This is a genomic window from Psychrobacter sp. AOP30-A2-5 (assembly GCF_052378115.1).
Lineage (GTDB): Bacteria > Pseudomonadota > Gammaproteobacteria > Pseudomonadales > Moraxellaceae > Psychrobacter.
Map to the genome: position 1 here is coordinate 57,672 of NZ_JBQSXK010000008.1, position 55,860 is coordinate 113,531.

The 55,860-nt window shown below is 43.0% G+C and carries 64 protein-coding genes, 1 tRNA gene and 1 pseudogene (1 of these 66 cut by a window edge); 56 read left to right on the forward strand and 10 right to left on the reverse strand.

The genetic code is table 11. The features are described from left to right. Window positions 1-224: 224 nt before the first annotated feature. From ACT3S4_RS07635 to ACT3S4_RS07670, 8 genes are all read left to right on the forward strand, one after another. Window positions 225-857 carry a c-type cytochrome gene (locus tag ACT3S4_RS07635; RefSeq protein ID WP_444760837.1) on the forward strand — a complete coding sequence of 211 codons (633 nt, stop codon included), beginning with the start codon at window positions 225-227 and terminating at the stop codon, window positions 855-857. Window positions 858-1,089: 232 nt separating this feature from the next. Further along, complete coding sequence (locus tag ACT3S4_RS07640; RefSeq protein ID WP_201540399.1) at window positions 1,090-2,052, forward strand: ABC transporter ATP-binding protein; 963 nt, start codon at window positions 1,090-1,092, stop codon at window positions 2,050-2,052. Between the two features lie 29 nt (window positions 2,053-2,081). Next, entirely contained in the window at window positions 2,082-2,855 is a 774-nt protein-coding gene (locus tag ACT3S4_RS07645) for an ABC transporter permease (protein WP_045446727.1), read from the forward strand. 63 nt (window positions 2,856-2,918) lie between these two features. Continuing rightward, window positions 2,919-3,776: a hypothetical protein gene (locus ACT3S4_RS07650; protein ID WP_444760838.1), complete on the forward strand. Its 858-nt coding sequence runs from the start codon at window positions 2,919-2,921 to the stop codon at window positions 3,774-3,776. Beyond that, window positions 3,777-4,643, forward strand: a complete 867-nt coding sequence (locus ACT3S4_RS07655) for a hypothetical protein (protein WP_444760839.1) — start codon at window positions 3,777-3,779, stop codon at window positions 4,641-4,643. A gap of 27 nt (window positions 4,644-4,670) precedes the next feature. After that, a complete protein-coding gene (locus tag ACT3S4_RS07660) occupies window positions 4,671-5,501 on the forward strand; it encodes a hypothetical protein (RefSeq protein ID WP_444760840.1) in 831 nt (276 codons plus the stop codon). Window positions 5,502-5,564: 63 nt separating this feature from the next. Next, the gene (gene queF, locus ACT3S4_RS07665) at window positions 5,565-6,449 is read left to right on the forward strand and encodes an NADPH-dependent 7-cyano-7-deazaguanine reductase QueF (RefSeq protein ID WP_444760841.1); all 885 of its coding nucleotides are present in this window, start codon (window positions 5,565-5,567) and stop codon (window positions 6,447-6,449) included. Between the two features lie 84 nt (window positions 6,450-6,533). Then, entirely contained in the window at window positions 6,534-6,935 is a 402-nt protein-coding gene (locus ACT3S4_RS07670) for a lysozyme inhibitor LprI family protein (protein ID WP_250163759.1), read from the forward strand. Window positions 6,936-7,021: 86 nt separating this feature from the next. Here ACT3S4_RS07670 and ACT3S4_RS07675 read toward each other — a convergent pair whose 3' ends face one another. Next, the gene (locus ACT3S4_RS07675) at window positions 7,022-8,740 is read right to left on the reverse strand and encodes a proline--tRNA ligase (protein WP_250163760.1); all 1,719 of its coding nucleotides are present in this window, start codon (window positions 8,738-8,740) and stop codon (window positions 7,022-7,024) included. Window positions 8,741-9,309: 569 nt separating this feature from the next. Between ACT3S4_RS07675 and ACT3S4_RS07680 the strand changes: the two genes are divergently transcribed. Together ACT3S4_RS07680 and ACT3S4_RS07685 are read left to right on the forward strand one after the other, a co-directional pair. After that, window positions 9,310-10,047, forward strand: a complete 738-nt coding sequence (locus ACT3S4_RS07680) for a DUF4230 domain-containing protein (RefSeq protein ID WP_444760842.1) — start codon at window positions 9,310-9,312, stop codon at window positions 10,045-10,047. A 169-nt stretch (window positions 10,048-10,216) separates the two neighbouring features. Continuing rightward, on the forward strand, window positions 10,217-10,378 hold the full coding sequence (locus ACT3S4_RS07685; protein WP_444760843.1) for a hypothetical protein: 162 nt from the start codon (window positions 10,217-10,219) through the stop codon (window positions 10,376-10,378). A 269-nt stretch (window positions 10,379-10,647) separates the two neighbouring features. On the opposite strand, the gene ACT3S4_RS07690 is transcribed toward ACT3S4_RS07685, so the two are convergent. Next, entirely contained in the window at window positions 10,648-12,345 is a 1,698-nt protein-coding gene (locus tag ACT3S4_RS07690) for a cryptochrome/photolyase family protein (protein ID WP_444760844.1), read from the reverse strand. A gap of 210 nt (window positions 12,346-12,555) precedes the next feature. Between ACT3S4_RS07690 and ACT3S4_RS07695 the strand changes: the two genes are divergently transcribed. The 10 genes from ACT3S4_RS07695 (at window position 12,556) to ACT3S4_RS07740 (ending at window position 24,318) form a co-directional block, all read left to right on the forward strand. Next, window positions 12,556-13,239, forward strand: coding sequence for a phosphoribosylanthranilate isomerase (locus tag ACT3S4_RS07695; RefSeq protein WP_250163763.1), 684 nt, complete (start codon window positions 12,556-12,558; stop codon window positions 13,237-13,239). Window positions 13,240-13,341: 102 nt separating this feature from the next. Beyond that, complete coding sequence (gene trpB / locus ACT3S4_RS07700) at window positions 13,342-14,616, forward strand: tryptophan synthase subunit beta (RefSeq protein WP_250163764.1); 1,275 nt, start codon at window positions 13,342-13,344, stop codon at window positions 14,614-14,616. A gap of 130 nt (window positions 14,617-14,746) precedes the next feature. Then, window positions 14,747-15,235: an HNH endonuclease gene (locus ACT3S4_RS07705; RefSeq protein ID WP_250163765.1), complete on the forward strand. Its 489-nt coding sequence runs from the start codon at window positions 14,747-14,749 to the stop codon at window positions 15,233-15,235. A 23-nt stretch (window positions 15,236-15,258) separates the two neighbouring features. Continuing rightward, window positions 15,259-16,083, forward strand: a complete 825-nt coding sequence (gene trpA / locus ACT3S4_RS07710) for a tryptophan synthase subunit alpha (protein ID WP_250163766.1) — start codon at window positions 15,259-15,261, stop codon at window positions 16,081-16,083. 269 nt (window positions 16,084-16,352) lie between these two features. Continuing rightward, entirely contained in the window at window positions 16,353-17,315 is a 963-nt protein-coding gene (accD, locus tag ACT3S4_RS07715; protein ID WP_250163948.1) for an acetyl-CoA carboxylase, carboxyltransferase subunit beta, read from the forward strand. Between the two features lie 234 nt (window positions 17,316-17,549). Continuing rightward, a complete protein-coding gene (locus tag ACT3S4_RS07720; RefSeq protein ID WP_444760845.1) occupies window positions 17,550-18,953 on the forward strand; it encodes a bifunctional folylpolyglutamate synthase/dihydrofolate synthase in 1,404 nt (467 codons plus the stop codon). A gap of 258 nt (window positions 18,954-19,211) precedes the next feature. Next, window positions 19,212-20,402, forward strand: coding sequence for an SPOR and LysM peptidoglycan-binding domain-containing protein (locus ACT3S4_RS07725; protein WP_444760846.1), 1,191 nt, complete (start codon window positions 19,212-19,214; stop codon window positions 20,400-20,402). A gap of 298 nt (window positions 20,403-20,700) precedes the next feature. Further along, window positions 20,701-21,231: a DUF2726 domain-containing protein gene (locus ACT3S4_RS07730; protein ID WP_444760847.1), complete on the forward strand. Its 531-nt coding sequence runs from the start codon at window positions 20,701-20,703 to the stop codon at window positions 21,229-21,231. Window positions 21,232-21,479: 248 nt separating this feature from the next. Further along, window positions 21,480-22,937 carry a hypothetical protein gene (locus ACT3S4_RS07735; protein WP_444760848.1) on the forward strand — a complete coding sequence of 486 codons (1,458 nt, stop codon included), beginning with the start codon at window positions 21,480-21,482 and terminating at the stop codon, window positions 22,935-22,937. Between the two features lie 118 nt (window positions 22,938-23,055). After that, window positions 23,056-24,318, forward strand: a complete 1,263-nt coding sequence (locus tag ACT3S4_RS07740; protein WP_444760849.1) for a DUF5723 family protein — start codon at window positions 23,056-23,058, stop codon at window positions 24,316-24,318. 68 nt (window positions 24,319-24,386) lie between these two features. On the opposite strand, the gene ACT3S4_RS07745 is transcribed toward ACT3S4_RS07740, so the two are convergent. Further along, the gene (locus ACT3S4_RS07745; RefSeq protein ID WP_444760850.1) at window positions 24,387-25,349 is read right to left on the reverse strand and encodes a DUF1853 family protein; all 963 of its coding nucleotides are present in this window, start codon (window positions 25,347-25,349) and stop codon (window positions 24,387-24,389) included. 140 nt (window positions 25,350-25,489) lie between these two features. On the opposite strand from ACT3S4_RS07745, the gene ACT3S4_RS07750 reads away from it, so the two are divergent. Then, window positions 25,490-25,792 carry a monooxygenase gene (locus ACT3S4_RS07750; protein ID WP_238049739.1) on the forward strand — a complete coding sequence of 101 codons (303 nt, stop codon included), beginning with the start codon at window positions 25,490-25,492 and terminating at the stop codon, window positions 25,790-25,792. Between the two features lie 390 nt (window positions 25,793-26,182). Here ACT3S4_RS07750 and ACT3S4_RS07755 read toward each other — a convergent pair whose 3' ends face one another. From ACT3S4_RS07755 to gatC, 5 genes are all read right to left on the reverse strand, one after another. Continuing rightward, entirely contained in the window at window positions 26,183-27,247 is a 1,065-nt protein-coding gene (locus ACT3S4_RS07755; protein ID WP_444760851.1) for a hypothetical protein, read from the reverse strand. Between the two features lie 318 nt (window positions 27,248-27,565). Beyond that, window positions 27,566-27,642: transfer RNA gene (locus ACT3S4_RS07760), tRNA-Pro, on the reverse strand. 127 nt (window positions 27,643-27,769) lie between these two features. Then, complete coding sequence (gene gatB / locus ACT3S4_RS07765) at window positions 27,770-29,296, reverse strand: Asp-tRNA(Asn)/Glu-tRNA(Gln) amidotransferase subunit GatB (RefSeq protein ID WP_444760852.1); 1,527 nt, start codon at window positions 29,294-29,296, stop codon at window positions 27,770-27,772. After that, window positions 29,296-30,792, reverse strand: coding sequence for an Asp-tRNA(Asn)/Glu-tRNA(Gln) amidotransferase subunit GatA (gene gatA / locus ACT3S4_RS07770; protein ID WP_444760853.1), 1,497 nt, complete (start codon window positions 30,790-30,792; stop codon window positions 29,296-29,298). The genes gatB and gatA overlap by 1 nt, the downstream gene beginning before the upstream one ends. Before the next feature lie 68 nt (window positions 30,793-30,860). Further along, window positions 30,861-31,175, reverse strand: a complete 315-nt coding sequence (gatC, locus tag ACT3S4_RS07775; RefSeq protein ID WP_045446594.1) for an Asp-tRNA(Asn)/Glu-tRNA(Gln) amidotransferase subunit GatC — start codon at window positions 31,173-31,175, stop codon at window positions 30,861-30,863. A gap of 633 nt (window positions 31,176-31,808) precedes the next feature. On the opposite strand from gatC, the gene ACT3S4_RS07780 reads away from it, so the two are divergent. From ACT3S4_RS07780 to rplQ, 33 genes are all read left to right on the forward strand, one after another. After that, window positions 31,809-32,846 carry a rod shape-determining protein gene (locus tag ACT3S4_RS07780; RefSeq protein ID WP_201540449.1) on the forward strand — a complete coding sequence of 346 codons (1,038 nt, stop codon included), beginning with the start codon at window positions 31,809-31,811 and terminating at the stop codon, window positions 32,844-32,846. Between the two features lie 189 nt (window positions 32,847-33,035). Beyond that, window positions 33,036-33,896 (forward strand): rod shape-determining protein MreC, encoded by an 861-nt coding sequence (gene mreC, locus ACT3S4_RS07785; RefSeq protein ID WP_060490528.1) that lies wholly within the window; start codon window positions 33,036-33,038, stop codon window positions 33,894-33,896. 161 nt (window positions 33,897-34,057) lie between these two features. Then, window positions 34,058-34,543: a rod shape-determining protein MreD gene (gene mreD / locus ACT3S4_RS07790; RefSeq protein WP_045446600.1), complete on the forward strand. Its 486-nt coding sequence runs from the start codon at window positions 34,058-34,060 to the stop codon at window positions 34,541-34,543. A 131-nt stretch (window positions 34,544-34,674) separates the two neighbouring features. Beyond that, window positions 34,675-35,340 carry a Maf family protein gene (locus ACT3S4_RS07795; protein WP_198330436.1) on the forward strand — a complete coding sequence of 222 codons (666 nt, stop codon included), beginning with the start codon at window positions 34,675-34,677 and terminating at the stop codon, window positions 35,338-35,340. A 178-nt stretch (window positions 35,341-35,518) separates the two neighbouring features. Beyond that, the gene (locus tag ACT3S4_RS07800; RefSeq protein ID WP_055125270.1) at window positions 35,519-37,129 is read left to right on the forward strand and encodes an Rne/Rng family ribonuclease; all 1,611 of its coding nucleotides are present in this window, start codon (window positions 35,519-35,521) and stop codon (window positions 37,127-37,129) included. Window positions 37,130-37,570: 441 nt separating this feature from the next. Continuing rightward, window positions 37,571-37,882 (forward strand): 30S ribosomal protein S10, encoded by a 312-nt coding sequence (rpsJ, locus tag ACT3S4_RS07805; protein ID WP_010196670.1) that lies wholly within the window; start codon window positions 37,571-37,573, stop codon window positions 37,880-37,882. A gap of 48 nt (window positions 37,883-37,930) precedes the next feature. Beyond that, the gene (gene rplC / locus ACT3S4_RS07810; protein WP_055125271.1) at window positions 37,931-38,569 is read left to right on the forward strand and encodes a 50S ribosomal protein L3; all 639 of its coding nucleotides are present in this window, start codon (window positions 37,931-37,933) and stop codon (window positions 38,567-38,569) included. A gap of 14 nt (window positions 38,570-38,583) precedes the next feature. After that, complete coding sequence (gene rplD, locus ACT3S4_RS07815; RefSeq protein ID WP_045446611.1) at window positions 38,584-39,186, forward strand: 50S ribosomal protein L4; 603 nt, start codon at window positions 38,584-38,586, stop codon at window positions 39,184-39,186. Continuing rightward, window positions 39,183-39,533, forward strand: coding sequence for a 50S ribosomal protein L23 (gene rplW, locus ACT3S4_RS07820; protein WP_010196677.1), 351 nt, complete (start codon window positions 39,183-39,185; stop codon window positions 39,531-39,533). The genes rplD and rplW overlap by 4 nt, the downstream gene beginning before the upstream one ends. Before the next feature lie 11 nt (window positions 39,534-39,544). Beyond that, a complete protein-coding gene (rplB, locus tag ACT3S4_RS07825; RefSeq protein ID WP_055125272.1) occupies window positions 39,545-40,372 on the forward strand; it encodes a 50S ribosomal protein L2 in 828 nt (275 codons plus the stop codon). Window positions 40,373-40,384: 12 nt separating this feature from the next. Further along, window positions 40,385-40,660: a 30S ribosomal protein S19 gene (gene rpsS / locus ACT3S4_RS07830; RefSeq protein WP_010196682.1), complete on the forward strand. Its 276-nt coding sequence runs from the start codon at window positions 40,385-40,387 to the stop codon at window positions 40,658-40,660. Between the two features lie 10 nt (window positions 40,661-40,670). Continuing rightward, window positions 40,671-41,000, forward strand: a complete 330-nt coding sequence (gene rplV, locus ACT3S4_RS07835; protein ID WP_045446615.1) for a 50S ribosomal protein L22 — start codon at window positions 40,671-40,673, stop codon at window positions 40,998-41,000. Window positions 41,001-41,003: 3 nt separating this feature from the next. Then, on the forward strand, window positions 41,004-41,732 hold the full coding sequence (gene rpsC, locus ACT3S4_RS07840) for a 30S ribosomal protein S3 (protein ID WP_045446618.1): 729 nt from the start codon (window positions 41,004-41,006) through the stop codon (window positions 41,730-41,732). Window positions 41,733-41,735: 3 nt separating this feature from the next. Further along, a complete protein-coding gene (gene rplP / locus ACT3S4_RS07845; RefSeq protein WP_055125273.1) occupies window positions 41,736-42,149 on the forward strand; it encodes a 50S ribosomal protein L16 in 414 nt (137 codons plus the stop codon). After that, window positions 42,149-42,346, forward strand: coding sequence for a 50S ribosomal protein L29 (gene rpmC / locus ACT3S4_RS07850; protein WP_011279794.1), 198 nt, complete (start codon window positions 42,149-42,151; stop codon window positions 42,344-42,346). The genes rplP and rpmC overlap by 1 nt, the downstream gene beginning before the upstream one ends. Continuing rightward, complete coding sequence (gene rpsQ, locus ACT3S4_RS07855; protein ID WP_045446623.1) at window positions 42,343-42,615, forward strand: 30S ribosomal protein S17; 273 nt, start codon at window positions 42,343-42,345, stop codon at window positions 42,613-42,615. Before rpmC ends, rpsQ begins: the two co-directional genes overlap by 4 nt. Before the next feature lie 181 nt (window positions 42,616-42,796). After that, entirely contained in the window at window positions 42,797-43,165 is a 369-nt protein-coding gene (rplN, locus tag ACT3S4_RS07860; protein ID WP_010196702.1) for a 50S ribosomal protein L14, read from the forward strand. A gap of 8 nt (window positions 43,166-43,173) precedes the next feature. Continuing rightward, a complete protein-coding gene (rplX, locus tag ACT3S4_RS07865; RefSeq protein WP_045446626.1) occupies window positions 43,174-43,491 on the forward strand; it encodes a 50S ribosomal protein L24 in 318 nt (105 codons plus the stop codon). Between the two features lie 21 nt (window positions 43,492-43,512). Then, a complete protein-coding gene (gene rplE, locus ACT3S4_RS07870; protein ID WP_011512858.1) occupies window positions 43,513-44,049 on the forward strand; it encodes a 50S ribosomal protein L5 in 537 nt (178 codons plus the stop codon). A gap of 12 nt (window positions 44,050-44,061) precedes the next feature. Beyond that, window positions 44,062-44,367 (forward strand): 30S ribosomal protein S14, encoded by a 306-nt coding sequence (rpsN, locus tag ACT3S4_RS07875; RefSeq protein ID WP_021813378.1) that lies wholly within the window; start codon window positions 44,062-44,064, stop codon window positions 44,365-44,367. An 11-nt stretch (window positions 44,368-44,378) separates the two neighbouring features. Then, window positions 44,379-44,777 carry a 30S ribosomal protein S8 gene (gene rpsH, locus ACT3S4_RS07880; RefSeq protein WP_045446631.1) on the forward strand — a complete coding sequence of 133 codons (399 nt, stop codon included), beginning with the start codon at window positions 44,379-44,381 and terminating at the stop codon, window positions 44,775-44,777. A 175-nt stretch (window positions 44,778-44,952) separates the two neighbouring features. Continuing rightward, window positions 44,953-45,486, forward strand: coding sequence for a 50S ribosomal protein L6 (gene rplF, locus ACT3S4_RS07885; protein WP_045446634.1), 534 nt, complete (start codon window positions 44,953-44,955; stop codon window positions 45,484-45,486). Window positions 45,487-45,497: 11 nt separating this feature from the next. Continuing rightward, window positions 45,498-45,848 (forward strand): 50S ribosomal protein L18, encoded by a 351-nt coding sequence (gene rplR / locus ACT3S4_RS07890; RefSeq protein ID WP_021813381.1) that lies wholly within the window; start codon window positions 45,498-45,500, stop codon window positions 45,846-45,848. Between the two features lie 2 nt (window positions 45,849-45,850). After that, the gene (gene rpsE / locus ACT3S4_RS07895) at window positions 45,851-46,366 is read left to right on the forward strand and encodes a 30S ribosomal protein S5 (RefSeq protein WP_010196711.1); all 516 of its coding nucleotides are present in this window, start codon (window positions 45,851-45,853) and stop codon (window positions 46,364-46,366) included. Between the two features lie 20 nt (window positions 46,367-46,386). Then, on the forward strand, window positions 46,387-46,566 hold the full coding sequence (gene rpmD, locus ACT3S4_RS07900; RefSeq protein ID WP_201540379.1) for a 50S ribosomal protein L30: 180 nt from the start codon (window positions 46,387-46,389) through the stop codon (window positions 46,564-46,566). Continuing rightward, complete coding sequence (gene rplO / locus ACT3S4_RS07905) at window positions 46,566-47,006, forward strand: 50S ribosomal protein L15 (RefSeq protein WP_045446637.1); 441 nt, start codon at window positions 46,566-46,568, stop codon at window positions 47,004-47,006. The genes rpmD and rplO overlap by 1 nt, the downstream gene beginning before the upstream one ends. Window positions 47,007-47,025: 19 nt before the next feature. Further along, on the forward strand, window positions 47,026-48,357 hold the full coding sequence (secY, locus tag ACT3S4_RS07910; RefSeq protein ID WP_173936727.1) for a preprotein translocase subunit SecY: 1,332 nt from the start codon (window positions 47,026-47,028) through the stop codon (window positions 48,355-48,357). 32 nt (window positions 48,358-48,389) lie between these two features. Beyond that, window positions 48,390-48,506, forward strand: coding sequence for a 50S ribosomal protein L36 (rpmJ, locus tag ACT3S4_RS07915; RefSeq protein WP_010196721.1), 117 nt, complete (start codon window positions 48,390-48,392; stop codon window positions 48,504-48,506). A 253-nt stretch (window positions 48,507-48,759) separates the two neighbouring features. Next, window positions 48,760-49,116: a 30S ribosomal protein S13 gene (rpsM, locus tag ACT3S4_RS07920; RefSeq protein ID WP_021813384.1), complete on the forward strand. Its 357-nt coding sequence runs from the start codon at window positions 48,760-48,762 to the stop codon at window positions 49,114-49,116. Between the two features lie 20 nt (window positions 49,117-49,136). Then, window positions 49,137-49,526: a 30S ribosomal protein S11 gene (gene rpsK, locus ACT3S4_RS07925; RefSeq protein WP_045454458.1), complete on the forward strand. Its 390-nt coding sequence runs from the start codon at window positions 49,137-49,139 to the stop codon at window positions 49,524-49,526. Window positions 49,527-49,574: 48 nt separating this feature from the next. Beyond that, window positions 49,575-50,216, forward strand: a complete 642-nt coding sequence (rpsD, locus tag ACT3S4_RS07930) for a 30S ribosomal protein S4 (RefSeq protein WP_010196731.1) — start codon at window positions 49,575-49,577, stop codon at window positions 50,214-50,216. A gap of 80 nt (window positions 50,217-50,296) precedes the next feature. Beyond that, entirely contained in the window at window positions 50,297-51,304 is a 1,008-nt protein-coding gene (locus ACT3S4_RS07935) for a DNA-directed RNA polymerase subunit alpha (RefSeq protein WP_045446643.1), read from the forward strand. Window positions 51,305-51,323: 19 nt separating this feature from the next. Continuing rightward, window positions 51,324-51,683, forward strand: a complete 360-nt coding sequence (gene rplQ / locus ACT3S4_RS07940) for a 50S ribosomal protein L17 (RefSeq protein WP_021813387.1) — start codon at window positions 51,324-51,326, stop codon at window positions 51,681-51,683. Between the two features lie 78 nt (window positions 51,684-51,761). Here the strand turns inward: rplQ and ACT3S4_RS07945 are convergent, their stop codons facing one another. Together ACT3S4_RS07945 and ACT3S4_RS07950 are read right to left on the reverse strand one after the other, a co-directional pair. After that, window positions 51,762-52,382 carry an L-threonylcarbamoyladenylate synthase gene (locus ACT3S4_RS07945; protein WP_201553310.1) on the reverse strand — a complete coding sequence of 207 codons (621 nt, stop codon included), beginning with the start codon at window positions 52,380-52,382 and terminating at the stop codon, window positions 51,762-51,764. 218 nt (window positions 52,383-52,600) lie between these two features. Next, window positions 52,601-52,942 (reverse strand): annotated as a pseudogene (locus ACT3S4_RS07950) (elongation factor P hydroxylase); the annotation flags it as partial. A 359-nt stretch (window positions 52,943-53,301) separates the two neighbouring features. Between ACT3S4_RS07950 and ACT3S4_RS07955 the strand changes: the two are divergent. Both ACT3S4_RS07955 and ACT3S4_RS07960 read left to right on the forward strand, forming a co-directional pair. Then, window positions 53,302-54,891, forward strand: a complete 1,590-nt coding sequence (locus ACT3S4_RS07955; protein WP_298907834.1) for a class I SAM-dependent DNA methyltransferase — start codon at window positions 53,302-53,304, stop codon at window positions 54,889-54,891. Continuing rightward, window positions 54,881-55,860 carry the 5' portion of a restriction endonuclease subunit S gene (locus ACT3S4_RS07960; protein WP_298907832.1) on the forward strand. The gene runs 388 nt beyond the window's last position, so the window shows 980 of its 1,368 coding nt (coding positions 1-980); the start codon lies at window positions 54,881-54,883; its stop codon lies off the right edge, out of view. Before ACT3S4_RS07955 ends, ACT3S4_RS07960 begins: the two co-directional genes overlap by 11 nt.

Genomic DNA, 55,860 nt, shown 5'->3' on the forward strand with positions numbered 1-55,860 from the left:
ATGTTTTTTAAGAAAAAACAGGATAGTCATTAAACAGGCATGGCAATCTACCTGTCTTTTCCCTTATAATGGCAGGGAGAATTCATATTTATAATCACCGATTACAAGTGTGCTAGTACGCGGGATGGCTGTTTGCTATTGATAACTATTTGGTTGTCAAAGGAGGACAAGCAGAATGTCTGAGCCGTATAAGCCTTTGTATATGTAATAAGAGAACGTGACGAATGAGAAAAGTAGTTATGTTATCGGCAGCTGCCATTCTAGGAATCGCTAGTATCGCGGTGAGCCAAGCTGAAAGCGTTGTAGATACTCCTGTAACTGTTTCTGATGTAGCAGCAGCGCAGGAAGTGGTAGCAAATGCGCCTGAGCAGTTGGGTGATGATACCCAAGCTGCTGCAGATACGACTGATGGCGAGGCACCTGCCGCAGAAACTGCCGCTGCCGCACCTGCGGTTGATGAAGAGCCTATTCCGCAAGATACGCCGCAAGTGCAAAAGCTGATTGCTTTGTATCCTAACTTAATTGCTCGCATTCAGCCAGTTGCTAAAGTGTGCTTTGAAGACGATGAAGTTTGTGATGTGACGGCACGTGCCGCTGGTCCCTCAGCTGGTGACGGCCCTCGTGATGGCAAAGCAGTATACAACGCGGTATGTCAGACTTGTCATGCGGCAGGTCTACTTGGCTCACCAATCTTAGGTGACGCTGGTGCATGGGGACCACGTATCTCCAAAGGTAAAGAAACATTATATACTCATGCTATCAATGGTTTTAACGCCATGCCTGCTAAAGGTGGTGCTGATATCCCTGATGAGGAAGTTCAAAACGCTGTCGATTATATGGTTGGTGAAGCAAGCTAATTGTATTGAATATCTGGCTAAGCCTTTTACCCTATATATCAGTGGAGCGCCTATTTCATTAAATGAGATAGGCGCTTTTTTAATGATGAGTATTATCAATACGGTACTTCTAAGGCATTACAGTTGAAATTCATCAACACTAGCCTCACTTTATGACACTACACAGTCTCTTCTGTCTATTTATATTCTAAAAACATTTTTACATAAATTTATAACCAATAAAGAGGTTTTCATGTCTGAGGTACCAGCACTTGCTATCCAGAATTTATCCAAAACCTATAGCAATGGGTTTTCGGCACTCAAAGATGTCAGTTTAACCGTCCCGCAAGGAGGTTTTTTTGCGTTGCTGGGGCCAAATGGTGCTGGTAAATCAACCATGATTGGTATTATTAGCTCGCTTTTTAAACCAACAACTGGCAGCGTAAAGATCTTTGGCACCGACTTACTAGAGAATCCGTCTGTTGCTAAACAGTATCTTGGTATCGTCCCACAAGAGTTTAATTTTAATATGTTCGAAAAAGTCGAAGATATTTTGATTACACAGGCCGGTTACTTTGGTATTCCTGCCAAAGAAGCACGCCCACGGGCAAAACGATTATTAATGGCGCTAGGTCTATGGGACAAGCGCAATAGCAAGTCACGTGAGCTATCAGGTGGTATGAAGCGCCGGTTGATGATTGCAAGGGCGCTGATTCATAAGCCAAAATTATTGATTTTGGATGAGCCAACCGCTGGGGTAGATATCGAGTTACGCCGCTCTATGTGGGAGTTTATGCAGCAGATTAATATCGAAGAAAACACCACGATTATTCTGACGACTCATTATCTTGAAGAAGCGGAGCAGCTGTGCAAACGCATTGCGATTTTGGATCATGGTGAGATTCGTATTAATACTGAGATGAAGGACTTGCTAGCGCAGCTATCGGTTGAGACCTTTGTGTTTGATTTGGAGACACCGCTTACGCGTCAATTGGTTTTGGCAGGAGTGACAGACACATCGCAGCCTGATGATCAGACGCTTGAAGTCACACTGACTGAAGGCGAATCGTTGAATGGTGTTTTTGACCAGTTATCTGAGCAAGGTATCACGGTAGCCAGTATGCGTAATAAAGCCAATCGACTAGAAGAGCTATTTATGCGCTTAGTAGACAAAAATATCCAAAGTGCAGACAGCATGAAGGAGGCAGGATTGTGAGTCAAGAAATGATAGATCCTAATAAAACCATGTCATGGAATAAAAAGTGGATTGCTTTTCGCACCATTTTGTTAAAAGAGGTTCGCCGAATTCTGCGTATTTGGCCACAGACCTTGCTGCCACCAGTGATTACGATGAGTCTCTATTTTGTCATCTTCGGTAAGATGATTGGCTCGCGTGTCGGTGAAATGGGCGGCGTACCATACATGCAGTTTATCGTGCCTGGCCTCATTATGATGTCGATTATTACCAACAGTTACTCCAATGTGGTATCAAGCTTCTTTAGTGCTAAGTTCACCTCCAGTATCGAGGAGCTATTGGTCTCTCCCGTATCCAAACATGCGATTTTGATGGGCTATATTAGTGGGGGTATCTTTCGTGGACTGGCCATTGGTATCATCGTTTCGATAGTCGCACTATTTTTTACCGACCTTGGCATTGAGCATTTATTTGTGACGGTATTTACGGTACTGGGTACGTCTATCTTATTTTCACTTGGTGGCTTTATAAACGCCGTGTTTGCTCGCTCATTTGATGATATCTCTATCATTCCAAGTTTTGTGCTTACGCCATTGACATATCTTGGCGGTGTGTTTTACTCGATGGAAAACTTGTCACCATTTTGGCAAAATATCTCGCTATTAAATCCTATCGTTTATATGGTGAACTCATTCCGTTACGGTATTCTTGGTTATTCTGATGTGAATGTCTGGTATTCAATGGCCGCTATTTTTGTCTTCTGTGCGGTATTCTATACCATCGCCTATCGTTTACTCAGTAATGGCTCACGTGTGCGCTTGTAGATTAGTTTGTAAAATGTAGCTTGTCACCTTATTATAAGAGTCCAACATTGTTGGGCTTTTTTTATGAAAATTTTTTTTGTCAGAAGTATGAGTAAGGCTTTTACAGCCACTTTATTGAGTACAATCACGAGCATTGCCATCGCAGCACCATTTGCGGCAATGGATGATTATGATTGGGTCGTCATGGAGACGCCTGTAGATCCTGCAACGTATAAGTATGATTGCCATAATGACTACAAATATGAAACTTATGATGCGCTACAAAACTGTCTGTATAACTTGAGGGAAGATGCAGATAATGCGCTTAGTAAGCAATGGAATATCAGCGATAAAGTCTTTAGAGAGAGAAATGCCATTTATATCAAAGTCGCTAATCGGAAAAATCCACTAGTATTTGTTGACTACTCGAGCCCTTATGAGGAGGATTTCAATCCTTATTATTCGCTACAAGACTACGATAAATCACGGAAATTACTGACAATACATCAAAGATTTTATGAAGGAGAGAGCTTGACGCTAGTCAATTTGGCTACTGGGTTTTGGCAAGATTTTAGTCTCAGAAAGCTAAGTATCTCTCCTGATATGAGATATATAGTCGGTTTTGAAAGTGAAATGGGAGCGACGGAACACGTCAATATTTTGGAGCGACAAGATAGCGGTTACTATGAAGGCTACTATAAACAAGTCTATAGCAGTAGTGACGATTCAAAAAACTACGACAATCATAAAAAGTTTTATCAAGCAGATAAAGCACAGCAGGTTTATGATAGCGAAATCTTTACTTGGGTAAATGGTGATAAGTTTTATGCAGATTCTTTTTATAAGTTGAATGAAGCGGATTCAGCGGCTTTTAGAGTACGATATACCTTTATTAAAAATGCCTCAACGGATAAGTGGCAACTGTATGAAGGTAGTAGGTAAATGATCGCTATCTCTCATTGTATAAAGACGGTGTTGACTGTCGCAGGACTATTTATATTGACCACAATAGCATCCTTAGATGCACAGGCAGCGCCTTTAGCTTTAGAGCCATCGACAAATGAAGAGGTATGGATAAAAGTCCCTGCGCCTGTAGCCATAGACTGGTATGAAGACAGCTGTCGATACAATCATACTGAATATCGAACGTTTAAAGATTATGAAAACTGTATTTTTAAATCGTTAGCCCAAGCTGATAATTTTCAAAGCCGAAAATGGGGCTTGAGTGACCGCGTTATTCGAGAAAAAGATACCATTTATATTAATACACCCAACCATAAGCAGTCATTGGTATTTAAGGATTATCTTGAACCGTTTGAAGAGGAACATAGCGCTCACTATGAATTGCAGTACTACGATAAAGTGCATCATTTATTACAGTTACTACATACTATGTATGAGACTCAAGCGACTGTCATTGTCGATTTAAACACGGGGAGCTGGCAAGAGCTATATGCGACCAATCTTAAGTTTTCTGACGATATGACTCAAGTGGTAGGGTTTAATGGTAGGCAAGGTATGACCAAAGATATCATGATATGGGAGCGTCAAAAAGGGAATAATGACGGACGCTATGCAACGATATTTGCTAGTAATGAATTATATGAACAAAATGATGATAATAAAAAGCATGAGGTATATGAAGCGCGAGATATCAGTTGGACAAGCGATAATAAAGTTAACGTTGATTTTTATTACAGAGTCAATCCCACTGACACGGTAGCATTTCGCGTGCGCTATATTTATGCGGCTGATAATAAAGAGGGTGAATGGCAGAGAGTTTTACCTGATGTTAATACCAACGATTAAAAAACAATAAAAAGGTCTAGCTCTCATATGCAAGTAACTCTACCAGTAGTTAATTCAATTCGCATCTGTATGACGAGTGCAATACTGCTAATGCTATCAATGCCAGCACAAGCAGACCTGCCCCAAGCGACGACGGATGACTATGTTTGGAAAGTACTAGACCCAGCCAGAAAATCAGATTACTTTGATAATGAGTGTGAATACGACAGTCTGGTCTCTTATAGGAAATGCCTTGAGATCAGCTTAGAGAAACATGATAACAAGCTTAGCGGAAAATGGGGATTGAGCAATCGCGTTTCGAGAGAAAAAGATACGATATATATTCAAGTACCCAATCGAAGCTTACCGTTGGTTTTTCGTGATGAGATGTTTGCTCCTGACGGCCAATCCCACTCTTATTTTTCGTTGTATGATCATGACGAAAAGAGACAACTGCTGTACTTGTTGAGAAGTTTTCCCGAAATAGAAAGTACTGTACTTATTAATCTCAAAACTGGATTTAGTCAAGAATTTGATGGTATCGATTTAAGTGTGTCACCCAACAAAGAACGTATTATTACAGTAGAGCGTTATATAGATGAAGAAAATATTACGATTTGGCAAAAGCAGAAGGAGGGCGACTATCAGATTGTTTACGAGAGTGACCCCAGCGAATTAAAAGCGCATTTGGATTCTTATCAAAATCGAGACCAGAGACATAGTTTTGAAAATGTAGATATTGAATGGCGAAGTAAGAATAGTGTTTTAATCGATTTTTATTATCTTATCAATGAAACCGATGATACAGGCTATCGAGTACGTTTTAGCTTGGTCAAAAATGCTAGTTCATCAGAGTGGCAAATGATTCCCATAAAATAGCCCATTGCTGTAAAATGACTGGTTTTTATTTCATTATATTTAAGCATGAAAGGTAAGTAACTTATGAGTATTCACGGTATCTTGGGTGAGCAAACCACTGACTATCCAACCGAGTATAGTCCAGAGACCTTGTATCCTATCGCTCGCAGTATGGGTCGCGATGTCATTGGCTGGCAAGACGATAAGTTAATGGTTGGCATCGATTGGTGGCAGGCATTTGAGATGTCTTGGTTAAATCAACAGGGTATCTCGCAGGTTGCGATAGCACGCTTTGGTATTCCAGCCAGCTCGCCATTTATCGTTGAGTCAAAGTCACTTAAGCTCTATCTAAACAGTATCAACTTTACTGAATTCGCTAGTTGGAATGATGTGCAAGCGCTGATTGCTAAAGACTTATCAGCCTGTGTAAAAGCAGACGTGCAAGTTGAGTTGTTTGGCTTAAATGACGACTTGCATAATAAGACATCAGGATTATTGGTGGCTCAACCTGAGGGTGTTTGTATTGATGACGCGCTTGCTAATAGTAGCGAAAAAGTCGCATTGTGTGAGCATCCTGATGCGTCATTGCTAAGTAGTGATAAAGATTTAAACAGTAGCTCTATTTTAGGAAATACTGGCACTGAGCCTTATATTTTCTATTCTAATTTACTACGCAGTAATTGTCCGGTGACCAATCAGCCAGATTGGGGGACGTTGGCGGTTTTGATGACCAGTAATAAAACAGTCGATGAGGTTGGAATGCTGCGTTATATCTTAAGTTTTCGTCAGCATAATGGTTTTCATGAGCAATGTGTGGAGCAAATATTTGCTGATTTGAGTCAATACTATGAGCCAAGTGAGCTGATGGTTCGCGCTTGGTATACACGCCGAGGCGGTATCGATATCAACCCTTGTCGCGTCAGTGATATCCGCTTAATGCCACAGCCAAGCCGCTTGATTCGGCAGTAAATAAATATTAATTTTTAGCTTTCATTGATGCGCGTTCTTTCTTATACTCAATAAACCTTATTTTATGAATATTGAGATGCAGTTATGAAGTTAAAAACCAGCTTTTTAACCGCTCTAGGGACTGCTACTTTGTCTCTAGCTACCTTGCAGTTGGCACAGGCTGCATTTGTGGAAAATCAATATAACTGTGAAGACGCTTATATGGAAGTGGCTTATGATTGTGGTAACGATGCGATTGTAGTCGAAAAAAATCGTCTTAATAAAATCTATATGAGTGCTTATCGTACTTTGAATACGACACAACAACAGCAGTTGGATAAAGAACAGCGTATATGGTTAAAGGATCGTAATGATAAGTGTGACTTTGAATACGAAGGTCCAATGAATAATTCTGTGGTATACGCCCAGATTAGCGCTAATGTTTGCACCGCTAATGAGACACAGAAACGCAGTAAGGTCATTGCTAAAAGATATAATGTTAAGTAGTTTTTTTTAGCTATATTACACGCGAAAAAGCGCCTATCTCATTTAATGAGATAGGCGCTTCTTATGGCATAGTTTTTATTGAAAAACTATTTGCCGCTTACTTTTGCCATGACTTCTTCACGGCTGAGCATTTGCTTTTCTGCTTCACGGCGATTGACGTATTCGTACTTACCTTCAGCAAGGTTGCGGTCAGAAACCACGATACGATGAGGAATACCAATCAATTCAAGATCAGCAAACTTAACGCCGGGACGCTCGTTACGATCATCAAGAAGTACATTGATGCCTTGAGCCTTTAGCTCTTCGTACAGTGCTGTTGCCGTTTCCATTACCGTCTCTTCTTTTGACTTCATCGGTATGATAGCGATTTCAAAAGGAGCGATTGAATCATTAACCGTTGGCGTCTGTGGCCACATGATACCGTTTTCGTCGTTGTTCTGTTCGATAGCAGCGGCAATGATACGGCTCACACCAATACCGTAGCAGCCCATCATTAGGGTCACAGGCTTACCATCTTCACCAGATACGGTAGCATTTAACGCTTGCGAGTACTTATCACCCAACTGGAAGATATGACCGACCTCGATACCACGTTTGATTTTTAGGCTGCCTTTACCATCAGGAGAAGGATCGCCTTCCTGCACATTGCGTACATCAACGACACGAGTAATGCTCGCATCACGCGCCCAGTTCATACCAGTGGTGTGTTTATTGACTTCATTGGCACCGCATACAAAGTCTGACAGAGTTGCTGCCGAACGATCAACAAAGACAGGCATATCCAAATTAACGCCAATATAGCCTTTATGCAGACCAGCAGCTTTCAGTTCTTCGTCAGAAGCCATTGTCAGCGGCACATTGGCCTCTTCGATTTTCTCGGCTTTGATCGTATTTAGCTGATGATCACCGCGTAATACGATAGCGATAAGCTGTGGCTCATCATTTTCGGTATGACCATGGACGATTAACGTTTTGACCGTCGTTTCTAATGGTAAGCCTAAATGTTCAGCAACCATTTTACAGCTGGTCATATTTTCCGTCAGGACGTCTTCGCGTTCCATTTTCGGTGGCTGACGCTCAGCGGTGCTCACTGATTCGGCAAGCTCAACATTGGCTGCATAATCAGAAGAATCAGAGAAGGCAATATCATCTTCGCCGCTGTCTGCCAAGACATGAAATTCATGTGAAGCAAACCCACCAATAGAACCAGTATCCGCTTGTACCGCACGGAAATCTAAGCCCAAACGGGTAAAGATACGCGTATAAGCGTCATACATGTCATGGTAAGTTTTTGCCAACGATGCTTGATCAACGTGGAACGAGTAAGCATCTTTCATGGTAAATTCGCGTGCGCGCATCACACCGAAACGTGGACGAATCTCATCACGGAATTTATTCTGAATTTGGAAAAAGGTGATTGGTAGTTGTTTATAACTACGCAGCTCGCCTTGCGCCAGATTGGTGATGACTTCTTCATGCGTCGGACCAAGCACAAAGTCGCGATCATGACGGTCTTTGAAGCGCAACAGCTCAGGACCATAATCGTTAAAGCGTCCGGTCGTTTGCCAAAGCTCGGCAGGCTGGGTCATCGGCATGAGTACTTCTTGTGCACCAACTTCTTGCATCTCTTCACGAACAATACGTTCGACTTTTTGCAAGATGCGTAGCCCCATGGGCAACCAAATATATAACCCAGAAGCAATCTTTCGAATAAGACCGGCACGCACCATCAATTGGCTTGAGGCGATATCGGCATCACTTGGGGTTTCTTTTAGAGTGGCAAATAAAAATTGACTGGCTTTCATAAATAAAGCGTAACCTTATCAACGATAAAATAAATAAGAAATAGTAGGATGTTGAGCGTGTGCTTTGATGGCCGACGCAAGCTTACCTTTGTATCACTTGGTAATAGTCTAGGACATGCCTAGCTAAAAAGTACTGCGACAAACAGTACATGAATAGAAAGTGCGTTCATAAAACGCCTTACAAAAAGGCTGGAACTTTTCATTTTGTATTAAAACGTTGATGTTGGCAGCGTCATACTTTACGCATAAAGACCAGAAAAATAGATGTACGCCAACATTTTGCTTATACAATCTGACTATGTTAGGTAAAGTTAGCCTAAGACGCAATGACTTTTTGTTTTTTCAGACAGAACGTGACTTAAACGTGACTTAAACGAGCAAATGAGGTCACTACAACTCGATTGTTTGCCAGTTTTTAGGGTATTTATAGTAAATGGTAGCGCTAGTCATTGTGTAGCGTATTGGTAGTTATTACTTGAAGTTGCTGCTCAAAAGTAGCATTTATCATTTAGACAGTTATTTGTTATACGTTTAATAAAAATAAATGATAAAACTCTGAGGGTGTTTATATGAATAATCCTGACAATCGATCTCCTGTTAATAATGATGCGACTCATTCACAAGCGAAAAAACCCATTGCGATGATGTCGTGGATGATATTGCTCATCGGTTTAGCAGCTATCGTTTTTGCTATTTATAGTGTGCAGAATATAACCAAGGAAGAGCCGATAGAAACCATTACTCGTGAAGGCGTGGTCACACAAATCCAAAAATTGAATCGTTTGGAAACGGTGGCGTTTAGTGTCGATACCGTCATTACTAGCCAGCGCCCTGGCAGTTGGATGAAGCTGTGGCAAGATGAGCAAAAGGGTTTGTTTATCGCGCGCGGACGAGTGGAGGCGGGGATTGATTTAAGTGCACTTACCCCTGAGATGGTACAAGTGGTGCAGCCTGAAATTAACGTCGATGAGGTACAAGAAGCGGATGCCAATACGCCAGTCTCAGTGATGCCGCAAATCAATATTACCATCCCACCATCAGAGATATTTTCGGTTTATCTAGACGATATCGAGATTTATGATTGGCAGACTGGTGCTTTTGGCATGATGCAAGTCGATCCAAAAATATTGCAACAAGCGCAAAGTATGGCAAAAAAAGAAGTGCTCGAACGCGCTTGTCGCGGTGATGTCATGAATATGGCACTAGAAAATGCGCAAACCCAACTGCAACAGTTATTTTCGTTAACTGGTGCAGTTGTGACGGTAACGACTCAAGGTGCAGGCGCGTGCCAGATGCCAGTAAAATAACGCATACATAATTTTATTAGAGCCATAGACTAGATCGTCATACGTTAGCTTATTCATTGGAAACACTTAAAGTAACGCCATTTATATTGTATAGTAGAACTTATCTATTATTCATAATCAACTTATGAATTATCGTTGATAATATAACCCTATACAAAAGGTGGCGTATATGACAACTCTTAATAATAAACCGTCTTCTAAGCCTGAACGTCAGCTTAATAAGCGCCCTAAAGTGAAAGAATCGCTTTCTTTTGCGACATGGGTACTGTTAATTATAAGCTTCACTTTATTAGCCTATGCCTTATACATTATCCAAACTCGTATATTATAAGCAACCAACTGATACTAGGGCGTGTCCTCAATTCAATCGATTACTTTCTAAATGTGCTAAAAATAGCTAAATTTTGCCAAACATCGTCAAACAGCTTCTTAATATTTCGATATTATGTGCGCTACTTTCCTTGTTTGACGGTAATTTATCTCATTTTTATCACCATTTTTAAAATGAGGACACGCCCTAGTAAGGGTAGATAATCTGAATAAGATGCCATAGCTGAAATTCTTAGTAAATTGAGGTCTTAGTGTTGATGTAATGCGTCGCTATTTTTTAAATTCAGCAATCACTAATTGGCGAGCCGCTTTATGTTCGACCATCGGTAATGGGTAATCAATATCAGCAAACTTACCGCCCTTTGCCAGTGCTTGACGCATTTTATCCTCGCTATGCAAGATGGTGGTAGGAATGGCTTTTAGCTTAGGCAGCCACGTCTTGATAAATTCGCCATCGGTATCGTGGGTTTTGGCTTGGCTAAAAGGGTTCATAATGCGAAAGTAAGGTGCAGAGTCGGTGCCAGTCGACGCGCTCCATTGCCAACCCCCATTATTGGAGGCAAAGTCGCCGTCTATCAGCTGCTGCATAAAGTAGCGCTCACCTAAGCGCCAATCAATCAATAAATCCTTGGTCAAAAACATCGCCGTGACCATCCGCAAGCGATTGTGCATAAAGCCCGTTGCATTCAGGCAGCGCATTGCCGCATCGACTAACGGCACGCCAGTTTTACCTTTGCACCACGCCGCAAAATCATCTTGATTATATGACCAGTTAATTTTGACATCAGTCTCATGTTTATACGCTTGATGGCGAATCAGCTCGGGCTTATAGTCTAAAACATGGCGATAAAAGTCACGCCAAGCTAGCTCACTTATCCAGCGGTTAATGTCGTTATTATCAGTGTTGTTAAAGCTATCCCCGCTGTCTAAGGTGTCACCGTCACCTTCATTCTCATGTAATTCTCCCAGTGCTTTGCTTAATTGTAGGGTAGCTTGTAAGTAGCAAAGTCTGGGGCTGATTGCGCCAATAGTCAGGTAGGCAGATAGCTGACTGGTGGCATTTAAACTGGGTACATCGCGACTGATATCGTAGTTATCAATATCCTCAGCGATGAAGTCCTCTAAACGCTGGCACGCCGCCGCTTCGCCAGCAGGGTAGGCTGCCCGAGCGTGCTCAAGCTGTACGTCTATATCCATGGGCTCTAATAAACCAGCATTTTGCAGTGCCTTTTGATAATCTTCGACTACTTCTTTACTTACTCTTTCTATATCTTCGATAGTAGCACTGGCGTTCGAGACTTCTAGTTTGACTTTAGTGTTGCCATTTATGGCGGATGCCTCATGCATTTGTATGGTACTGATATCCAAGGTATGCCGCCATTTTTTATAAAATGGGGTAAACACCTGATACATGCTGTCATCGTTCGTGGTGATGGTTTGTGGTGGCAAGATACATTGATCATGCCAGCGGATAAATTCTATATCGTTGTTTGCAAGCTTTTTGGTTAATTGTTCATCACGCTTAATCTCATTGCCTTCGTACTCGTGATTTGCCATCACAGTGCTGATCTGGTTCGCGCTACAGATATCTAGCATCGCCTCAACACAGTCAGTAAAGCTTGGACAGAGCTGTATTGTTAAGTGGATGTTTAATTGTGTTTGCAGAGATTTGGCTAGGATAGGCAAGGTGCGAGCGATATGGTCGAGCTGTGTCAGCGACATGTCATGTGCCTGCCATTGTTCAGGAGTCACGAAGTAAATAGCGCTTACTGAGGCGTTATCCGCATTTGCCTGCTCGCAAAGCGCAGCTAGCGCGGTATTATCATGAACTCGCAGGTCACGACGAAACCACATTAAATAATGTGCTGGGTTTACGCTAGTGGCATCGTCGCTATTGTTGACGTTGCTTGTTTCGGTGTTATCTATGCTATCTGTGCTATGAGACGTTTCCGCCGCCGTTTTAGACATTCAACTATCCCTCTATTAATCAATCGCAATCATAAACAAAACTGGTAATAAAAGTATGCTAGGATAAGTTTTTGGATGCAATGGATTTACCATTCAATTAACAAATCCTCATATTTACGCTTTAGCGTTGGCAATTGACGTTTACTTGCCGTCAATGTAGCGAAGACAGTCTAATAGTGTCGCACTAAGTGTTATATCTAAGGTCACATCATGCACGTTAAGTTTTGCGGATTTACCCAGCCTAATGATATTAAAATTGCCGCCCAGTTGGGTGTTGATGCGGTTGGCTTGGTATTTTATCCGCCCAGTCCACGCGCTGTCACTATCGAGCAGGCGCAATCGTTAAGTGCGTCTTTGCCAGCTTTTATAAGTATAATGGCTCTAGTGGTGAATATGCCGCGCGCAGAGCTGATAGAATTAGCGAATCAGGTCGCTTTTGATATCATTCAATTCCATGGTGATGAAACACCGGAGCAATGTGCGCAGCTGGCCAGTGCGGTCAATAAACGCTGGATAAAAGCGCTGCGTATCAATGCTGACCAACACACTGCCGCTAGCGTAAGCGCCGAGATTAATGAGTTTGCTGCCGCTGGCGCGAACAGTATCTTATTGGATGCTTACCATCCCCATAAATATGGCGGCACAGGGGCACGTTTTGATTGGAATCTGCTACCGAAAGACAGCTCGCTACCTATTATTTTAGCGGGCGGACTGGATGCCGATAATGTCGCTGCCACTTTAGACTTGCCTATTTATGCGGTCGATGTCAGCGGTGGGATTGAGTCTGACAAAGGCAAAAAAGACGCTGCCAAAATGCGTGCCTTTATGAAAGCGGTAAAACGCGACCGATGGCAAAATGAGACGCTTGGCGAACCTTCGAATATCAGTAACTAGTTTTTTAGCCGTGAACTTTTTATCCGTTACATAGCTAATTACTTGGAAAATTTTCCCCCTTATTTATTTTAAAAAATACCACTTATTATAGTAGGAATTATCATGAGTCATGTCGCGAGCAAAGATGTATCTACCACTGCTAAAGCTATTAATACCTTCACCAATCCAGAAAACGTACAAGATTTCAATCAATATCCTGATGCCCGTGGACATTTCGGCGTGCATGGCGGTCGCTTTGTCTCTGAAACCTTGATGGCAGCACTAGAAGAGCTAGAAACGTTATATAACACAGTAAAAAAAGACCCTGCGTTTTGGGAAGAATATCACAATGATTTGGTCAACTATGTCGGCCGTCCAACGCCTTTATATCATGCCAAGCGATTGAGCGATGAGATTGGTGGTGCGCAAATTTATTTTAAACGTGAAGACTTAAACCATACTGGCGCCCATAAGGTTAATAACACCATTGGGCAGGCGCTACTTGCCAAGATGAGTGGTAAAAAACGCATTATTGCGGAAACTGGCGCAGGGCAACATGGTGTCGCGACGGCGACGATTGCCGCGCGTTTGGGGCTTGAGTGTATCGTTTATATGGGTGCTGATGATGTCGAGCGTCAAAAGATGAACGTCTATCGTATGCGTTTGCTCGGTGCGACGGTTGTGCCAGTGACTTCAGGCTCACGTACCCTAAAAGATGCCATGAATGAAGCGATGCGTGATTGGGTTACTAATGTCGATAGCACCTATTACATCATCGGTACGGTTGCCGGTCCGCATCCTTATCCGTTATTGGTACGCGATTTCCAAGCGATTATCGGCAAAGAAGCACGTATTCAGCATCTGCAAATGACGGGTAAATTACCAGATGCATTAGTCGCTTGTGTGGGTGGTGGCTCAAACGCCATTGGCTTGTTCTTTGATTTCTTAAACGATACTGACGTTAAAATGTATGGCGTTGAAGCAACGGGTGACGGTATCGAAACGGGTCGCCATTCGGCACCATTAGCCGCTGGTCGTATCGGTGTACTGCATGGTAACCGTACCTATCTTATGGCGGATGATGACGGTCAAATTCAAGAGACGCATTCTATCTCAGCAGGTCTTGATTATCCTGGCGTTGGTCCTGAGCACAGCTTCTTAAAAGACATGAAGCGTGTTGAATATGTCGGCTGTACTGATAAAGAATCGCTAGAAGGCTTCCATGAAGTGACGCGTAAAGAAGGTATTATCCCTGCGCTCGAATCTGCGCATGCCGTTGCTTATGCATTGAAGCTAGCTAAGACGATGACCCCTGATCAAACCATTATCGTTAATATGTCTGGTCGTGGGGATAAAGATTTGCATTCAGTGATGAAGGCGGAAGGGATTGAGCTTTAGAGTCATTTTCTGGCTTAAAAATTATTGATGTTTTTTTAATAAGATTGATAATGCCCTCTATTAAGCTTAATAGAGGGTTCGCAATATAAATTCATATTATTTAATTTTGAAAGAGCAGAGAATTAGTAAGATGTCAAAAGTCACCCCCTCTATGGCAAAAAATCAGATTAAGCGTAGCCTATTACAAGTTATAGATACTCATCCTAATAAAGCTCAGAAGCAGCAAGTTTGGAACTACTTTGATAATAAATGCGCTTACTGCGAGATAGTCATTGATCCTAACAGTCGCAAAGGTCATCTTGACCACTTGCAAGCTGTAAAAGATGGCGGTACTAATGAAATTTATAACTTTGTGCTGGCATGCAATATTTGTAATGGTGATGAAAAAAGAGAAATGCCTTGGCGAGAATTCTTAGTCAATAAATGCCAGAACCTACCTAATTCGATGTATATAGAACGCTTAGAACGTATTGAGACTTGGCATCAGAAATCTCTTATCAGTCAGTTAGATGCTAACGTAGTGTCTCAAATCGCAGCCATTATAGAAACTGCCCAAGCGAATTTTGACAATTCTATTAAACAGATGCGTGCCTTACGCGATTCAATGACAATGAATTAATTTTAAAATTATAAGAGACCAATATGACCCGAATTGAAAGCACTTTTGAAACTTTAAAATCACAAAACAAAAAAGCCCTGATTCCTTATGTGATGGCAGGTGACCCCAATCCAAGCAACTTCGTTGGTTTGCTTCATGATTTGGTTAAGCATGGCGCGGATATGATCGAAGTTGGCTTGCCGTTCTCTGATCCGATGGCAGATGGCCCAGTCGTCGCTTTAGCTGGAGAGCGTGCATTAGCCGCAGGTACGAGTACACGTGATGCCCTAAAAATGGTCGCGGAATTCCGTCAGCAAGACACGCAGACGCCCATTATTTTGATGGGCTATCTCAATCCCGTTGAAATCATCGGCTATGACAACTTTGTCGCGCTATGTGAGCAGTCAGGTGTCGATGGTATTTTGATGGTTGATTTGCCGCCAAGCGAGGCGGGCAGCTTTACCCAGCATTTGACTGAACATTCGATGAATGAAATTTTCTTATTGTCACCAACCACTTTACCTGAGCGCCGTGAGCAAGTATTGACCCATTGCGGTGGTTATATTTATTATGTGTCATTAAAAGGCGTGACGGGTTCGGCAACACTTGATACTGATGATGTTGCGACTCAAGTGCAAGCGATTAAAGCAGCAACTGATTTGCCAGTATGTGTGGGTTTTGGTATTCGTGATGCGGCTTCTGCTAAAGCGATTGGAGCGCATGCGGATGGTATTATTGTCGGTAGTGCCTTGGTGCAGAATTTTGCTGATATAGATGCCAATGATAGCACTGCGGTTGCCGCCGCTCAGCAAAAAATCATGGCAAAAATGGATGAGCTACGCGGTGCACTTGATAGTTTGAGTGCCTGAGTGAAATAAAGTTAAATTATCGTCACTTAAGTCGTCATGGCAATATGAATAACAATGTTTATAAAGACAGGGTTAAATGACTTTGCTAAAGTTAGTTTACGTGTGTAAACTAACATCACATATAAATTGTTACAGTTTCACGAAAGCGTGCCTTATAACTGCGCTTTATAACTGCGAAAGTTATGAGAATATGTGACGATTAAACTGATCCTTATAAATCGATTCTTAGGGACAAGCGCATGAGCCAGCTTGTCGATAAGCCTTTGATAATGGCGAATAATATGACTGATACGATAATAAAACCTGATATGAAGACTCCGAACCATACTGAAAAAAGTAACGCTGAGCCAAACGGTAATACTGCTGGGCAATCGTGGTTTAATCGCCCGATACCGGGTATCAAGCAGCAATTGACAGCGCCTTTGACAGCAGTAGAGACTGAACCGTCAACCAAGTGCAGTAATTGTCATTCGATGATTACCAATACGGCGCTTATTTTTAACTGCTATGTTTGCCCGCATTGTGATCATCATTTACCGATGAGTGCTCGTGAGCGCTTAAACTGGTTGCTCGATCAAGTAGACGGTGAGCTAGGACAACAATTTACTGCCAAAGATCCATTGAGCTTTGTGGATAGTAAGCCGTATCCGCAGCGTATGATAGAAGCACAGGACAAAACCGGCGAGTCTGAGGCGCTGATTGTGCTGTATGGTAAGCTGCGCAATCTTGATGTAGTGACTTGTGCCTTTGATTTCCGCTTTATGGGCGGTTCTATGGGCTCTGTAGTTGGTGACCGTTTCGTAGAGGCGGCTGAGAAAGCGCTGGCAGACAACGTGCCCTTAGTCTGCTTTGCTGCCTCTGGCGGCGCACGTATGCAAGAAGGTTTACTGTCTTTGATGCAGATGGCACGAACGGCTGCTGCAATTGAGCGTTTGAGAATTGCTGGCGTGCCGTATATCGTGATATTGACCAATCCTGTTTATGGCGGTGTGACTGCGTCGCTCGCTATGTTAGGTGATATTCATTTAGCAGAACCAAAAGCCATGATCGGCTTTGCTGGTAAGCGCGTGATTGAGCAAACGGTTCGTGAGACGCTAGAAGAGCCGTTCCAGCGTGCCGAGTTTTTGTTAGAGCACGGTGTGGTCGATGAAGTGGTACATCGTCATCAAATGATTGATACTATTTATCGTCTGTTGGCAAAGTTAAGCCGCATGCCTAATGTTGATGCCTAGCTTGCTCATCGGCTTGACTAACGGATAACTGAGTTTAATATTCCGCATGACTTATGCTTAGTAGCATGCTCAATTTCTCTGACTAAGTAAGATCAATCAATAGCATTTATCGTCAACAGCGGTAAATGCTATTTTTGCTTTTTGGACAGGTAGTTATATACTGTCTGTACTTTCTTAATGAATGCTTTCTCATTGACCATTTTTTATTCAAATATTTCAATATAGGCTGTGTCCATGTCCGACTCTCTACTTTTTAACGCTAACACTCCCAACAAGCATTCTAGCTTGACCGAATGGCTCGATTATATGCAGCAGATTCATGTATCGGCAATAGACATGGGGTTGTCGCGAGTTTTGCCAATTGCCGAGGCGTTAGGCGTGGTACAGTCAGCCAAAGACGATGCTTATGTATTTACGGTGGCAGGCACCAATGGTAAAGGCTCAACGACGGCTGTCATCGCGCAGATGTGCCAAGCAGCAGGCTATAAAACGGCTCTGTATCAATCACCGCATCTAAGTTTATTTAATGAGCGCGTGCGTATCAATGGCGAGATGGTCAGTGACGAGACGTTAATTGAAGCCTTTAGCAAGGTAGAAGCAGCGCGATTAGCGTGTGAGCTGACCTTGTCATTTTTTGAGATGACCACACTTGCCGCATTATTAATATTTGCCGAAGCGGACTGTGATGTCTGGGTGTTGGAAGTCGGGCTGGGTGGGCGCTTAGATGTGGTCAATATCATTGATCCTGATATGGCAGTGATTACCAATATCGCTATCGATCATGTCGATTGGCTGGGTGACAATGTGGAAGATATTGGCCGTGAGAAAGCAGGTATCTTACGTGATGGTATCAGCGTGGTTTATGGTGCTACTGCAATGCCAGTCAGTGTGCAGCAAGCGATTGATAAGCATCAAGCAACTTGTTATCAAGTTGGGCGAGATTTTGATTATCGTGAAGTGGGTGCAAGCGCTTGGCAATATAGCAATGCTGCGGTCACTATGCAGTTACCGTGCCCAGCACTGTCATTGACCAATACTGCCACTGCGTTATCAGCAGTGCTCGCAAGTTCGTTAAATGTCGATAGCACTGCTATCGAGCAGGCGCTGCAAACGGTCAGGCTCGCTGGCCGCTTTGATTATCGTGAGATCCACAATCGCCATTGGCTGTTTGATGTGGCGCATAACGAGCAAGGCGTTGAGTTTTTATTGGCGCAATTATTACCGCTTTGGCAACAGCATCTAGCCAATCAAAATAGCTTTGATGCTCTCAATCAAAGCAGTAATCCAAATAGTAATTATATCAGTAAAGCTATAGGAAAACCTGCCAGCATTAAAATGCTGTTTTCTATGTTGGGTGATAAAGATATCAATAAAGTCGTGCAGCATTTGACGATAGCGGGCTTACCGATTAGCGATTGGTTTGTCGCTGAGATTGATTATCCACGTGCTGCGAGCACTGAGCACTTGCAAGGTATCCTATCGAGCTATGTCGACAATGCTCAAATACACGAATTTAAACGTTTATTAAAAGCGACCGAGGCAGTTATCAATGCCAGTCAGCCGCAAGACCTTATCGTGGTATGTGGCTCCTTTCATACGATCGGCGAGGCACTGGCCGCACTGGCGGTTGATAATTAACATTAAAATGGTGCTTATTTAATGTTAATCTTAGCAGTAGCATGATGGCAGACAGTATGAAAAATATGCTTTATAATCAAAGTGATTTGGCAAGTTGCTCTATAATGGCATTAAACGCTTGGCATAACATTTAAAAACGGATGGACGCAACTGGTGGCAATGACACCTATCAAGGCTATTAAAACTATCTAAACACAGTTTTGAGACGACAGTTGCGCCGCTCAATCAACCTTATTACCAACTAAGAGACGTAAACGGATGAACTTTTCGAGACAAGCCTTATTGGGCATTGGGATGATTATCGGCGGTAGCGTGATGCTATACGCCATGGTGCAACAGATTGGTGATAGTAATGAACCACAACCAGCGTCAGCAATGGTAGATAAGCTAAGCCCTGAGCAAGAGTCTCCTCAGCCGCTGACGACGGATATCGAGACTGAAAAACGTATCTTGGCAGAAAAACAAAAAGAGCGCGCTGCTCGCGTTGCTGAACAAGAGAAACGTGCCCAGCAGTTCTTAACCGAACAAGAAGCCGCTGAGGCGGAAGCATTGGCAAAAGCCCGTGCAGAAAGTCAGCAGTATATGGCCAGTAGTGCGGCAGCTGCTGAAGAGAGTGATAAATCCGACGCGGAAAAAAATGACGCTACAACGCCAATAAAAAAGACTAGCGTTGCTGTGTCAGCTGAAAGTGAGACAAACACTGGCAACCAGCAAAAAGCTGCCCAAGCGCAACAAGAAGCTCAAAGGCAAGCGGCGATTAAAGAGCAGGCTGCCGCCAAGAAACTAGCAGACAGTAAAAAAGAAGCGGAAGCAAAAAGACAAGCGGATGCTAAGAAACAAGCGGATGCTGCGGCTGAGAAAAAACAAGCGGCAGCAGAAGCGGCTAAAAATGAGCCGCCAAAATCGCCTTCTGATTATCAAGTCAAAAGAGGAGATGGGCTGATTAAACTGGCGCGGCAATACAATATGCCAGTAGAAGTATTGGCACAAGCGAATGATCTGTCACCGTCGACATCGCTACAACTGGGTCAAAACATCACCATTCCATCACGTAAGCAAGTAGAGCGATTAGCACGTGAAGCGGCAGCGGCTGAGCAGGCACGCGAAGACAAGCGTCAGAAAGAAGAGGCTTTAGCCAAAAAATCAGCGGATGCTAAACGTGAAGCACAGCAGAAACTCAGCGAAGCCCGTAAAGAAGTCAAAGAAACCGACGCCAAAGGCAGCTTTGGGGTGCAAGTAGCATTGGCAAACGATCAAGCCAAAGCTGACGAACTAGCAAAGAAATTTAAATCCGCAGGCTACCAAGTTAAGACCAGTCCTACCAGCCGCGGGGTTCGCGTCATCGTCGGTCCTGAGCGCGGTAAAGTGGCGGCGTTAGCGTTAAAAGATAAAATCAATAGCGATCCTAAGGTCAGTACGACCAGTGCTTGGGTTTTATACTGGCGCTAAAATAGTGTGAAAATCACTATAATCGGATGACTGTTATTGCTAAATAAACAGCAGAGTCTTGGTTAGATTTTATTGTTTTATCTGAGTTTTATTCAAACACGACATTTATTGTCGTGTTTTTTGTTTTAGTGTTTGCTGATTGGCGTAAGCTTAGCTACGATGTGCGCCGATTGTCCCTGATTTTTTCTGTATAACGGGTCAGCCTATAAGGGCTGCCCTGTCGCAGTTGAGTATATATGTCACTTTATGGAAGTCGTCATACATATTTGGCTGCCTTAATCATGTATAAGGTAAAACCATGTCATTTGGTGTTATATTTTTAATATTGGCCGTTGGGTTTTTAGGGCTGATTACCGTACCAAAGCTGTTGAAAAGACCTCCAGTTGTTGAGCCTGATCCAAAGCCAGTACGCGGTGATGAGTTGGCTATTTGGCCGTTTGCGCCGATGCCGATTATGACGGATACGGAAGTCATTTTCTTTAATAAGCTAAAAAGTGCGTTGCCGGAATATCATATTTTCGTTCAAGTTCAACTGTCACGCATTATCGAAGGCAATAGCAGTGAGGCGTCCGAGCGTAGCTTTTGGTTCAATCGTATCTGTCGTCAAAGCGTCGATTATGTGATTGTGGACATTGATGCGCAGACCACGCTGGTTGCTATCGAGCTTGATGATTGGACACATACGAGTAAAGCGCGTCAAAAGGCGGATGACAAAAAAGACAAAGCCCTTGCTAGTGCCGGTATTGCTATTGTGCGCTTTCACGCTGAGCGCATGCCAAGCGTAGATATGCTCAGGTACGAGCTGATGCAAGTGATTGAAAATTATTGATAAAGTATCTTTGGTAGACAGTTAAGATTAGTCGCAACAACGGCATTTATTTTTTTGTGTAACATTGCTGTTATATCCGTTTACTTTATAGATAAGTTGTTTAAATAAGAGTATTATTATTTTATTTTAAAGCAAACTTAAGTTTTCTAAATTAAGAGGCGCTTTTCTGAATTGAGGCATTATTTGCTTAATTAGATAAAGATTTTGGTGCTTCTCGTTTTTAAAATCATTCTATAAAGGACTGTGTTATGAAATTTTTTAAATTGAGCGCATTAGCGTTAGCCAGCACGTTAGCGTTAGCAGGCTGTGGTGATGACAATAATAATAGCTCTTCTGGTAATGGTACTAATACGCCAGATGTGCCAGTTAAGCCGCCTGTCGATAATAGTTTGTCTGAGATCGAGCAAGCGAAAGAGATGATTCGTACCGCCAAGCTATTTGTCAGTGACAATAAAGCGGTTACAGATGCTTACGAAGATGTAAGTGATATCCTTACAGAAAAGCAAGATACGCGACTTGGTTATACCTTCGATATCCCAAGTGATCTAAAATACTATATGGAAGAGAATGATGTATCACAGCTCACTGCAGCTGACATTATTGCACTGGCTAATGATGAAGAGTTTGAAACAGCATTGGGAAATATAGTCTTGACCCCAGAAAAAGACTTTTTAGCGACGCTAAATGCTGATGGGAAGTTTACCTTAACTGGTAGCACCAAGGTTGATATTGAAGAATACGATTATGTGTATAACCCACAAACAGGTTTGTACGGACCTGTTGTCGTCAATCAAGACAGTTTTAAGGTAGCATTTGATGGCTTTGAAGATGCGTTAAGCTCAAACACCAGTACAGATAACTTTAACGGCAGCTTGGGTTTCAAGAGTATTAAAATTGGTACTGGCACTGATATCGTTGCCCTCAACTCAAGTACTAAAGGCGCAACAGTCAGTGGTCAATTCAGTGATAAAGTCGTGGTCAATGATGAGTTTGACATCAATGATGCAAATAAAGAAGGCATCACGCTAGAAAAGGCAGTCATCAAATTAAGCAGCCTGAAGTTGACGGCTAATGATAGCGTGATTGAAGCAAAAGATTTTGAATTTGCTGCGCTGGATGTCAGCAGAAAGCTAGCAGATAACAGTCTGGTGGTTAGAACAATCCCTTATAAGTTTGCTATAACGGGCAAGATGACCAAGCAAAAACCGATGACTGATGTAGAGATTACACTGAATGCGACTGCCAATGACGCTGATATAAAGAAATTTATCATAATCGATGAAGTTGGTGATATCGAAGAGGCCGCCAATAAATACGTAGGTATGGAAATAGTATTGGCGATTAAAGGCAAGGTAACGAAAGAGAATACAACGACGATTCCGCTTGATTTCCAAGCCAATCTTAAACGTACTGCTCGTAATGTTATTGAGCTACAAGGTCTGACTGCTAGCGTAGAGGGTAAGAAGCTATTTGTAACAGGTAAGTCAAGCTTAGATAATAACTATGATGTGGTTAGCACCCAGTTTACCGTTGAGCAAAATAAAGCGTCGATCAAGTTAAAGGTTGATGCCAAGGGTGATTTTATCAAAGATAAAATGGGTAAGCTTGGCGATATCATGGTTAACGGTAAAGACTACGGTGATTTAATGGATAATGATGGCAAAGTTACTGCCAAATTTACTGATGATAGTTTAATTATTCTATAATCAAATCATGTGTCACATCGACTCTCAACCGTTGTTAGTAGCGATTGAGGTATAGCAACAAAAAAAAGAGACAGATTCCTGTCTCTTTTTTATGCTCTCTAATAAACGTGAGAAATTTATGCCATATAACGTTTCAAGTCTCTATGGTTTTTTACCTAAAAGCTTAGCATCGCATTTATACAGCCGTACCAAGTTAATCACTACGCCAGCGATTGCCGCTATGATGATATCCAGCGCTGCGGTTGCTGATAGTGCAGATATACCAGCTGCTGACACGAATTTTTACTTCTACCCCCAAGCGACAGGCTTGCTGGACAGTCATATTACTCAGTCAGACGCGCAGATAGAGTGGAGTGTGATGGCAACGGCTCATAGTCCAACACAGCCTATCTCAGAATTTTTAGACGATTGGAATGCTCCTTTGGATTCAGGAGATCATGCTTATGCCCAAGGTCGGACGTCGCTTGAGATTCGTCCTGCGGGCAGTGCGATTAGCTACGGTCTAGGTTGGCGTTATGATTATTTAATGACGTTTAGCAAAGAGACTGCCGAAGTTTATTGGCAGTATGAAAATAAAAAGCCCTCAAGTACCAGTCAAACTTATCCGTTATTTTTAGAAGCCAAGCACAATGAAAGATTCGGTGCTAATATTGGCCTGACGCAGCAGCTCATGCCCAACTGGCAATTGACGACTCGTGCCAATCTCTGGCAAGGACTGCATGCATTAGAAGGTAAGATAGTTGGCGATTTAAGCACCAAAGTGTTGCCAAATAATGAGCTGACAGACATACGAGACAGTTTGGATAAAACCAACGCTTACATCGATTATTACTATGATGCACCAGCTTTAGGGGAGGAAAACCTAAACTGGAACCCCGCGAAACCTTCGGGATATGGTTATTCGCTCGATTTGCAGCTCACAGGTCAGTTGTCTGATAGTACGCAGTTGTCTCTGAGTGGCTACGATATCCTTGGACGTATGCACTGGAAAGACATGCCAAGCACTCGTTATGCATTGGATTATGACGTCAACGGCAGACCTCTCTATACGATTGAAGGGCAGCTTAGCACTGATGATGTCACACAGACATTGCCATGGCGAGTGGAAGGTAGCCTTCAGCATCAGCTAGACAGTCAATGGCAGCTCGGTCTACATGGTCAAGTGAATGACATTCAAGACTTATATCAATTATCCGCAGGCTACCAAACGTCCAACGATGCTTTCCCCATTACGGTGACGGGCTTGATAGAGCCGCAAACGCAAGCATTTGGTCTTGCTGTAGACAGTCGTTATGCTGGCATCAAATTGCTGACCGACAGTCTCGATTCAGAAAAAGCCAAACGCAGTGAGATTAGCTTGTATGGACGCTATGCTTGGTAGCTTCATTGCATTGCATTAATAAAGCAGATGGCTAAAGCGTCGATGTGCATATAATGCGGTGGACGTTACTAAAATTTATCATGCGTTTTGTCGCGCTGTTCAGGATAAATGACGATCGGACTATGACCTTCGAAGTATAGTCCTGTCGTAGGCATAGGCATTGCGTCGTTTGACCAAGCTACCTGCGGCTGTCGTCCATCATAGCAGTCGCGCCTAGTAAACCATTCGATATAATGGGCAGCTCGTAATGCCCTTATATCAAGCGTCGCAAGATTAGTCATATCGGTGTTATCGCACCATTTATGTATAGGAAAGCTTGGTGCTAACCAAGATGGATAATTAAAGTTAGTGGTATTAATTGGCAAAAAGAAGCGTCCTTTAATCACGCCATAACGCTTATCAATGTTAACTTGTCCATGCTTTTCGGTATTTACCCATACGGTACGAAACTGTTTGGTTTGCATATGGGTCATTTTACGCTGTAGATTGTCCTTGGAATTAATCCCAACCCAGTTCTCAGGAGCAAACGGTGCTGAGCCCATAAAAAACTTAATCGCCAGCTCCCAATGCTCGACCAGATTTTCTCCATGATTATATAAGATTAAATCCAGCTCACCAGTCGTCTGCTTACCATTATACAACTGGACGTTACTGGCTAGGGTCTCATACGGATGTAGCTTGCGCGCAAAGCCATCCTCTAACCAAAATGACAGTAACCCCTCAAAGTGAAATCCCAGTCGATTGGGACTTGGGCGCTTGAGTAAATAGCGGGTCAGCGCCTGATACGCATTGGTGTTATCTAGCTCTTCCAAACGCTGCTGATACGCTGCAAACTGCTGTTGCCAGAAGTGTGCGCTATGTACCGACACGGTATGTGTATTCTGATGTGGCGCAAAGTCTAGCCATTCGGTCAAGACGTTAGGGCAGGCAAGCACATACGCCAAATCACGCACATAAGGTCGCTGGTATGCGTCCCAAGGTGCGTCATCTATAAGGTAATTCGAGAGGGGCTGAGCGATAACCTCAGACATAGGTTGAACCTTTATAAAGTGGTACATTTACCCTAGCTGCTCGCTTGCCAAAAGTCTATAGTCAATCTTACTATGTTAAGATTGAAAGTATCTGGCAGCATATACTTTGCCAATCATTCAATAATAATGAGGATTCAATAATGAAATATCTTTTGCAAATCGACTTTCCTTATAGCGGACCTTTTGGTGACCAATTCTTTGAGTCTATGAAAGAGTTGGCTGAAGACATCGCAAACGAGAGCGGTCTGGTCTACAAGCTATGGACAGAAAACGAAGCAACGCAAGAAGCGGGCGGTATTTATGTGTTTGATAACTTAGAGGATGCCAACAGATATTTAGAGAAGCATACCCAGAGACTGACCTCATTTGGCTTTACGGATATTAAGTCTAAAGTATTTATCATCAATGAAGCGCTAAGTGCGATTACTAAAGCGTCTCTGTAATACTTAATGAAGAGTAATAAACATAAAAAGGCCAGTCATTGGGTTCAATGGCTGGTTTTTTTATGTGGATTTTCAACTTAAAATAGGATGTTAATGGTATAAAAATTAAGCTGAATATCTGGTGCATTTGATAATAGCGGTACTAGGATAACGATCAAAAATTTCAATATAGTAAACGACCATTTGGGTGGCTTGTTAAATAGCTTTTGGACTGTTGATTTTGTACTGGTTAAGACTCTAGCTTTTTCTAAGTGTTTCATCTGATAGCTCCATATTTACCGTAACTTGATTGATACGGCTTATGGTTGCTATTTTATGGGTTGGAGTTGATTAAGAAAATCCCCTAAACCTATGTCTATATAGATTAACTTAGGTTGAGATACATTTAAATTATGATTGTGGTCTGCCTGCTTCACTTGCATATTGAGGTATCGAGCTAAGCCAGCTCTTTAAAGTAGCTGTTCTTTCAGGAAGCATTTCACCATGCCCTGTATCAATTAGGTAGCTCCATATAAGCTCACACATTTCACCAATTCTTATTTTTTTATCATGGTCTTTCGACCATAAGTATTGCGCATGTGTATCAGCTACTAATTTTGCCTTGAGTAATTTTGGGCTAACTCCCTTTTTCTTAAAAACAATTTCTGTTTTTTCAATCACTGGCTTGTTCTCGATAATAAGCTCTATTAACAGCTCTAAATCTTTATGTAAAATCAAAATATCATCAGGCGTTGCTTCTAGGTTAAGTGCGTACGTTTCTTTGTTATTAAAGAGACTATTAACCCCTTCGTAATGTTCTATTTGATAATCTTCTAAATGATAGTGATCTAATACCCTCATATTAATTCTTGATAGTGCTTTTTCAAGTCCGTACTCTTCGATGCTCTCTTTGGGTAATATCGGCTGATACCTGCTTTCTACTACTTTAATTTTATCAAAGTTATAATCTTGACCTTTATATGTGCTAGGCCTGTCACTAGGCAAAAGAAACTCTTCTACGTCTTTTGGATTAGCGTTTAGTCTATTGTGTGGTAATAAGCCCTCAATATCTGCCCATTCGTCACTAATTTCAGTTCGTTCCAATAGAAGTAAGTTGCTAATCATTCTGTGGCTTAGCTGGATAAAAACGCCTAATTCTTTACAAGTTAACGAGGGCTTTACGTCGCAGAAAAATAAATATGCATCTATTTGCGTTGTATAGATTTGATAGTCTTCACCGTCTTTGTCTAAATCATCTAAAAAGTCTAACTTGTCTTCATCAAGATAATGACTTCCCATTAAATAAAACCCTCTACCATAAATGTAAGCGTCTAAATCAAACTCATAAATTCTTTTAAGTAGTTTTTTTGGCGATATGTTATCGGTTTCAAATTTTCTGTTTAAGTAGTCGCAAGCTTCTTGTAGATTATAATATTCTGCGGTATCAAAGCTTAATGCTATATCATTATTACTCATGTTCACACCTTTACACACCCTTAGCTTTAAATATAGTCAAGGAATTTTAGAATCGCTACAAGGCGACCGACCACAGATAGTACACTGAGTACATCTAGGGCGGGTAACACCGTAGCGGTTTAAAAGTGCTCTGACTATAGGTGCAAGGCGCTGGCATCGTTTGAGGTGGTAAAAATGCCGTTCGGGTAATTAGCCCTAGCCTTACAGGATTTTTTATTATTTATCTGCTTAATGCATCATACAATCAACAGTTAAATTTAGCACAAAAAAAGCCAACCATTAAAAACAATGATTGGCTTTTCTCTTTACTACTATGTTTGGTCGGAACGGCAGGATTTGAACCTGCGACCACTACACCCCCAGTGTAGTGCGCTACCAGACTGCGCTACGCCCCGAATGACTGACTATTTTACGCAAAATTATGCATATTGCAAGGGCTATTTATTTTAGTCAAACTCTATAACCTTAATTTACGTATCACAGTCAGCATAACCAATGGGCAAAACCAATCAGCAATTATCCTTAACCTAGTAGCTCTTTGAGGATTTGGTTGACTTGCTGCGGGTTGGCACTACCACGACTTGCTTTCATGACTTGACCGACCAGACCGTTAAAGGCTTTTTCTTTACCGCCGCGATACTCTTCAACCATGGCTGCATTTTTAGCGATGACTTCTTCAACGATGGCTTTAATAGCGCCCGTATCGGTTTCTTGCTTAAGCCCTTTTTCTTCGATGATTTTGTCAGCGGCATCATCAGCATCACCGCCTTCACGCTCGTATAGAGCGCTAAAGACTTTCTTCGCCAATTTGCCAGATAGCGTGTCATCTTTGATTCGGGCTAGCATACCAGCCAATTGCTTGGCGCTGATAGGGGAGTCAGTAATTTCTTTATCATCTTTATTTAGCGCACCGAGTAGGTCACCCATCACCCAGTTGCCAGCCATTTTGGCATCTGCTTGCCCAATTTCTGCGACCACAGCTTCAAAGTAATCTGCAATTTGACGACTACCAGTCAAGATACGAGCATCATATTCTGATAGACCCAGCGCTGCTTCAAAACGCGCACGACGAGCAACTGGTAGCTCAGGCATTGCTGCACGAATGCTATCGACAGTATGCTGTTCGATACGCACAGGCAGCAAGTCAGGGTCAGGGAAGTAACGATAATCGTTGGCGTCTTCTTTGGTACGCATCACACGAGTTTCGTCGCGCTCTGGATCATACAGCATCGTTGCCTGCACGACTTTTCCACCGTCCTCAATGATGTCGATTTGACGCTCGATTTCACGATTGATGGCGCGTTCGATAAAGCGGAACGAGTTGAGGTTTTTTAGCTCAGTACGCGTACCCAATTCAGCACCAGGCTTACGAATAGAGACGTTACAATCACAACGGAATGAGCCTTCCGCCATCACTGCGTCTGAAATACCAAGCCACGTGACCAGCTGATGAATGGCTTTGATATAGGCAAGGGCTTCGTGAGCTGAGCGCATGTCTGGCTCAGAGACGATTTCGATTAATGGCGTACCAGCACGGTTCAAATCTACACCAGTCATACCATCGACGGCATCGTGAACTGATTTACCCGCATCTTCTTCTAAATGTGCGCGGGTGATACCCATACGTTTTGGATATTCGTTCTTATCCCCTTCATTGACCACCACATCGATATAGCCTTCGCCAACGATAGGGTTTGCCATCTGAGTGATTTGATAGCCTTTAGGCAAATCTGGATAGAAGTAGTTTTTACGGTCAAACGTATTAAATAGACCTAACTCAGCGTTGACACCGATACCGAATTTTAGGGCACGATCGACCACACCAGCATTTAGCACTGGCAATACGCCAGGCAGACCTAAGTCTACGATGCTAGCTTGGCTGTTTGGCTCATGACCAAAGTCAGTCGGCGCACTTGAGAATATTTTACTTTCCGTATTGAGTTGACAGTGAATCTCAATGCCGATGACCACTTCATAACCATCGACGAAAAGCTCTTTACGCACGGCATGCTCGCGCACGGCATTGTTATCAGTAGTAGCTGTACTCATTATACCGTCTCCTTTGCGATGGCAGAGTGTTGTAGATTATGGTCTGTATGCTGCTGGAATAAATGAGCAGTCGTGAGCAATTGGCTCTCTTGCCAATGCTTACCGATTAATTGTAAGCCAATAGGCAAACCTTCTGAGGTTAGACCAACTGGCTGGCTAAGCGCAGGTAGACCCGCTAAGTTGACCGCGATGGTATAAACGTCACCCAAGTACATGGTCGCAGGATCAAGGTTGTCAGTAAGCTTGTAAGCAGCGGTTGGTGCTGTTGGGCTAGCAATCACATCACAGCTAGCAAAGGCTTCATCGAAGTCTTTGACGATTAAGCGGCGGATTTTTTGTGCTTTGGTATAGTACGCATCAAAGTAACCTGCCGAAAGTGCATAAGTGCCGGTCAAGATACGGCGTTGTACTTCAGGACCAAAGCCTTCAGAGCGTGAACGCGTGTATAGATCGAGCAGATCGGTTGGATTCTCACAGCGATAGCCAAAGCGTACGCCATCGAAGCGTGACAGGTTTGATGAGGCTTCGGCAGGGGCGAGCATGTAGTAAGTGGCAAGGGTAATCTCAGGGTCAGTGATATTCACCTCCACAATCGTCGCACCTAGCTCTTCATACTTGTTCAGAGCAGCACGTACGGCCGTTTCTACTTCAGCGTCTAGTCCCGCACTAAAGTATTCTTTGGCAACACCAATACGTAGACCGTTAAATGGCTTATCGCCAGCCGCAGCTTCTGCATCGCTGATATCTTGTACGTAGTCAGGCATATCATACTTGATGGACGTTGCATCGCGTGGATCGTGACCAATCATTGGCTGTAGCAGATAGGCACAATCTTTAGCGCTGCGCCCCATGCTACCCGCTTGATCCAGACTTGAGGCATAGGCAATCATCCCAAAGCGAGAGACGCGACCATAAGTGGGCTTGATACCGGTTAGTCCACAAAATGAGGCAGGCTGGCGAATAGAGCCACCAGTATCACTGCCCGTTGCGACTGGGACAAAACCTGCGGCAACGGCGGCAGCACTACCACCTGATGAACCACCGGGGACGCGCTCTAGGTTCCAAGGATTCTGTACCGTGCCGTAGTATGAGCTGCTATTGTCTGAGCCCATCGCAAACTCATCCATATTGAGCTTGCCCAAGCTAATCATGCCTGCTTTGTCGATATTAGAAACGATGGTAGCATCATAAGGTGAGATAAAATTATGCAGCATCTTAGAGCCACAAGTCGTTAGTACACCTTGAGTACAAAAAATGTCTTTGTGCGCCATCGGTACACCAAGTAGTGGACGCTGATCGCCCTGAGCACGCATCTCATCTGCTGCCTTTGCTTGCGCGCGTGCTGTCTCAGAAGTATGAGTGATAAAGCTGTTAATCTTATTGTCTAGCGCGTCTATACGTTTGATGTAGTGTTCTGTCAGCTCAAGGCTGCTAAATTGTTTGTCTTGCAAGCCCGTAATAAGCTGCTGGGTACTTAATAAATGAAGTTCTGACATAAGGTGTCGTCCGTCAAAATGTGAGTAGCATAAAGTAAAATAGGGTAGCGATTAAAGCAGCGCGCCGTTTATTCAATCACTTGTGGAACCAAATATAAGCCATCTTCAACAGCTGGGGCGACTGACTGATTGCGCGCGCGGTTGATATCGTGTTTGGCCACATCAGCCCGCAATTCTTGGCAAGCTTCATGGATATTCGCTAAGGGTTTGATGCCTGTGGTATCCACGTTAGATAGCGTATTCATAAGTTTTAATACTTTACTAATATCGTCGGCATAGCTATCGGCTGTGCTTTCATCGACACCCAAACGTGCAAGGTTGGCAACTTCTAGGATTTCTTCACGGCTGACGTTGCTGTCAGACGTTGCTGGTTGCTGTGACATAGTTTCTCCAGTGAAGGACAGTTTTTGTTAGAGTAGAATGCGGCTAAAATAGACAAGCATTAGATATAGATAATTATTAACACAAACTAAAACAAGGGGTTTATCTTAAGATGTATATATAGTGGCTTTATTATAAAGCATCTGGCTTAAGTTTACAGAGCATGACGCTTGATTGATGCACAATATCAACCAAGATGGCGTGATTTGCAAAATTGACCGTATAATTCACGATTGATTCTCAATTGCTTACCCATTACGTTCTGAAATACGTTACAGTATGCACCTGTGCTGCTAAGCAAAATTATCATTTGCCTGTAGAGCCTTGTTAGTTATTGAATTAAATGATGTTTCATTAAGTCGAATGGTATTTACTGCTATTTTAAACTTTGTAACAACTTTTAGCGTTTAAGACCGAAATCCTGACTTACTGATGCAAATATCTGTGTTTTTTTTGAGCCAAATCGGTATAATTTAGCTCAGTTTTCCCATTGCATCATTATTGCTTAGGTTTGACTTGTTGCGAGGTTCAAATTTCGCCATAAGTGATGTCTAACGACGACCTGCTCAACGCTGACGAGTAACGCCTCAGTCAATCTCATTCGCCTCATTCGCCTCATTTGTAATACGCTGGAAATATTAGTCATGAACCTGTTTGGATTTTTATCAAATAATATCGCTATCGACCTCGGTACTGCGAACACTCTCATTTTTATTCCTAATAAAGGCGTCGTACTTGACGAGCCTACGGTGGTTGCGTTACGAAGTAATCGTACACAAAATCCTACCGTTGCGGCTGTTGGTATTGATGCCAAGCAGATGCTTGGTCGTACACCTGCCAATATTACAGCGATTCGCCCATTAAAAGACGGCGTGATTGCTGACTTTGAAGTGACGCAAAAAATGCTCAAGCATTTCATCATGAAGGTAAAAGCCAAGCGTTTTATGGCGCAGCCTAACGTGGTGGTTTGTGTGCCTTGTAAGTCTACTCTGGTTGAGCGTAAAGCGATTCGTGAAGCGGTCTCATCAGCGGGCGCAAGTAAAGTGCTACTATTAGAAGAACCAATGGCGGCAGCGATTGGCGCAGGCTTGCCAGTTCATGAAGCCAGCGGTTCGATGGTGGTTGATATTGGTGGCGGCACGACGGAGATTGCCGTTATCGCTTTATCTGGTTGCGTTTATGCCGAGTCGATTCGTATCGGTGGTGATATGTTTGATGACGCTATTATCACCCATGTGCGCCGTACCCATGGTTGTGTGATTGGTGAGACGACAGCTGAGCGTATTAAGCACGAAGTTGGCTCTGCTTTGAATGAAGACAGTCAGTTAGAAGTCGAAGTTCGCGGTCGTAGCATGGCAGAAGGCGTGCCAAAAACCTTTACTGTCAACTCAGAAGAAGTACAAAAAGCCCTAAGTGATCCGCTGAGCGGTATCGTTAGCGCGGTGAAAGCGGCACTTGAGCAGACGCCACCTGAGCTGTCATCAGATATCGCAGAGCGTGGTATTGTTTTGACGGGCGGCGGTGCGCTGTTACGTGATTTGGACAAATTAATTTCAAGAGAGACAGGTCTACCTGTGACCGTTGCTGAAGATCCATTGACTTGTGTTAGCCGCGGCGGTGGTATTGCGCTTGACTTTATCAATAACAAAAGCTTGAACATGATTTTTGTTTAGATTGCTTTAGTTAAGCACTGCGGTATTGATAAATCATCTTCGTCGTGCTTGATGATAGCTTGCGTAAAAATAGTGGGTCAAAACAGTATAAAATTAAAGGTAGCCAGTTGCGCTGCCTTTAATTGCATTAATCAACTAGAACCCAGTACTGGCTACTGCTTATTTTATAACTCCTGAGTTAGACGACTTATGACCCCAAGTATTTTTGCGCGCCAGCCGTTAGCACTTCGTAAGACTGCCATTGTATTAATAGCAGCTCTAATACTGATGTGGTTCGATAGCAAAAATTCAGAATGGTTTAATCCAGTACGTAGTACCAGTCATGCCGCTATGCAGCCTATTTATGAGCTGTCACTGTTACCGAGTTATGCCAAGCATTGGGCAGGTGGCAGCTTACAGTCTAAAGAAGCGCTGCGCCGCGAAAATATGCAGCTAAAGTCGCAACTGATCCATGCGCAAGCCAAGTTGCAGCAGCAAGATTATATTTTGGCACAAAATGCGCGCCTGCAAGGTATTTTATCAACGACCAAGCCTGAACAATTTGATCTTAATTTGGCACAGGTAATCGGTACAGACACCAACTTACTCAGACAAATCGTAGTGCTCAATAAAGGCGTTCAAGACGGGGTTCAAGTTGGACAGACAGTGATTGATGAAGACGGTATTTTAGGGCAGATTATTAATGTCTATCCCAATACCAGTCGCCTGCTATTGATTACTGATGAGCAGCAATCGGTTGCAGTTACAGTCAAGCGCACAGGTCAACGCGCTATCGTGACAGGGCAAGGGATACCAACCTCATTAAGCCTTGACTATGTATTCAAAACCTCAGACGTGCGTGTGGGTGATGAGTTGGTGTCATCAGGATTGGGTGGGCGTATTCCAGCAGGGTATCGTGTCGGCCGTATCGCCCATATTAAAGATACTCAAGCCGATAACTTTAGAAGTATAGAAGTGACCCCAGCGGCGAACTTTATCGATAATGCATATGTATTAGTCCTGCAAGATAAGCTGGTGAATAAAAATAATATTACCCTCAATGACCGTTAAGAATTTAGGCGCTCAATACGTAAGCATCAATCAGATAATGGCTGGCATCTATTTATTAACTGGTCTGTTTGTCGATACATTTTTAGCCATGGTTTTTATCCCATCAATGCCCACTCATGCTTTAACAGCAGCCATCAATACATTCGTTAAGGTAAGTACCCATGTCGTATCCTGATTCTGAGAATGCAACGGTACTACTGATTGCTACCATCATTCTAAGTTTTGTTATTGCGTCATCGCTTAATGTCTATCCGTTAAGTCCTAGTATGGCTACCTTACGCCCTATGGTCATGATCATGGTGCTGATTTTTTGGTTATTATTTCAGCCACGCTATGTTGGTATTTTTACAGCATTTACCATCGGTCTCATTGCTGACTTACTCATGGATACCCATTTGGGACAGCAAGCCTTTGCCGCCGTGGCAGTCGCCTTCTTCATAAAAATAACCAGTATTTATATTAGGCAACTAAATACCATCAGTGCATGGTTATTAGCGAGCTTAGGATTGGTTGTTTTTCAATTATGTTTATGGATATTGCAGATGTTTATCCAGAATGTCTTTGTCGCACAATCTGCCTTATCACTGTTGATGAGTATCATCAGCTGGCCATTGGTACTACTGGCTTTGCGTAAATTTGCGTCATAAGAAAAATTCTGCTGATAGCCAATAAGATTGTAGCGCTGGTGTTTATTAATCATGACTAACTAATATTAATGCACTAACAGGCAGCAGTTTTCGGTAGTAGGTAGATAAATACAGATAAAAAGAGAGTAGCGATGGATATTGTTTTAGCTTCTGGTTCGCCGCGCCGTCGTGAGCTGTTAGAAAGAGCACAACTAGAATTTAGCACATTGAGTGTAGATGTCGATGAAACAAAGCATGATGATGAGTCACCTACAGACTATATCGAGCGCATGGTCGCCACTAAAGCTGAGGCTGCCATACAGCAACTAGCATCACGCTTGAAAACGGATAAAAGCTGTTTTTCTGACTCACTTATCATTCTAACGTCTGATACCATCGGTGTGCTGGCAGATGGTCAAACAGTGCTGGTCAAGCCAATCGATCGTGAGCACGCTTATAGCATGTGGCAACAGATGTCTGATAATGTCCATGAAGTATGGACAGCAGTTCAAGCAACGCATGTATCATTATCTTCTAAAGTGGCTAACAGCTCAACTCATGAGCCAGTATTTCAAATCATTAATCAGCAACGAATCACTGAGCGTACCGAAGTGACCTTTATAGCGCTCACTGCAGAGATGATGAGTAACTATTGGGACAGTGGTGAGCCTGCTGATAAAGCGGGTGGTTATGGTATACAAGGTTTGGGTGCTATTTGGGTCAGCCGTATCAATGGTAGCTATACCAATGTCGTGGGTTTACCACTTCCACAAACGCTGGCGTTAATTAAAAACGTCACAGATATTAGTATCAATTAAAATGCGAAACAGAACCTCATAGAGATTATTGGTCTCTCAGAGATTGGTTGTCACTCCAACCTGCTGCACATAATAACACGCGAGAGTAATGGGCGAGAGCCAGCTGCATTTGTTACACTATAAAGATAATAGACGATGAACGTCTAACAAGAAAGCTGAGAGATAAGAGAAAAACATTATGTCCGAAGAGCTGCTGATTAATATTAGTCCAATGGAATCCCGTGTCGCAGTCTTAGACAATGGCATCTTGGGCGAGATTTATATTGAACGTCATCATAAATTGGGTCTGGTCGGCAATATCTATCTGGGTACAGTCGTACGCGTTTTACCTGGTATGCAGGCAGCATTCGTTGATATCGGGCAGTCGCGGACAGCATTTTTACACGTCAATGATATGCAGCGTGAGCCGCGTCCAGTAGCAGAAAATAAAAGTAAAGCGGCTGACAATAGCGATAAAAACTTGGATAGCAATATAGAAGATGCTGTGGTAGAAAATAGTACTGATAACTTGGCTGTCACGCCACCGGTGATTAGTATACAAAATACCGAAGTCATCCCTGTTTCTAAAACGTTGATTCAACATCGCTTGCATGAAAGCCAACGTATTTTAGTGCAAGTGACCAAAGATCAGTTGGGCAGTAAAGGCGCTCGCTTGACCACCAATATATCCTTGCCATCTCGCTATTTGGTGTATCTACCTTCAAGCGAACACATTGGTATCTCACAACGTATTGATGGGGAAGAGGAGCGCACCCGTCTGAAGACTGAGCTTAGTAGCCTGATGCAAACGGTCAATCTAAAAGGCGGTCTCATCGCTCGTACCGCTGCTGAACGTGTCCCTGTCGATAAGCTTGAAGAAGACATTTATTATCTACTGCAGCTGTGGCGTACCATCTGCGCGCGTCGCCAAGAGATGAAACAACATCAAAGTTCTGAGCTTATTTATCAAGAGCTATCATTACCGCTGCGCTCTATCCGTGATTTGGTACACGCGGATACCGAGAAAGTCATCATTGATAATGCACAAATTTACGAACAAGTCAGATCCTTTGCCAAAGAGTTTGTGCCTTTTGTGTATGACCGCATTGTACATTATACCGCTGAGCCATCTTTGTTTGATGTCCATCGCGTCGAAGATGATTTGCGTGATGCTTTAAAACGCCGCGTAGATTTAAAATCAGGTGGCTATCTCATTATCGACCAAACAGAAGCGATGACCACAATCGATGTCAATACGGGATCATTCGTAGGCGGGCGTTCGTTAGAAGATACAGTTTATAAAACCAATCTTGAGGCAACTCATGCAATCGCCCGTCAGCTGCGTTTGCGTAATCTAGGCGGTATTATCATCCTAGACTTTATTGACATGCTTGAACAGCAGCATAAAGATGATGTGTTAGAGAGCCTGCAATCACAGCTAGTACAAGACTATGCCAAAACTAAGATTACTCAGGTCAGTGAGCTTGGGTTGGTAGAGATGACGCGTAAACGTACGCGTGAGTCGCTCGGGCAGCAGCTATGTGAGCCGTGCTCGACCTGCCAAGGACGCGGCTTTGTTAAAACGGCTGAGACAGTGTGCTTTGAGATATTCCGTGAAATCATGCGTTGTGCTCGTACTTATAACTCTCCCAAGAAATTTACGGTCGTTGCCCATGCCGCAGTGATTGATTTATTATTAACTTCAGAGTCAGACACGGTGGCAGATTTAGAGTATTTACTTGGTAGAGTGATTACCTTTGATGTCGAAAATCTCTATACTCAAGAGCAATATGACATTGTTTTGGATTGATGTTTCATAGCTTTAGATTAACAGTGCATAGTTATCAATTCATATAAGCGTGATTATTAAGCACAGATACTGTTGTTTACATATTACTGTTTATAAAGGGTAATATCATAAGTCGCTACAGATATTACCCTTGCAATGACTGAAATACTATGTATAATATACACCACTGAATTATATATGCGCCGCCAATCAAACAGCGGGCGCTATGACAGCTAGAGCATCGTTTCTAGCACTATTTCATTATGCCTTTGCTGACATCCTATAATGGAAGGGTCGGCGGGGCTTTAAACTATTTTGCTTTTGGCACGCTACAAGTTCGGATAAAGAACTCATTCTGGTTAAGAACAGAAGGCCGCTTTAAGTGAATATTTAACCAAACGGCTTTTGATCATATCTTTGCAAAGCAAAAATGACAAAAGCACATATTAGGAGCTTGCTGGCATGGCTAACCAGAGAATCCGTATCCGTCTTAAGTCTTTTGATCATCGTCTGATTGATCAATCTGCACAAGAGATTGTTGATACTGCAAAGCGCACCGGTGCGCAAGTTTGTGGTCCTGTACCGTTGCCGACTCGCATTGAGCGCTTCAACGTTCTAACTTCACCACACGTAAACAAAGACGCTCGTGATCAGTACGAAATCCGTACTCATAAGCGTATGGTTGACATCGTTCAACCTACCGACAAAACTGTGGATGCGCTAATGAAGCTTGACTTGGCGGCGGGTGTTGACGTTCAAATTGCTTTGGGTTAATGCACATAAACACCCAACCCATTAATATAAGATATAAAGAGGTCTAAAATGGCGATCGGTTTAGTCGGTAAAAAATGCGGCATGACCCGTGTCTTCACTGAAGCAGGCGCATCTATCCCTGTAACAGTGGTTGAGATCAGTGCTAATCGCATTACTCAAGTAAAAAATACTGATGTAGATGGCTATCAAGCCATCCAAGTTACCACAGGTACCCGTCGTGACAGCCGCGTAGCAGCAGCTCAAAAAGGTCACTTCGCTAAAGCTGGCGTTGCCGCTGGTCGTGGTGTTTGGGAATTTCGTGCCAATGATAGCGATCTTGAAGGTCGTGAAATTGGTGGTGAGATCCTAGCTGACTTATTCGAACAAGGTCAGATGGTTGATGTCACAGGTAACAGTAAAGGTAAAGGCTTTCAAGGCGGCGTGAAGCGTCACAACTTCAGCATGCAAGATGCCACTCATGGTAACTCAGTATCTCACCGTGCCATTGGTTCAACTGGTCAAAACCAGTCACCAGGTAAAGTCTTCAAAGGCAAAAAAATGCCAGGTCAGATGGGTAACAAACGCGTTACCGTTCAGGGCCTAGAAGTGATATCGGTTGATGTTGAAAAAGGGTTACTTGTCATCAAGGGTGCTATCCCAGGTGCCACCGGTGGCGATGTCATCGTACGTCCGTCAGTCAAAGCCTAAGCAAGGGGATTAACGTGGATTTAAAAACAGTTACAGGGGCGGCAGTTGAGCTTTCTGATACGGCTTTCGGTCGTGAATTCAACGAAGCACTAGTGCATCAAGTCGTCACCGCATATCTTGCTGGTGCTCGTCAAGGTACACGCGCTCAAAAAACCCGTGCCGAAGTTTCTGGTGGTGGCATTAAGCCATGGCGCCAAAAAGGTACTGGTCGCGCTCGTGCAGGTTCTATTCGTAGCCCAATCTGGCGTGGGGGCGGTCGTGCATTCGCGGCTAAACCACAAGATTGGTCACAGAAAGTTAACCGTAAAATGTATCGCGGTGCTATGCAGTGTATCTTAGCCGAATTGATTCGCCAAGAGCGTTTGATTTTGGTCGAAGAGCTAAGCGTTTCTGGACCTAAGACTAAAGAGTTGATTGCAAAGTTAGGTGAGTTAAATGCATCACGTGCATTAATCGTCACTAAAGAAGTTGACGAAAACTTATACTTAGCTGCTCGCAACATCCCACATGTCAATGTACTTGATACAAGTGAAGTGGATCCAGTGAGCTTGATCGCTTTTGATAAAGTGATCATGACAGTCGAAGCTGCGAAACAATTTGAGGAAGCACTAGCATGAATAACGCAAGACTTTATCAGATCCTAAGAGGACCTGTATTCTCAGAGAAATCTCAAATGCTTGGCGACTCACTTGGTGTGCAGGTATTTAAAATTGACTCTAACGCTACTAAGCTTGAAGTCAAAAAAGCGGTTGAGATGATGTTTGAAGGTGTTGAAGTTTTAAAAGTAAACACTTTGAATGTTAAAGGTAAGACAAAGCGTTTTGGTAAAAGTATCGGCCGTCGTAATGACTACAAAAAAGCCTACGTTACCTTAAAAGCTGGTCAAGATGTACAAATGGCTGATGCTGGTGAAGAGGTCGCGAATACGACTGCTTCTACTAGTGAAACAGCGAACAACGAATAAGGATTACACTCATGCCTATCGTAAAAGCAAAGCCAACATCACCAGGCCGTCGTTTTGTTGAAAAAGTGGTGCATCCACACCTTTATAAAGGTCGTCCGTTTGCAGCGCTTCTCGAATCAAAAAGTAAAACTGGTGGTCGTAACAATAATGGTCGCATAACGACTCGTCATATTGGCGGTGGTCATAAGCAGCATTATCGTATTATCGATTTCAAACGTACTAAAGACAATATCCCTGCAACGGTAGAGCGTATTGAATACGATCCTAACCGTACTGCGCACATTGCTTTACTTAAGTACGCTGATGGCGAACGTCGCTATATCATTGCTGCTAAAAAACAAGCAGTTGGCGATACAGTAATGTCAGGTGAGCTATCACCAATTCGTCCAGGTAACTGTTTACCGCTGAAAAACATCCCATTGGGTACTGTGATCCATAATATCGAACTTAAAATCGGTAAAGGCGCACAGATGGCTCGTTCTGCGGGTGCCAGCGTTCAGTTGTTAGGTCGTGAAGGTATTTATGCTATTCTACGTATGCGCTCTGGCGAAACACGCCGTGTACACGTGAACTGCCGTGCCGTTATTGGTGAAGTTTCTAACACTGAAAACAACTTGAAATCACTTGGTAAAGCCGGTGCTTCACGTTGGCGTGGTGTTCGTCCTTCTGTTCGTGGTGTTGCTATGAACCCGGTTGATCACCCACATGGTGGTGGTGAAGGTCGTAATAAAGGTCGCCATCCAACCAGCCCTTGGGGTCAGAAGTCTAAAGGACTTAAAACGCGTAGTAATAAGCGTACTGACAATATGATCATCCGCCGTCGCGCCAAGAAGAAATAAAGGAAGAATTTCATGCCTCGTTCATTGAAAAAAGGTCCATTCATAGACGCGCATTTGTTTGCCAAAGTTGAGAATGCATTAGACACCAACTCACGCAAGCCAATTAAGACTTGGTCGCGCCGCTCGATGATCCTACCACAAATGGTTGGCTTAACTTTGTCTGTTCACAATGGCCGTACTCATGTACCGGTTATCGTGAGTGAACAGATGGTTGGTCATAAACTAGGTGAATTTGCCCCGACTCGTACGTATCGTGGTCATGGCATTGACAAAAAAGCTAAGAGATAAGGTGCTTACCATGGAAGTAACTGCAAAATTACGCGGTGCCGCCATATCGGCACAAAAAGTTAGACTCGTTGCCGATGAAGTTCGTGGCAAATCTATCGAGCGTGCTTTGGATATCCTAACGTATAGTAATAAAAAAGGCGCTGTATTTGTTAAGAAATGTCTTAACTCAGCCATCGCCAATGCCGAACATAACAACGGTCTAGATATTGATACCCTTAAAGTATCAACCATCTACGTTGATGAAGGCATTACGCTAAAACGTATCCTACCACGTGCTAAAGGTCGCGCTGATCGTATCAGTAAGCGTACCTGTCACATCACTATAAAGGTAGGAGAATAAGTTATGGGTCAAAAAGTACATCCAATCGGAATTCGTCTTGGTGTTGTAAAGAAGCATAACGCAAACTGGTATGCTAACCCTAAACAATACTCAGAATACCTAATCAACGACATTCAAGTTCGTGAGTATCTGCGCAAAAAGCTTGATAGTGCTATGATTAGCAAAATCATGATTGAGCGTCCTACAGGTGCTGCTAAGATTACCATCGCCACTGCGCGTCCTGGTATCGTTATCGGTAAGAAAGGCGAAGACATTGAAAGACTTCAAAAAGAATTGACCAAAATTATGGGCGTACCTGCTCAGGTCAACATTGAAGAAATCACCTCGCCTGATCTTGATGCTCATTTAGTAGCGGAAGGTATCGCAAGTCAGCTTGAGCGTCGTGTTATGTTCCGCCGTGCTATGAAGCGCGCCGTACAGAACAGCATGCGTTCTGGTGCTAAAGGTATTAAAGTTGAGCTGTCTGGCCGTCTTGGCGGTGCTGAGATTGCTCGTACTGAATGGTACCGTGAAGGTCGTGTGCCATTGCATACACTACGCGCTGATATCGACTATTCGTCAGTACGTGCGGAAACTACTTACGGCACCATCGGTGTAAAAGTTTGGATCTTCCGTGGCGAAATCCTTGACGGTATGAACAGTGTATACAATCCCGTTAAAGAAGAGCAGACTCGTGCGCCAAAACGCCGTGGTCGTGGAAACGGAAATCGTCGAAACACAGACAGAGGTTAAACTATGTTACAGCCAAAACGTACCAAGTTTCGTAAAATGCACAAAGGTCGTAACACTGGGCTAGCTCATCGTGGAAGCACCGTTGCATTCGGACAAATTGGTCTAAAATCGTTGACTCGTGGTCGTATGACTGCCCGTCAAATTGAAGCAGCACGTCGTACCATCACTCGTAAAATTAAGCGTGGTGGTAAGATTTGGATTCGTGTATTCCCAGACAAACCAATTACCAATAAACCACTAGAAGTACGTATGGGTAAAGGTAAAGGTCCTGTAGAATATTGGGTATGCGAAATCAAACCTGGTAAAGTGCTATATGAACTCGAAGGGGTTTCAGAAGAACTTGCTCGCGAAGCGTTCACGCTTGCTGCAGCAAAACTGCCCTTTAAAACTACCATTGTTAAGCGGACGATAATGTAATGAAGATCAGTGAATTACGTGATAAATCATTAGAAGAACTGACTCAGTTACTTGATGAAAAGCAACTTGATGCTTTCCGTATTCGTATGGCTAAAGCAACTGGTCAGTTGGGTAATACCCATGAAGTACGTGTTAATCGTCGTGCGATTGCTCAGCTTCAGACTTTGATTAACGAGAAACAACGAGGCGACTCATGAGCGATAACAATCAAACAGCTAATGCTAGCGTATTGACAGGACGAGTTGTCAGTGACAAGATGGACAAGTCCATCACAGTTTTGATTGAGCGTCTGGTTCGTCATCCTTTGTATGGCAAGCAGCTTCGTCGTTCTACAAAAATCAAAGCCCATGATGAGAATAATGTTTGCCAACAAGGCGACCTTGTCCGCATCAAAGAAACGCGTCCAATCTCTAAAACCAAGTCTTGGACTTTGGTTGAAGTGGTTGAAAAAGTAGAAAAAATCTAAGTAAATTGCATTAAAAGCCAGAAGCTGTTAAAATAGCCGCCTTTTTAAGGATGCTGATTGCGCCGAGCGTATATCAATCACATTAAGAGTAGCAGCGGTTATTATTATTAAAATGCCGACTACTCATACTGTGCTAGCGGCAGCAACTGGTTTTTATTGCTCATACGTGTGGAGTAACGCTATGATTCAGGTTGAATCGATGCTGGAAGTTGCAGATAATAGCGGTGCAAGACGAGTTCAGTGCATTAAAGTACTGGGTGGCTCTCATCGTCGTTATGCATCAGTTGGCGACATTATTAAAGTAACGGTTAAAGAAGCCATTCCTCGCGGTCGTGTTAAAAAAGGCGACGTGATGAATGCTGTAGTTGTACGTACCAAAAAAGGCGTTCGTCGTCCTGATGGTTCTGTTCTGCGTTTTGACGACAATGCTGCGGTATTGTTGAACCAAAATAAAGCACCGATTGCAACTCGTATTTTTGGACCGGTAACTCGTGAACTACGTGGTGATCAGTTTATGAAAATTGTATCACTAGCACCAGAAGTATTGTGAGGTAATCCATGTCAAAATTACGTAAAGGCGATACAGTTATCGTGATTGCTGGGAAAGACAAAGGCAAGCAAGGTACTGTACAAGCTGTAAAAAATGATCGTATTAAAGTTGAAGGCATTAATATTGTCACTAAACATCAGAAGCCAAATCAGGCAACTGGCGTTGAAGGTGGCATTCTTAAGAAAGAAGCTTTTCTACATATCTCAAATGTCGCAATATTAAATGCGCAAACCCAAAAAGCTGATCGTATTACTTATCAGTTCGGCGAAGACGGCAAGAAACAACGCGTCTATCGTTCGAACGGTGAAGTAGTGGCGACTGCGTAAGACACTAAGGGTGTAATGGTAATGGCAAGATTAAAATCTTTATATAACGAAGAATTGAAGCAGCAAATCAAAGAAGAGCTTGGTTTGGCTAATGTGATGCAAGTGCCTAAAATCACTAAAATCACACTTAACATGGGTGTAGGCGGCGCGTCTCAAGACAAGAAATTGCTTGAAGGTGCAGTAGCTGACATGACCGCTATCGCTGGTCAAAAACCTGTCGTCACCAAAGCGCGTAAATCAGTTGCTGGCTTTAAAATTCGTGAAGAATGGCCAATTGGCTGCAAAGTAACGCTACGCGGTGAGCAAATGTACGAATTTTTAGATCGTCTCATTGCCATTGCAATTCCTCGTATTCGTGATTTCCGCGGTTTTTCACCTAAAGCCTTTGACGGACGTGGTAACTACTCATTGGGTATCAAAGAACAGATCGTATTCCCAGAAGTAGATTTTGACAAGATTGATCGTATCCGCGGTATGGATGTGACAATCACCACGTCAGCTCAATCTGATGAAGAAGGTCGCGCGTTGCTTAAAGCATTCGGCTTCCCATTTAAATAAGGTAAAGACGTTATGGCAAAGAAGAGCATGATTAACCGCGAATTAAAGCGCGAAAAAATGGTTGCTAAGTACGCTGATAAGCGTATCAAGCTAAAAGAAACTATCAGTGATATGACTGCAAGTGACGAAACTCGTATGGAAGCGATGCTAGAGCTACAAGCTCTTCCACGCAATTCATCGCCAGTACGTCTGCGCAATCGTTGTGCTATCACCGGTCGTCCTCACGGTTACTTCCGCAAGTTTGGCTTATCACGCAATATGCTGCGTGAGCGTGTCATGCAAGGCGATGTGCCTGGTGTTCGTAAAGCAAGCTGGTAAGGGGTAACTATATGAGTATGCAAGATACCGTTGGGGATATGCTAACCCGTATTCGTAACGCACAAATGGCTAACAAAGTATCGGTAGCAATGCCGAGCTCTAAATTACGTAAATCAATTGCTGATTTGCTAGTTAGCGAAGGTTATGTGGCGAGCGCTGTTGTTACTGAAGAAGCAAACAATAAAGCAACCCTATCTATCGAATTGAAATACTTCGAAGGCCGCGCTGTCATCGAAACGATTCAACGTTTTAGCCGTCCTGGTTTACGCCAGTTCCGCGGTAAAGACGCTATCCCTACTGTTAAGCAAGGTATGGGTGTTGCTATCGTATCAACTAGCCAAGGCATCATGAGTGATCGTGCTGCACGCGCTGCTGGTATCGGTGGTGAAATCGTCGCATTTGTAGCGTAAGCTACACGACGATAAAGTCTATTTGATGATTGTTAGACTTCTATTGATTGAGTAATAATGAATTATTTCAAATTGATAGGTGTCTAACGCAGTCAACTATGCTAAACTAACACGCTTTTTAGCCTGTTAGTTTTTTCGCTAATATAAAGAAGTTAATTTTTTAAGGAATATTCCTATGTCTCGTGTGGCTAAAGCCCCAGTGACACTGCCAAACGGCGTAAGTGTTACTTTGAACGATCGGCAGGTCGAAGTGAAAGGCAAGAACGGCATTTTGTCTTTACGCCTGCATGAATTGGTCGAGCTGAAACAGGAAGATGATGCGATCATTTTCTCACCTACAGTCGATTCAAAAGAAGCCATGATGCACACTGGCACCATGCGCGCTCTTGTTAACAACTATGTTAAAGGCGTGAATGAAGGCTTTGAAAAGCGTCTTCAGTTAATTGGTGTTGGTTATCGCGCACAAGTTGCTGGTAACAAGGTAACTTTGAACGTTGGTTACTCTCATCCAGTAGAATATACGTTGCCTGAAGGTGTGTCAGCTGAAACCCCAACGCAAACTGAAATTGTTTTGAAATCAAACAATAAACAGCAGCTTGGTCAAGCAGCGGCTAATATCCGCGGTTTCCGCCCACCTGAGCCTTATAAAGGTAAAGGTATTCGTTATAGTGACGAGCATGTGATTCGCAAAGAAGCCAAGAAAAAATAAGGTGAGTTGAAATGTTTGATAAAAAAGCAGCTCGTCTGCGTCGAGCTAAGAAAACCCGCGCGCATATCCGTTTCTTAGGCGTTCATCGCTTAACGGTTACTCGCACGCCAAAACATATTTATGCCCAGATTATCTCTCCTACCGGTGGTGAAGTGATTGCTCAGGCATCTACCTTAGACGGCAGCTTGCGCTCAGGCGCGACTGGCAATGCTGATGCAGCAACGTCTGTGGGCCAAATGATCGCAGAACGCGCAAAAGCAGCTGGTATCACTAAAGTTGCCTTTGACCGTAGTGGTTTTAAATATCATGGTCGAGTTAAAGCTTTAGCAGAAGCAGCTCGCGAAAACGGATTGGAGTTTTAATCATGGCTAGAAATGATAAAAATGATAAAAATGAACAGACTGACGGTCTAGTAGAACGCTTAGTTACCGTTGATCGCGTTGCAAAAGTTGTTAAAGGTGGTCGTATTTTCTCTTTCACTGCATTGACTGTAGTGGGCGATGGCAATGGTCGTGTTGGTTTTGGTCGCGGTAAAGCACGTGAAGTGCCAGCTGCTATCCAAAAAGCACTAGAAGCTGCCAAACGTAATATGATTACTGTTGAGCTTAATGATGCAACTTTGTATCATCCGATCAAAGCACGTCATGGTGCTAGTAAAGTTTATATGCAGCCTGCATCTGAAGGTACTGGCGTAATCGCTGGTGGCGCAATGCGTGCTGTATTAGAAGTTGCTGGTGTCAAAGATGTTTTGACTAAATGTTATGGTTCTACCAATACTGCTAACGTTGTTCGCGCAACGTTTAACGGTTTACGTGATATGTCAACTCCAGAGAAGATGGCAGCAAAACGTGGTAAATCTGTAGACGAAATCTTGGGTTAACTTAGACTAGGTGAGTTACGATGAAAAAAATGAAAGTCACTCAATTTAAATCGGGTGCCCATCGCCTAAAGAGCCACAAAGCGAGCTTGAAAGGATTGGGTTTACGCCGTATTAATCATACTGTTGAAGTAGAAGATACACCTTCAAACCGTGGTATGGTCAATCGCGTTAACTACATGGTAAAAGTGGAGGAAGCGTAATGGGTCTTAGATTAAATGAATTATCACCAGGTGTTGGCGCAAAGAAAACTGCCCAACGTCGTGGTCGTGGTATCGGTTCAGGTCTTGGTAAGACTGGTGGTCGTGGTGTAAAAGGTCAGAAATCTCGTTCAGGTTCTAGCATACGCTCAGGATTTGAAGGTGGTCAAATGCCTTTATATCGTCGTCTACCGAAATTTGGTTTTACCAGTAAAATGGCAATGAAGACGGCTGAAGTACGTCTTTCTGAACTGAATAAAATTGATGGCGATGTGGTTAGCCTTGAAACACTTAAAGCTGCTAACCTAATCCGTCACGACATGAAGCGTGCCCGTATTATGTTGTCAGGCGAAGTCACTAAGGCTTATACCTTTAAAGGTATCAAAGTGACTAAAGGCGCTAAGCTAGCAATCGAAGCTGCTGGTGGTAGCATCGAGGAGTAGTAACGTGTCAAAACAATCAATGTCATCGACTGGTATACCGCTCAATCCATTTGCATTCATACGCAAGTATGATGAATTATGGACGCGTTTATTATTCTTAATCGGCGCATTGGTTGTTTATCGTTTAGGGTCACATATTCCAGTACCGGGTATCAATCCGGTCAACTTGGCTGATCTGTTTTCGCGCAACGAAAACACCATTTTGAGCATGTTTAACATGTTCTCAGGTGGTGCACTAGAGCGTATGTCCATTATGGCGCTCGGCATTATGCCGTATATTTCAGCATCGATTATTGTACAGATGATGTCTGCAGTATTGCCATCGCTTGAAGCCCTCAAAAAAGAAGGCGAAGCGGGACGACGTAAGTTGAACAAGTATACCCGTCAAGGGACACTTGCTTTAGCCCTAGTACAGTCATTAGGAATGTGTGCTGGCTTAATCAGTCAAAATCTTACTTTATCTTCTGGTCTGACCTTTTATATTCCAGCGGTTACCTCATTGGTAGCGGGTGCTATGTTCTTGATGTGGCTTGGTGAGCAGATTACAGAGCGCGGCGTAGGTAATGGTATTTCAATGCTCATTTTTGCGAGTATTGTGGCTGGTACGCCAGGTATGATTTCGCAGTCTATTGAACAGGTCAATCAAGGACAAATGAACTTGATTGTACTGTTTATTTTTGTGCTACTAGGCATCGCGGTTACTGCTGGTATCGTTTATATTGAACGTGCTCAGCGCCGTGTTCCAGTAAACTATGCACAGAAGCAGCAACAAGGTCGCAAAATATATGCTCAGCAGCAGTCACATTTGCCGCTGAAGCTTAATATGGCAGGGGTTATCCCAGCCATTTTTGCCAGCTCGTTGTTGTTGTTTCCAGCAAGTTTAGGGCAGTGGGTCGGTCAATCAACTGATCCTACCCTTACACAAAAGATACTACAGAATATGGCATTGGTGTTGTCTCCAGGACAGCCGCTATATTTGGTTCTGTTTGGCGCGATGATTATTTTCTTCTGTTACTTCTATACGGCATTGGTATTTAGTCCACGTGAAGTAGCTGAAAACCTTAAACGTAGTGGTGCGTATATCCCAGGTATTCGCCCCGGACAACAAACTCAGCGTTACCTAGATCATGTATTAAACCGACTGACCTTTATTGGCGCGATGTATATGACGGTTATTTGTTTAATGCCAATGGTCGTCCAGTCATCGTTTGGTGTGCCGTTTCAACTCGGTGGTACGTCTTTACTGATTATGGTGGTTGTGGTAATGGACTTCATTTCGCAAATCCAAGCGCATTTGATGACCCATCAATATCATGATCAGACGTTAATTCAATCGCCCACTCAACCTTAAATGAGCGGTACGATATCTCAAAGGAGCATGCTATGAAAGTTCAAGCATCAGTTAAAAAGATTTGTGGTAGCTGTAAAGTTGTACGCCGTAAAGGCCGTGTACATATCATCTGTACAGCAGAACCTCGCCACAAGCAACGTCAAGGTTAATATTTAGTATTATAAAGTCTCAGACTTTTGTTACTATCTCAATTAATACTTGAAAAATGACGGCGGATGGGATATCATCCGCCACTTGCCGTAGTTTATGCAAAAACTTTTATAAGACCGTCAATGAATAGGCTTGTAATCAAGTCAAAGCAGCGATAATAATTATAAAAGCTTTAGTATTGACAGCAACAAATCTGAAAAATAAAGCCTTATTGATAAATAACGCTTATTTTTCTTTAATGGAGAGAAATCAATGGCTCGTATTGCCGGCGTAAACATTCCGGATAATAAGCATGCTGTTATTTCACTAACTTACATCTTTGGTGTAGGTCGTACCACTGCTCAGAAAATCTTAGAAGCAGTTGGCATTGCCCCTACTACTAAAGTTAGTCAGTTAGATGATACACAGTTAGATGCTATCCGTGCACAAGTTGCAAATTACATGACTGAAGGTGATCTTCGTCGTGAAGTGTCAATGAATATTAAGCGTTTAGTTGATCTTGGTTGTTACCGTGGCATCCGCCATCGTCGTAACCTACCAGTTAGAGGTCAGAATACTAAGAACAACGCTCGTACTCGTAAGGGTCCGACACGCCCTCTCAAAAGATAATTAACTTAGGAAGCTAAAAGATGGCTAAAGACACTCGTAGTCGCAAGAAAGTGACTCGTCGTTCAGTATCGGAGGGCATTGCCCATATCCATGCGTCTTTTAATAACACCATTGTTACGATTACCGATCGTCAAGGTAATGCACTGGCTTGGGCCACTTCAGGTGGACAAGGCTTCCGTGGTTCACGTAAATCTACACCATTTGCAGCTCAGGTTGCAGCTGAGGTCGCTGGTAAAGCGGCTCAAGAATATGGTGTTAAGAATATCGACGTTTTGGTCAAAGGACCAGGACCGGGTCGTGAGTCTGCGGTAAGAGCACTAGGTGCATTGGGTTATAAAGTTAACAGCATCTCTGATGTAACCCCAATCCCACACAATGGTTGCCGTGCGCCTAAAAAGCGCCGCGTCTAATATTAAAGACGAAGCTTTTTATCCCAAAAGCTTATAGGAGACATAACAATGGCCCGCTATATTGGACCAAAACTCAAATTATCACGTCGTGAAGGCACGGACTTAGGTCTTAAGTCTGGCGTTAAACCATACGACGTAAAAACGAAAAAAGCTGGTCGTCCACCAGGTCAACACGGTGTAAGCCGTAACAAGACCTCAGAATATGCTTTACAGCTGCGTGAAAAGCAGAAAGTTAAGCGTATTTATGGTGTACTAGAGCGTCAGTTTGCTAATTACTATAAAGAAGCTGCTCGTAAGCGCGGTGCTACTGGTGAAAACCTGTTAGCCATGCTTGAGAGCCGTCTAGATAACGTTGTTTATCGCATGGGCTTTGGCTCAACTCGCGCTGAAGCACGTCAGCTAGTCAGTCATCGTACTGTTATGGTAAAAAAAGCTGGCCGTGATGAGTTTGTTCGTGTGAACATTCCATCAATTCAGTTGCAAGATGGTGATGTCATCGCTATCCAAGAGAAGTCTCGCGAGCAATTACGTATTAAAAACGCAATTGAGCTGGCTACCCAACGTGGTATTCCAGAATGGCTAGATGTTGACCACAGCAAATTACAAGGCACGTTTAAACAAGCGCCTGATCGTATTGATCTACCTGCTGAAATCAACGAAAGCTTGATCGTTGAGCTATACTCTAAGTAATGACGTACTGCTCGATGTCGTGAAAACGGCATTGAGCAATTAACGTTAATTAAACCAGTTTAATAAATCGAGGTGACATCATGATGCTAAATGCAACTGAGTTTCTAACGCCGAATGCCATTAATGTGGATACGGTTAATGAAACGATTGCGAAAGTCACGCTCGAACCGTTAGAACGCGGCTTTGGGCATACCCTTGGTAATGCCTTACGTCGCATCTTGTTATCTTCATTACCTGGTGCTGCAGTCATTGAAGCTGAGATTGATGGTGTTGACCATGAATACTCAACGCTTGAAGGGCTACAAGAAGATGTACTTGACTTGCTTTTGAATCTAAAAGGCTTGGCTATTACGCTTCATGACCAAAATGAAGTATTTTTGACCTTGGATAAACAAGGTCCAGGCACTATTACTGCTGCAGACATCGCGTTACCGCATAATGTAGACATCGTCAATCCAGAATTGGTGTTGGGTACATTGAGTGATCGTGGTCATCTTAAGATGCGTTTGCGTGTAGTAATGGGTCGTGGATATGAGCCAGCAAACCAGCGCCGTGAAGATGGTGATACTAAAGCAATCGGACGTTTAAAGCTTGATGCAAGTTTTAGTCCTGTGCTTCGTGTTGCTTATCAGGTTGAGAACGCTCGTGTAGAGCAGCGTACTGATCTTGATCGTCTTATCATTGAGCTTGAAACTAATGGCACTATAGATCCAGAAGAAGCAATTCGTAAAGCAGCCACTATTTTACAACAACAGATTTCTATCTTTGTTGACCTAGAAGCTGAAGAAGCGCCTGAGCCTGTGAAAGAGAAAGAAGAGGTTGATCCGGTGCTATTACGCCCTGTGGACGATCTTGAACTAACGGTTCGCTCAGCCAACTGCTTGAAAGCTGAAAACATTTACTATATCGGTGATTTGGTACAACGTTCAGAGACTGAACTTCTAAAAACCCCAAATCTTGGTAAGAAATCATTAACGGAAATCAAAGACGTACTAGCGTCTAAAGATTTAGAGCTCGGTATGCGCCTAGATAACTGGCCACCAGCTGACCTTCGTGTTGATGATCGCTTTTCTTATCGTAGCCGTTAAACTTTAAGGATTTTTGACTATGCGCCATCGTAAGAGTGGAGTCAAGCTGGGTCGTACCGGCAGTCATCGTAAGGCAATGTTTCAGAACATGACTAACTCATTATTTGAGCATGAACTGATCAAAACAACTTTACCAAAAGCAAAAGAGTTACGTCGCGTTGCCGAGCCATTAATCACTATGGCTAAAGAAGACAGCGTTGCTAACCGTCGTTTGGCATTTAGCCGTATGCGTAGCAAAGCTATGGTAGGTAAACTATTTGGCACGTTAGGTCCTCGTTACCAGACCCGTCCAGGTGGATATTTGCGTATCGTAAAATGTGGTTACCGTGATGGTGACAATGCGCCAATGGCATATGTAGAATTGGTTGATCGCGACTAATTTTACAATAAGCAAAAGATGTATATAAAAAAGCTCCAATTCAATTGGAGCTTTTTTTGTGTTTGATGCTTTAGTTTATTACCGTAGTAGTGAATCTACATCCGCGGCACCTTGTCTGATAATTTCAGGCTGGCTACCAGTCATATCAACAATCGTAGTTAGTTTAGTGGTCTTTACACCTGCATTTATCAAACCGTCGATTTGATTGCCTAATAAATCCTCAATCTCAAAGGGATCATCTAGTATGTCATCACGGTTAGGCAGTATTAATGAACTGGTTAAGATAGGTTCATCCATGGCCTCTAAAAGCGCTTGCGCAATAGGGTTGCTAGGTACTCGAATACCGATGGTTTTTTTCTTCGCATGTGCCAATTTTTTTGGTACGTCTTTTGTGGCATTGAGGATAAAGGTGATGGGCGCAGGAGTAAGCGCTTTGAGCTGTTTAAATTGTATATTGTCCACTGCAGCATAGTTGGCAATTTCGCTTAAGTCACGGCACAGTAAAGTAAACTGGTGTTTATCATCAAGTTCACGAATTTGTTTGAGCTTATCGAGTGCATCCTTTGCTCCTAAGCGACAACCAAAAGCATAGCTGGTATCGGTAGGGTAGATAATGAGCTGGTCTTTACGTAACAGATCCGCCACTTGCTCAATCAGACGTGGCTGTGGATTTTCTGGATGAATATAAAATACTTGCATAGCAGTTCCTTATTTTATAATTATGGGTTTTTAAATGTGAGGTTTTTGACTAAGTAGAATATCGGTGGCGCGCATGCTTCTTTCACTCAGTTTACTAAAAAAGCATCACTGCCTTCCTAGTGTAGCGCAAAGCCAATATAAGTTTGATTGCAAGCCGTTACTATGCGTAGACAATCGTTAACATAAAAATACCGCACCTTTACGCTGATATGCTGCTGTTACTCTAGATCAGCTATAGAGACACTGAGTAAGGCGTGTAATAAAGTTTTAGCATCAGGTGGCAATATATTCGGCTTAGCGATGTATTGTTGCACTTGTCGGTAGACGTCATTTGCGAATGTACTATTGCTCGTATCAAAGTCAGCAAACAAATTATCTTGTGACACCTCAAATGATCGTTCACAAGCGAGAGTAAATAAACACTCTAACGCTTGTGGTTTAATCTCTACGCGCTCAAATGCTTGCTGCTGAGCGGCGGTACGCCCATCTGGTGCGTACCAGTAGCCAAAGTCAGGTAAACGTCTACGAGCCTCTCCAGCCACACACCAATGGCTTAGCTCTAGTCAACTCATAACTTTTAATGTACATGTGTGAGGCCTTGATATATATAAGGATACACTAAAAGCATAATATTCTGAAATTTCAATAAAAAATGTACATTAGCTCATTAAAAAGTTAGCTGATGTACATTTTTTTAATTAAAGAATTATCACTTATACTCAATACTGAAGAGGAGGTTATCTACCTCCGCACTTCAATTTTCTTATGATAAGATGAAGGCTAATAAGATTGTCTTAGTGTAACTACTATAAAATATCAAAAACTTATATTTTGGTTAATAATAAATGAAGCTTCCTTATAGAGCTAAGCATGTACTCACCTTCTAAAACCAATAAATACCAATCGAGAATAAAGAAACATGGCTAAAACACCTGCAAATAAGAACGACAATATAAAAGATGGTCGCTTTGAAGAAGCCCTTTGGGATGCTGCAAACAAGCTACGAGGTAGCGTCGAATCATCAGAATATAAGCACATTGTTTTAAGCCTAATTTTCTTAAAATTCATTAGTGATACCTTTGAGCAGCAAAGACAGAAGCTTATCGATACGGGCTATGAAAAGCATATCGATATGGTGCAAGCTTATACCAAGGATAATGTGTTCTATTTGCCGGAGGAGAGCCGTTGGAGCTTTATCCAGCAGAATGCCAAACAAGAAGACATCGCTCTTAAGATCGACACGGCGCTTAGCACCATTGAGAAGACCAACCAATCGCTTAAAGGCGCACTGCCGGATAACTACTTCTCTCGTCTGGGCTTAACGGCCAGTAAGCTTGCGGCTTTGATTGATGTGATCAATAACATCGATACCATCGGTAACCCAGAAGAAGACACAGTAGGGCGCGTGTACGAGTATTTCTTAGGTAAGTTTGCCGCGACTGAAGGTAAAGGCGGTGGTGAGTTCTATACGCCCAAATCTGTGGTCAATCTCATTGCAGAGATGCTGGAGCCGTACCAAGGCAAAATCTATGATCCGTGTTGTGGTTCAGGCGGTATGTTCGTCCAGTCCATTAAGTTTATCGAGAGTCACCACGGCAATACCAAAGACGTGTCTATCTATGGGCAAGAGTATACCAGCACGACCTACAAGCTCGCTAAGATGAACCTTGCTATTCGTGGTATCTCTAGCAACTTGGGCGATGTGGCAGCCGATACGTTCTTTAAAGATCAGCATGAAGACCTCAAAGCGGACTTCATCATGGCAAACCCACCTTTTAACCAGAAGGATTGGCGTGCCTCTGATGAGCTGGTCGATGATCCACGCTGGGCAGGGTATCCAACACCGCCAACGGGGAATGCCAACTATGCATGGATATTGCACATGATATCCAAGCTCTCTGAGCATGGGACTGCTGGTTTCGTACTGGCAAACGGCTCAATGTCTACCACCACCAGCGGTGAGGGTGAGATACGCCAGCAGATTATCGAGAATGATTTAGTCGATTGTATGATTGCGCTACCGGGTCAGCTGTTTTATACCACCCAAATCCCCGTGTGCTTATGGTTTATCAGTAAAGACAAACAAGCCACGTCAGCTGATAGTCAAGCAAAAGGGCTGCGTAATCGTAGTGGTGAGACGCTATTCATTGATGCGCGCGCTATCGGCAGTATGATTAGCCGCACTAACAAAGAACTCACTAAAGACGATATCGAGGCGATTGCCAAGACGTATCATGCATGGCGTGGAGAGAAAGAAGCTGGTGGCTATGAAGCCTATACAGACGAAGCAGGCTACTGTAAATCTGCCACGCTTGATGAGATCAAAGCCAATGACTATGTACTCACTCCTGGGCGTTATGTTGGTGCTGCGGCAATAGAAGATGATGGCATCCCGTTTGAGACTAAAATGCTTGAGCTAAGCCAAACGCTATATGCACAGATGCAAGAATCATCAAAATTAGATGAAACCATTCGTTATAACTTGGAGGTGTTGGGTTATGGCGAATGATTGGGTTGAATATGAAGTTTCAGAGTTATGCGAGTTGATTGTTGACTGTGTAAACAAGACAGCACCTAAAGTTGATTATGAAACACCTTATAAAATGCTACGTACTACAAATGTACGTTATGGCGTTGTAGATACTCAAAACTGTAAGTATGTTGAAGAGCATGTTTTTGAAAAATGGACTAGGAGGTCTGAAGTCTTAAAAGGTGATATTCTTTTGACAAGAGAGGCACCGATAGGAGAAGTTGGTCGTATCACCGTTGATGATAATCTATTTTTGGGACAGCGACTAATGCAGTATAGAGTTAATCCTTCTCTTTTAGATTCTAGGTTTCTATTGTATTCATTCCTTAGCCCTTATTTACAACATCAATTTTACGTGCATGAAGGCACTGGTTCTGTTGTCAGTCACATTAGAGTTGGAGACTGTTTAACATTCAAAATCCCAACGCCACCACTCCCAGAACAAAAAGCCATTGCTCATATCCTTGGCTCTTTAGATGACAAAATAGAGCTAAACCGCCAAATGAATGAAACGCTAGAAGCAATGGCGCAGGCGTTGTTTAAGAGCTGGTTTGTGGATTTTGATCCTGTGATTGATAATGCGCTCGCGGCTGGTAACGCCATTCCTGATGAGTTCGCTGAACGTGCCGAGCAACGTAAAACGATTGAGAAAAAGAATAAGTCAGATATTCAGCACTTATTCCCTAATGCGTTTGAGTTTACAGAAGAAATGGGGTGGATTCCAAAGGGTTGGGGAGTTAGTAAGCTTGGTGAGTATATTGAAGTAAAACGTGGTGGCTCTCCTCGACCAATTCATGATTATTTAGTACCTAAAGGATTACCTTGGGTCAAAATAAGTGATGCGACTGCTAGTAATTCAAGATTTCTTGTTGAGACGAAACAATTTATTAAACCTGAAGGATTAAATAAAACGACTTTATTAAAAAAAGGCTCGTTAATTTTATCAAA

Excerpts from the sequence above, each read along its gene's own strand:
- ACT3S4_RS07795 (WP_198330436.1), top strand. The coding sequence starts at position 34,675 with ATGGATATTGTTTTAGCTTCTGGTTCGCCGCGCCGTCGTGAGCTGTTA.
- rpsQ (WP_045446623.1), top strand. The coding sequence starts at position 42,343 with ATGAGCGATAACAATCAAACAGCTAATGCTAGCGTATTGACAGGACGA.
- ACT3S4_RS07725 (WP_444760846.1), top strand. The coding sequence starts at position 19,212 with ATGAACTTTTCGAGACAAGCCTTATTGGGCATTGGGATGATTATCGGC.
- trpB (WP_250163764.1), top strand. The coding sequence starts at position 13,342 with ATGAGTCATGTCGCGAGCAAAGATGTATCTACCACTGCTAAAGCTATT.
- gatA (WP_444760853.1), bottom strand. The coding sequence starts at position 30,792 with ATGTCAGAACTTCATTTATTAAGTACCCAGCAGCTTATTACGGGCTTG.
- rplV (WP_045446615.1), top strand. The coding sequence starts at position 40,671 with ATGGAAGTAACTGCAAAATTACGCGGTGCCGCCATATCGGCACAAAAA.
- queF (WP_444760841.1), top strand. The coding sequence starts at position 5,565 with ATGAGTATTCACGGTATCTTGGGTGAGCAAACCACTGACTATCCAACC.
- ACT3S4_RS07705 (WP_250163765.1), top strand. The coding sequence starts at position 14,747 with ATGTCAAAAGTCACCCCCTCTATGGCAAAAAATCAGATTAAGCGTAGC.
- ACT3S4_RS07645 (WP_045446727.1), top strand. The coding sequence starts at position 2,082 with ATGTCATGGAATAAAAAGTGGATTGCTTTTCGCACCATTTTGTTAAAA.
- rplR (WP_021813381.1), top strand. The coding sequence starts at position 45,498 with ATGTTTGATAAAAAAGCAGCTCGTCTGCGTCGAGCTAAGAAAACCCGC.
- ACT3S4_RS07755 (WP_444760851.1), bottom strand. The coding sequence starts at position 27,247 with ATGAGTAATAATGATATAGCATTAAGCTTTGATACCGCAGAATATTAT.
- rpmD (WP_201540379.1), top strand. The coding sequence starts at position 46,387 with ATGAAAAAAATGAAAGTCACTCAATTTAAATCGGGTGCCCATCGCCTA.
- rplW (WP_010196677.1), top strand. The coding sequence starts at position 39,183 with ATGAATAACGCAAGACTTTATCAGATCCTAAGAGGACCTGTATTCTCA.
- rplB (WP_055125272.1), top strand. The coding sequence starts at position 39,545 with ATGCCTATCGTAAAAGCAAAGCCAACATCACCAGGCCGTCGTTTTGTT.
- ACT3S4_RS07695 (WP_250163763.1), top strand. The coding sequence starts at position 12,556 with ATGCACGTTAAGTTTTGCGGATTTACCCAGCCTAATGATATTAAAATT.
- gatB (WP_444760852.1), bottom strand. The coding sequence starts at position 29,296 with ATGAGTACAGCTACTACTGATAACAATGCCGTGCGCGAGCATGCCGTG.
- ACT3S4_RS07735 (WP_444760848.1), top strand. The coding sequence starts at position 21,480 with ATGAAATTTTTTAAATTGAGCGCATTAGCGTTAGCCAGCACGTTAGCG.
- ACT3S4_RS07650 (WP_444760838.1), top strand. The coding sequence starts at position 2,919 with ATGAAAATTTTTTTTGTCAGAAGTATGAGTAAGGCTTTTACAGCCACT.
- rpsS (WP_010196682.1), top strand. The coding sequence starts at position 40,385 with ATGCCTCGTTCATTGAAAAAAGGTCCATTCATAGACGCGCATTTGTTT.
- ACT3S4_RS07720 (WP_444760845.1), top strand. The coding sequence starts at position 17,550 with ATGTCCGACTCTCTACTTTTTAACGCTAACACTCCCAACAAGCATTCT.
- rpsH (WP_045446631.1), top strand. The coding sequence starts at position 44,379 with ATGAGTATGCAAGATACCGTTGGGGATATGCTAACCCGTATTCGTAAC.
- mreD (WP_045446600.1), top strand. The coding sequence starts at position 34,058 with ATGTCGTATCCTGATTCTGAGAATGCAACGGTACTACTGATTGCTACC.
- ACT3S4_RS07675 (WP_250163760.1), bottom strand. The coding sequence starts at position 8,740 with ATGAAAGCCAGTCAATTTTTATTTGCCACTCTAAAAGAAACCCCAAGT.
- ACT3S4_RS07640 (WP_201540399.1), top strand. The coding sequence starts at position 1,090 with ATGTCTGAGGTACCAGCACTTGCTATCCAGAATTTATCCAAAACCTAT.
- rplP (WP_055125273.1), top strand. The coding sequence starts at position 41,736 with ATGTTACAGCCAAAACGTACCAAGTTTCGTAAAATGCACAAAGGTCGT.
- rplC (WP_055125271.1), top strand. The coding sequence starts at position 37,931 with ATGGCGATCGGTTTAGTCGGTAAAAAATGCGGCATGACCCGTGTCTTC.
- ACT3S4_RS07955 (WP_298907834.1), top strand. The coding sequence starts at position 53,302 with ATGGCTAAAACACCTGCAAATAAGAACGACAATATAAAAGATGGTCGC.
- rpsN (WP_021813378.1), top strand. The coding sequence starts at position 44,062 with ATGGCAAAGAAGAGCATGATTAACCGCGAATTAAAGCGCGAAAAAATG.
- rplX (WP_045446626.1), top strand. The coding sequence starts at position 43,174 with ATGTCAAAATTACGTAAAGGCGATACAGTTATCGTGATTGCTGGGAAA.
- rpsJ (WP_010196670.1), top strand. The coding sequence starts at position 37,571 with ATGGCTAACCAGAGAATCCGTATCCGTCTTAAGTCTTTTGATCATCGT.
- ACT3S4_RS07745 (WP_444760850.1), bottom strand. The coding sequence starts at position 25,349 with ATGTCTGAGGTTATCGCTCAGCCCCTCTCGAATTACCTTATAGATGAC.
- rpsD (WP_010196731.1), top strand. The coding sequence starts at position 49,575 with ATGGCCCGCTATATTGGACCAAAACTCAAATTATCACGTCGTGAAGGC.
- mreC (WP_060490528.1), top strand. The coding sequence starts at position 33,036 with ATGACCCCAAGTATTTTTGCGCGCCAGCCGTTAGCACTTCGTAAGACT.
- accD (WP_250163948.1), top strand. The coding sequence starts at position 16,353 with ATGGCGAATAATATGACTGATACGATAATAAAACCTGATATGAAGACT.
- rpsE (WP_010196711.1), top strand. The coding sequence starts at position 45,851 with ATGGCTAGAAATGATAAAAATGATAAAAATGAACAGACTGACGGTCTA.
- secY (WP_173936727.1), top strand. The coding sequence starts at position 47,026 with ATGTCATCGACTGGTATACCGCTCAATCCATTTGCATTCATACGCAAG.
- rplF (WP_045446634.1), top strand. The coding sequence starts at position 44,953 with ATGTCTCGTGTGGCTAAAGCCCCAGTGACACTGCCAAACGGCGTAAGT.
- ACT3S4_RS07690 (WP_444760844.1), bottom strand. The coding sequence starts at position 12,345 with ATGTCTAAAACGGCGGCGGAAACGTCTCATAGCACAGATAGCATAGAT.
- ACT3S4_RS07635 (WP_444760837.1), top strand. The coding sequence starts at position 225 with ATGAGAAAAGTAGTTATGTTATCGGCAGCTGCCATTCTAGGAATCGCT.
- ACT3S4_RS07750 (WP_238049739.1), top strand. The coding sequence starts at position 25,490 with ATGAAATATCTTTTGCAAATCGACTTTCCTTATAGCGGACCTTTTGGT.
- ACT3S4_RS07655 (WP_444760839.1), top strand. The coding sequence starts at position 3,777 with ATGATCGCTATCTCTCATTGTATAAAGACGGTGTTGACTGTCGCAGGA.
- rplQ (WP_021813387.1), top strand. The coding sequence starts at position 51,324 with ATGCGCCATCGTAAGAGTGGAGTCAAGCTGGGTCGTACCGGCAGTCAT.
- rpmC (WP_011279794.1), top strand. The coding sequence starts at position 42,149 with ATGAAGATCAGTGAATTACGTGATAAATCATTAGAAGAACTGACTCAG.
- gatC (WP_045446594.1), bottom strand. The coding sequence starts at position 31,175 with ATGTCACAGCAACCAGCAACGTCTGACAGCAACGTCAGCCGTGAAGAA.
- ACT3S4_RS07685 (WP_444760843.1), top strand. The coding sequence starts at position 10,217 with ATGACAACTCTTAATAATAAACCGTCTTCTAAGCCTGAACGTCAGCTT.
- ACT3S4_RS07730 (WP_444760847.1), top strand. The coding sequence starts at position 20,701 with ATGTCATTTGGTGTTATATTTTTAATATTGGCCGTTGGGTTTTTAGGG.
- ACT3S4_RS07670 (WP_250163759.1), top strand. The coding sequence starts at position 6,534 with ATGAAGTTAAAAACCAGCTTTTTAACCGCTCTAGGGACTGCTACTTTG.
- trpA (WP_250163766.1), top strand. The coding sequence starts at position 15,259 with ATGACCCGAATTGAAAGCACTTTTGAAACTTTAAAATCACAAAACAAA.
- rpsC (WP_045446618.1), top strand. The coding sequence starts at position 41,004 with ATGGGTCAAAAAGTACATCCAATCGGAATTCGTCTTGGTGTTGTAAAG.
- ACT3S4_RS07660 (WP_444760840.1), top strand. The coding sequence starts at position 4,671 with ATGCAAGTAACTCTACCAGTAGTTAATTCAATTCGCATCTGTATGACG.
- ACT3S4_RS07935 (WP_045446643.1), top strand. The coding sequence starts at position 50,297 with ATGATGCTAAATGCAACTGAGTTTCTAACGCCGAATGCCATTAATGTG.
- rpmJ (WP_010196721.1), top strand. The coding sequence starts at position 48,390 with ATGAAAGTTCAAGCATCAGTTAAAAAGATTTGTGGTAGCTGTAAAGTT.
- rplE (WP_011512858.1), top strand. The coding sequence starts at position 43,513 with ATGGCAAGATTAAAATCTTTATATAACGAAGAATTGAAGCAGCAAATC.
- rpsM (WP_021813384.1), top strand. The coding sequence starts at position 48,760 with ATGGCTCGTATTGCCGGCGTAAACATTCCGGATAATAAGCATGCTGTT.
- rplO (WP_045446637.1), top strand. The coding sequence starts at position 46,566 with ATGGGTCTTAGATTAAATGAATTATCACCAGGTGTTGGCGCAAAGAAA.
- rplN (WP_010196702.1), top strand. The coding sequence starts at position 42,797 with ATGATTCAGGTTGAATCGATGCTGGAAGTTGCAGATAATAGCGGTGCA.
- rpsK (WP_045454458.1), top strand. The coding sequence starts at position 49,137 with ATGGCTAAAGACACTCGTAGTCGCAAGAAAGTGACTCGTCGTTCAGTA.
- ACT3S4_RS07945 (WP_201553310.1), bottom strand. The coding sequence starts at position 52,382 with ATGCAAGTATTTTATATTCATCCAGAAAATCCACAGCCACGTCTGATT.
- ACT3S4_RS07740 (WP_444760849.1), top strand. The coding sequence starts at position 23,056 with ATGCCATATAACGTTTCAAGTCTCTATGGTTTTTTACCTAAAAGCTTA.
- ACT3S4_RS07800 (WP_055125270.1), top strand. The coding sequence starts at position 35,519 with ATGTCCGAAGAGCTGCTGATTAATATTAGTCCAATGGAATCCCGTGTC.
- ACT3S4_RS07680 (WP_444760842.1), top strand. The coding sequence starts at position 9,310 with ATGAATAATCCTGACAATCGATCTCCTGTTAATAATGATGCGACTCAT.